This is a genomic window from Mucilaginibacter terrae (assembly GCF_031951985.1).
Classification (GTDB): domain Bacteria; phylum Bacteroidota; class Bacteroidia; order Sphingobacteriales; family Sphingobacteriaceae; genus Mucilaginibacter; species Mucilaginibacter terrae_A.
Genome location: NZ_JAVLVU010000001.1, coordinates 4497759 through 4555429 on the forward strand (window position 1 = coordinate 4497759; position 57671 = coordinate 4555429).

General features: G+C 43.7%; 52 protein-coding genes (2 of these 52 cut by a window edge). 36 read left to right on the forward strand and 16 right to left on the reverse strand.

What is annotated here, in order from left to right:
• Together QE417_RS19240 and QE417_RS19245 are read left to right on the forward strand one after the other, a co-directional pair.
• Positions 1–17, forward strand: partial view of a GumC family protein gene (locus QE417_RS19240; protein WP_311952501.1) — the 3' portion only. Its footprint begins 2383 nt before the window's first position; only the last 17 of its 2400 coding nucleotides appear in the window; the start codon falls outside the window, past its left edge; its stop codon occupies positions 15–17.
• A gap of 77 nt (positions 18–94) precedes the next feature.
• Positions 95–679, forward strand: coding sequence for a WcaF family extracellular polysaccharide biosynthesis acetyltransferase (locus tag QE417_RS19245; protein WP_311952504.1), 585 nt, complete (start codon positions 95–97; stop codon positions 677–679).
• Between the two features lie 9 nt (positions 680–688).
• Here QE417_RS19245 and QE417_RS19250 read toward each other — a convergent pair whose 3' ends face one another.
• Positions 689–1246 (reverse strand): hypothetical protein, encoded by a 558-nt coding sequence (locus QE417_RS19250; RefSeq protein WP_311952507.1) that lies wholly within the window; start codon positions 1244–1246, stop codon positions 689–691.
• Positions 1247–1387: 141 nt separating this feature from the next.
• Here QE417_RS19250 and QE417_RS19255 point away from each other — a divergent pair, with 141 nt between their 5' ends.
• Positions 1388–2683, forward strand: coding sequence for an MFS transporter (locus QE417_RS19255; RefSeq protein ID WP_311952509.1), 1296 nt, complete (start codon positions 1388–1390; stop codon positions 2681–2683).
• Positions 2684–2738: 55 nt separating this feature from the next.
• Positions 2739–2960, forward strand: coding sequence for a hypothetical protein (locus QE417_RS19260; RefSeq protein WP_311952511.1), 222 nt, complete (start codon positions 2739–2741; stop codon positions 2958–2960).
• A 140-nt stretch (positions 2961–3100) separates the two neighbouring features.
• Here QE417_RS19260 and pruA read toward each other — a convergent pair whose 3' ends face one another.
• The 3 genes from pruA to QE417_RS19275 form a co-directional block, all read right to left on the reverse strand.
• Positions 3101–4735 carry an L-glutamate gamma-semialdehyde dehydrogenase gene (gene pruA / locus QE417_RS19265; RefSeq protein WP_311952514.1) on the reverse strand — a complete coding sequence of 545 codons (1635 nt, stop codon included), beginning with the start codon at positions 4733–4735 and terminating at the stop codon, positions 3101–3103.
• Positions 4736–4892: 157 nt separating this feature from the next.
• Positions 4893–5117, reverse strand: coding sequence for a hypothetical protein (locus QE417_RS19270; RefSeq protein ID WP_311952517.1), 225 nt, complete (start codon positions 5115–5117; stop codon positions 4893–4895).
• Between the two features lie 215 nt (positions 5118–5332).
• Entirely contained in the window at positions 5333–7234 is a 1902-nt protein-coding gene (locus QE417_RS19275) for a rhamnogalacturonan lyase (protein ID WP_311952520.1), read from the reverse strand.
• 225 nt (positions 7235–7459) lie between these two features.
• On the opposite strand from QE417_RS19275, the gene QE417_RS19280 reads away from it, so the two are divergent.
• The 5 genes from QE417_RS19280 (at position 7460) to QE417_RS19300 (ending at position 12899) form a co-directional block, all read left to right on the forward strand.
• Positions 7460–8023, forward strand: a complete 564-nt coding sequence (locus QE417_RS19280; RefSeq protein WP_311952522.1) for a hypothetical protein — start codon at positions 7460–7462, stop codon at positions 8021–8023.
• 151 nt (positions 8024–8174) lie between these two features.
• Entirely contained in the window at positions 8175–8720 is a 546-nt protein-coding gene (locus QE417_RS19285; RefSeq protein WP_311952526.1) for a hypothetical protein, read from the forward strand.
• A gap of 113 nt (positions 8721–8833) precedes the next feature.
• Positions 8834–9892 (forward strand): tetraacyldisaccharide 4'-kinase, encoded by a 1059-nt coding sequence (gene lpxK, locus QE417_RS19290; RefSeq protein ID WP_311952527.1) that lies wholly within the window; start codon positions 8834–8836, stop codon positions 9890–9892.
• Positions 9864–10679, forward strand: coding sequence for a purine-nucleoside phosphorylase (locus tag QE417_RS19295; RefSeq protein ID WP_311952529.1), 816 nt, complete (start codon positions 9864–9866; stop codon positions 10677–10679). Before lpxK ends, QE417_RS19295 begins: the two co-directional genes overlap by 29 nt.
• A gap of 147 nt (positions 10680–10826) precedes the next feature.
• Positions 10827–12899 (forward strand): putative porin, encoded by a 2073-nt coding sequence (locus QE417_RS19300; protein ID WP_311952532.1) that lies wholly within the window; start codon positions 10827–10829, stop codon positions 12897–12899.
• A gap of 2 nt (positions 12900–12901) precedes the next feature.
• On the opposite strand, the gene QE417_RS19305 is transcribed toward QE417_RS19300, so the two are convergent.
• Both QE417_RS19305 and QE417_RS19310 read right to left on the reverse strand, forming a co-directional pair.
• Positions 12902–13318 (reverse strand): SMI1/KNR4 family protein, encoded by a 417-nt coding sequence (locus tag QE417_RS19305; protein WP_311952535.1) that lies wholly within the window; start codon positions 13316–13318, stop codon positions 12902–12904.
• Between the two features lie 109 nt (positions 13319–13427).
• On the reverse strand, positions 13428–14366 hold the full coding sequence (locus QE417_RS19310) for a PepSY-like domain-containing protein (protein WP_311952538.1): 939 nt from the start codon (positions 14364–14366) through the stop codon (positions 13428–13430).
• A gap of 183 nt (positions 14367–14549) precedes the next feature.
• Between QE417_RS19310 and QE417_RS19315 the strand changes: the two genes are divergently transcribed.
• Positions 14550–15026 (forward strand): hypothetical protein, encoded by a 477-nt coding sequence (locus QE417_RS19315; RefSeq protein ID WP_311952540.1) that lies wholly within the window; start codon positions 14550–14552, stop codon positions 15024–15026.
• A gap of 26 nt (positions 15027–15052) precedes the next feature.
• Here QE417_RS19315 and QE417_RS19320 read toward each other — a convergent pair whose 3' ends face one another.
• Positions 15053–16309: an asparagine synthetase B gene (locus QE417_RS19320; RefSeq protein ID WP_376717534.1), complete on the reverse strand. Its 1257-nt coding sequence runs from the start codon at positions 16307–16309 to the stop codon at positions 15053–15055.
• A 203-nt stretch (positions 16310–16512) separates the two neighbouring features.
• Between QE417_RS19320 and QE417_RS19325 the strand changes: the two genes are divergently transcribed.
• Positions 16513–16950 (forward strand): peptidylprolyl isomerase, encoded by a 438-nt coding sequence (locus tag QE417_RS19325; protein ID WP_311952543.1) that lies wholly within the window; start codon positions 16513–16515, stop codon positions 16948–16950.
• Between the two features lie 94 nt (positions 16951–17044).
• The gene (locus tag QE417_RS19330) at positions 17045–17461 is read left to right on the forward strand and encodes a DUF5606 family protein (protein WP_311952546.1); all 417 of its coding nucleotides are present in this window, start codon (positions 17045–17047) and stop codon (positions 17459–17461) included.
• Positions 17462–17534: 73 nt separating this feature from the next.
• Here QE417_RS19330 and QE417_RS19335 read toward each other — a convergent pair whose 3' ends face one another.
• The 3 genes from QE417_RS19335 to rlmH all read right to left on the reverse strand — a co-directional run bounded on the left by QE417_RS19335 (position 17535) and on the right by rlmH (position 20171).
• Positions 17535–18497 carry a cation diffusion facilitator family transporter gene (locus QE417_RS19335; protein ID WP_311952549.1) on the reverse strand — a complete coding sequence of 321 codons (963 nt, stop codon included), beginning with the start codon at positions 18495–18497 and terminating at the stop codon, positions 17535–17537.
• Between the two features lie 31 nt (positions 18498–18528).
• The gene (locus tag QE417_RS19340) at positions 18529–19467 is read right to left on the reverse strand and encodes an aspartyl/asparaginyl beta-hydroxylase domain-containing protein (RefSeq protein ID WP_311952552.1); all 939 of its coding nucleotides are present in this window, start codon (positions 19465–19467) and stop codon (positions 18529–18531) included.
• Positions 19468–19697: 230 nt separating this feature from the next.
• Positions 19698–20171, reverse strand: coding sequence for a 23S rRNA (pseudouridine(1915)-N(3))-methyltransferase RlmH (gene rlmH / locus QE417_RS19345; RefSeq protein WP_311952555.1), 474 nt, complete (start codon positions 20169–20171; stop codon positions 19698–19700).
• 71 nt (positions 20172–20242) lie between these two features.
• Here rlmH and QE417_RS19350 point away from each other — a divergent pair, with 71 nt between their 5' ends.
• Positions 20243–22051, forward strand: coding sequence for a MutS-related protein (locus QE417_RS19350; RefSeq protein WP_311952556.1), 1809 nt, complete (start codon positions 20243–20245; stop codon positions 22049–22051).
• 135 nt (positions 22052–22186) lie between these two features.
• Here QE417_RS19350 and QE417_RS19355 read toward each other — a convergent pair whose 3' ends face one another.
• The 3 genes from QE417_RS19355 to QE417_RS19365 all read right to left on the reverse strand — a co-directional run bounded on the left by QE417_RS19355 (position 22187) and on the right by QE417_RS19365 (position 28941).
• A complete protein-coding gene (locus QE417_RS19355; RefSeq protein WP_311952559.1) occupies positions 22187–24727 on the reverse strand; it encodes a TonB-dependent receptor domain-containing protein in 2541 nt (846 codons plus the stop codon).
• 711 nt (positions 24728–25438) lie between these two features.
• Positions 25439–28411 carry a leucine--tRNA ligase gene (locus tag QE417_RS19360; RefSeq protein WP_311952562.1) on the reverse strand — a complete coding sequence of 991 codons (2973 nt, stop codon included), beginning with the start codon at positions 28409–28411 and terminating at the stop codon, positions 25439–25441.
• A gap of 56 nt (positions 28412–28467) precedes the next feature.
• Positions 28468–28941: a hypothetical protein gene (locus tag QE417_RS19365; RefSeq protein ID WP_311952565.1), complete on the reverse strand. Its 474-nt coding sequence runs from the start codon at positions 28939–28941 to the stop codon at positions 28468–28470.
• Between the two features lie 430 nt (positions 28942–29371).
• Between QE417_RS19365 and dctA the strand changes: the two genes are divergently transcribed.
• The 19 genes from dctA to QE417_RS19460 all read left to right on the forward strand — a co-directional run bounded on the left by dctA (position 29372) and on the right by QE417_RS19460 (position 51222).
• On the forward strand, positions 29372–30643 hold the full coding sequence (dctA, locus tag QE417_RS19370) for a C4-dicarboxylate transporter DctA (protein ID WP_311952566.1): 1272 nt from the start codon (positions 29372–29374) through the stop codon (positions 30641–30643).
• Positions 30644–31227: 584 nt separating this feature from the next.
• The gene (gene sucD, locus QE417_RS19375) at positions 31228–32106 is read left to right on the forward strand and encodes a succinate--CoA ligase subunit alpha (RefSeq protein WP_311952567.1); all 879 of its coding nucleotides are present in this window, start codon (positions 31228–31230) and stop codon (positions 32104–32106) included.
• Positions 32107–32497: 391 nt separating this feature from the next.
• Positions 32498–33016: an ExbD/TolR family protein gene (locus tag QE417_RS19380; protein ID WP_311952569.1), complete on the forward strand. Its 519-nt coding sequence runs from the start codon at positions 32498–32500 to the stop codon at positions 33014–33016.
• Positions 33017–33160: 144 nt separating this feature from the next.
• Entirely contained in the window at positions 33161–33298 is a 138-nt protein-coding gene (locus QE417_RS19385; RefSeq protein ID WP_311952570.1) for a hypothetical protein, read from the forward strand.
• An 11-nt stretch (positions 33299–33309) separates the two neighbouring features.
• The gene (locus QE417_RS19390) at positions 33310–34050 is read left to right on the forward strand and encodes an isoprenyl transferase (RefSeq protein ID WP_311954690.1); all 741 of its coding nucleotides are present in this window, start codon (positions 33310–33312) and stop codon (positions 34048–34050) included.
• Positions 34051–34111: 61 nt separating this feature from the next.
• Positions 34112–36667 carry an outer membrane protein assembly factor BamA gene (gene bamA / locus QE417_RS19395; RefSeq protein WP_311952573.1) on the forward strand — a complete coding sequence of 852 codons (2556 nt, stop codon included), beginning with the start codon at positions 34112–34114 and terminating at the stop codon, positions 36665–36667.
• Between the two features lie 13 nt (positions 36668–36680).
• A complete protein-coding gene (locus tag QE417_RS19400) occupies positions 36681–37211 on the forward strand; it encodes an OmpH family outer membrane protein (RefSeq protein ID WP_311952576.1) in 531 nt (176 codons plus the stop codon).
• A gap of 51 nt (positions 37212–37262) precedes the next feature.
• Complete coding sequence (locus tag QE417_RS19405) at positions 37263–37775, forward strand: OmpH family outer membrane protein (protein ID WP_311952580.1); 513 nt, start codon at positions 37263–37265, stop codon at positions 37773–37775.
• Positions 37776–37837: 62 nt separating this feature from the next.
• On the forward strand, positions 37838–38668 hold the full coding sequence (gene murI / locus QE417_RS19410; RefSeq protein ID WP_311952583.1) for a glutamate racemase: 831 nt from the start codon (positions 37838–37840) through the stop codon (positions 38666–38668).
• A 197-nt stretch (positions 38669–38865) separates the two neighbouring features.
• On the forward strand, positions 38866–39936 hold the full coding sequence (nuoH, locus tag QE417_RS19415; RefSeq protein ID WP_311952585.1) for an NADH-quinone oxidoreductase subunit NuoH: 1071 nt from the start codon (positions 38866–38868) through the stop codon (positions 39934–39936).
• Positions 39937–40069: 133 nt separating this feature from the next.
• Positions 40070–40663, forward strand: coding sequence for a 4Fe-4S dicluster domain-containing protein (locus QE417_RS19420; RefSeq protein ID WP_311952589.1), 594 nt, complete (start codon positions 40070–40072; stop codon positions 40661–40663).
• A complete protein-coding gene (locus QE417_RS19425) occupies positions 40660–41211 on the forward strand; it encodes an NADH-quinone oxidoreductase subunit J family protein (RefSeq protein WP_311952590.1) in 552 nt (183 codons plus the stop codon). Before QE417_RS19420 ends, QE417_RS19425 begins: the two co-directional genes overlap by 4 nt.
• A complete protein-coding gene (gene nuoK / locus QE417_RS19430; protein WP_311952593.1) occupies positions 41208–41513 on the forward strand; it encodes an NADH-quinone oxidoreductase subunit NuoK in 306 nt (101 codons plus the stop codon). Before QE417_RS19425 ends, nuoK begins: the two co-directional genes overlap by 4 nt.
• 2 nt (positions 41514–41515) lie before the next feature.
• Positions 41516–42010: a TonB-dependent receptor plug domain-containing protein gene (locus QE417_RS19435; RefSeq protein WP_311952594.1), complete on the forward strand. Its 495-nt coding sequence runs from the start codon at positions 41516–41518 to the stop codon at positions 42008–42010.
• The gene (locus tag QE417_RS19440; protein ID WP_311952597.1) at positions 42007–44067 is read left to right on the forward strand and encodes an NADH-quinone oxidoreductase subunit 5 family protein; all 2061 of its coding nucleotides are present in this window, start codon (positions 42007–42009) and stop codon (positions 44065–44067) included. Before QE417_RS19435 ends, QE417_RS19440 begins: the two co-directional genes overlap by 4 nt.
• 5 nt (positions 44068–44072) lie before the next feature.
• Positions 44073–45665: a complex I subunit 4 family protein gene (locus QE417_RS19445; RefSeq protein WP_311952600.1), complete on the forward strand. Its 1593-nt coding sequence runs from the start codon at positions 44073–44075 to the stop codon at positions 45663–45665.
• A 122-nt stretch (positions 45666–45787) separates the two neighbouring features.
• Positions 45788–47668 carry a mucoidy inhibitor MuiA family protein gene (locus tag QE417_RS19450; RefSeq protein ID WP_311952602.1) on the forward strand — a complete coding sequence of 627 codons (1881 nt, stop codon included), beginning with the start codon at positions 45788–45790 and terminating at the stop codon, positions 47666–47668.
• 5 nt (positions 47669–47673) lie between these two features.
• Positions 47674–49176 carry an NADH-quinone oxidoreductase subunit N gene (locus tag QE417_RS19455; protein ID WP_311952605.1) on the forward strand — a complete coding sequence of 501 codons (1503 nt, stop codon included), beginning with the start codon at positions 47674–47676 and terminating at the stop codon, positions 49174–49176.
• 138 nt (positions 49177–49314) lie between these two features.
• Positions 49315–51222 carry a class II glutamine amidotransferase gene (locus QE417_RS19460; RefSeq protein WP_311952607.1) on the forward strand — a complete coding sequence of 636 codons (1908 nt, stop codon included), beginning with the start codon at positions 49315–49317 and terminating at the stop codon, positions 51220–51222.
• A gap of 143 nt (positions 51223–51365) precedes the next feature.
• Here the strand turns inward: QE417_RS19460 and QE417_RS19465 are convergent, their stop codons facing one another.
• The gene (locus QE417_RS19465) at positions 51366–52499 is read right to left on the reverse strand and encodes an FAD-dependent oxidoreductase (RefSeq protein WP_311952610.1); all 1134 of its coding nucleotides are present in this window, start codon (positions 52497–52499) and stop codon (positions 51366–51368) included.
• Between the two features lie 88 nt (positions 52500–52587).
• Between QE417_RS19465 and QE417_RS19470 the strand changes: the two genes are divergently transcribed.
• Positions 52588–53544 carry a helix-turn-helix transcriptional regulator gene (locus QE417_RS19470; RefSeq protein WP_311952612.1) on the forward strand — a complete coding sequence of 319 codons (957 nt, stop codon included), beginning with the start codon at positions 52588–52590 and terminating at the stop codon, positions 53542–53544.
• A 6-nt stretch (positions 53545–53550) separates the two neighbouring features.
• Here the strand turns inward: QE417_RS19470 and QE417_RS19475 are convergent, their stop codons facing one another.
• A complete protein-coding gene (locus QE417_RS19475; protein ID WP_311952615.1) occupies positions 53551–54204 on the reverse strand; it encodes a LysE family translocator in 654 nt (217 codons plus the stop codon).
• A gap of 154 nt (positions 54205–54358) precedes the next feature.
• Here QE417_RS19475 and QE417_RS19480 point away from each other — a divergent pair, with 154 nt between their 5' ends.
• Both QE417_RS19480 and QE417_RS19485 read left to right on the forward strand, forming a co-directional pair.
• Positions 54359–55966 carry an MFS transporter gene (locus tag QE417_RS19480; RefSeq protein WP_311952617.1) on the forward strand — a complete coding sequence of 536 codons (1608 nt, stop codon included), beginning with the start codon at positions 54359–54361 and terminating at the stop codon, positions 55964–55966.
• A gap of 6 nt (positions 55967–55972) precedes the next feature.
• Positions 55973–56449, forward strand: a complete 477-nt coding sequence (locus QE417_RS19485; protein ID WP_311952620.1) for a deoxycytidylate deaminase — start codon at positions 55973–55975, stop codon at positions 56447–56449.
• Here the strand turns inward: QE417_RS19485 and cmk are convergent.
• Positions 56439–57116 carry a (d)CMP kinase gene (cmk, locus tag QE417_RS19490; RefSeq protein WP_311952623.1) on the reverse strand — a complete coding sequence of 226 codons (678 nt, stop codon included), beginning with the start codon at positions 57114–57116 and terminating at the stop codon, positions 56439–56441. The genes QE417_RS19485 and cmk overlap by 11 nt on opposite strands.
• Positions 57117–57352: 236 nt before the next feature.
• On the opposite strand from cmk, the gene arfB reads away from it, so the two are divergent.
• Positions 57353–57671 carry the 5' portion of an alternative ribosome rescue aminoacyl-tRNA hydrolase ArfB gene (arfB, locus tag QE417_RS19495; protein ID WP_311952625.1) on the forward strand. It continues 95 nt past the right edge of the window, so only the first 319 of its 414 coding nucleotides appear in the window; it begins with the start codon at positions 57353–57355; its stop codon lies off the right edge, out of view.

The following is a 57671-nucleotide window of genomic DNA, read 5'->3' on the forward strand; positions in this document are numbered from 1 at the left end:
GCATTTTTGGCCGTTAATTAACATCATCAAAAAACATCAGCCCATTAACATACTTTAGTAGCGTGTTAGTGGGCTTTTACTTTAAAAAGCAAAAATGACAGATATAAACGAACAATCAGCAAATATGCAATCACGTGTACGATTGGGCGATTTCAACACCGCAGGTTTTAACAGGGGGGCAGGTAAGCTTAAAGAAATTAGCTGGTACCTCATCAAAATGGTGTTTTTTCTCAGCGCTTTTCCATTTCCAAGCAGTATAAAAACGACATTGTTAAAGCTCTTTGGAGCAAAGATTGGAAGTGGGGTGAATATTAAACCACGTGTAAATATTCATTTTCCATGGAAGCTGGAGATTGGCAATGATGTATGGATTGGTGAAGAAGTATTTATTCTCAATTTCGAAAAAACAGTGATAGGCAATAATGCATGCATATCGCAACGGGCATTTTTATGTGGAGGTAACCATGATTTTAAGCAACCCTCTATGCCTTACCGTAACGGGCCTATTACACTAATGGATGGTGCATGGGTAGGGGCCTCCTGCTTTGTTGGCCCTGGTGTAACCATAGGTACCGATAGTGTTATTACTGCCGGTAGCATTGTAACCGGCAGTATTGAAGCTAATGGAATATACAGAGGCAATCCTGCAGTTTTTATAAAAAACAGGTGGGCTGCTTAGCATTGCCAGTTATTTTTCTAATTCGGTAATAACCTTTACAAAGGCATCATAAATGGGTTTTAATGCGGTGGCATCGGTAATACCCACATTAATATTAAGTTCGAGAAATGGTTGTTCTTCACCTGTGTCTTCAACCGTATGGGTATGAATACCAAAATCAAAGTCTTCCAGCCGGGTAAAAACCTCCTGTAAGGTAGCATCGGCAAACAACTCGCGCACTTTACCTTCGTGGTTGGTTTTGATGATCACATGCTCATCAAACTCAGGATACCCCGTATAAACATCCTCAAGGCCAAAAAACTTTCCTATCGAATCTAAAAAATCTTTATCATGAATGGCAAATTTGAAAGTTGGTGCAATATTTAAAGGAGCCGATAACCGGGTGATTTCAGAACCTCCTTCAAAGCCGCCACCCAAATCAATATCTATATAAAGACTAATGTTTCTATCTGCCTGGTGAATGATCACATCGTAATGAAACATGTCTTCATCAGCCTTGAAATCGGCTTCAATTTGAGTCCATATTTCGGTTTCAGCACTGCCATATATTATCTTTTTATCTTCCATAACATTTAGTTTATCAACAGCTTAATTTGGGTAATTGTTTAAACCCTGGTTACAATACTTGTGAAACAGGCATGAAGAAATGTATGCATATTATGCAACTGTATGATATAAAAATAAAAAGTTATTTTCGTTGATACAACTATGGCTGCATCTACCTCACATTATACCAAAGCACAGCATTTCAAATCAATTTTTGGAGGTTCGGTAGGCAACCTTATTGAATGGTACGATTGGTATGCCTATTCGGTTTTCTCCTTGTATTTTGCAGGGGCATTTTTTCCGGAGGAGAGCGAAACCGCGCAATTGCTGAACACGGCAGGCATATTTGCCATAGGCTTTTTAATGCGCCCGGTAGGCGGCTGGCTCATGGGGGCTTATGCCGACCGTAAGGGACGTAAAGCAGCACTCACACTATCGGTATTACTAATGAGCGCAGGTTCATTACTTATTACCATAGTGCCAGGCTATAGAACCATTGGTATTGCCGCTCCTATTATTTTAGTGCTGGCCCGAATGCTGCAGGGCCTGAGTGTTGGAGGCGAATACGGCACGGCGGCCACCTATTTAAGCGAAATTGCCCCACGCAATAAGCAGGGTCTATATTCCAGCTTTCAGTATGTAACCACTACGCTTGGCCAGTTGGTGGCGCTGGCAGCTTTAATGTTGTTAGAGCGATGGCTGCTTGGCCCTGCTAAACTGGTCGCGTGGGGTTGGCGTATACCTTTTGGCTTTGGTGCTTTGCTGGCACTATCGGCCATTTACCTGCGCCGCAGCCTGCCCGAAACAGAATCTTACCAGCAGGAAGCAATTGTTACCGAAAAGCGCGGCAGTTTAAACGAGCTGGCCAAGTATAAACGCGAGGTGCTCATCATTTGCGGCTTTACCATTGGTTTAACGGTTTCGTATTATACATTTTCTACCTACGTGCAAAAGTTCCTGGTTAATTCGGCGGGGTTTAGCAAGCCCGATGCAACATTGATAACTACCACCTCGCTCATTGTTTTTATGCTGGTACAGCCCCTGGCCGGTTTACTGGGCGACTATGTTGGCCGTAAACGTATTATGATTATTTACGGCGTATTGGCTTTAATAACTACCATGCCCATCATGTTGCTGCTGAGCAATACGCACAATATTTGGGTAGCTACCCTGCTCATAATTATTGCTTTGTGCATCCTGAGTTTAAACACATCCATATCGGCTATTATTAAAGCCGAACTGTTCCCGGTAAACGTGCGCTCGCTTGGGGTGAGTTTGCCTTATGCGTTTACCGTAGCGCTGTTTGGCGGCACTGCCGAGTACATTGGCTTATGGTTTAAAAACATCGATCATCCCAATTACTTCTACGTGTATTTAACCGTTTGTATTGCCCTGTCGTTATGGGTAAGCATCATCATGCCCGACCCGCAGCGGCATTCGAGAATTGAGACCAAATAATTGTTTGCAAACAAAGCCATGCGTAATTGTTGTTATATAAAACAAAACATATATCATGGCAACAGAAAACAACACCCCGATAAACGAAGAAGAAAACGAAAAAGCAGCCGCGCGCGACCCGCAGGATACTCAGTTAGGAAATATCTACGACACCGAAAACAAAGAAGCAGGAGAGGCCGAAGCCTGGCAACATGCTTATGATGCTTCAACCCCGTCTTATGAGCTAAATGTAGATGCTGGTATTGCAGAGAAGCAGGAAGATGAGGAAGAAGAATAGAGTCAGGAATCAAGAGTATAGAATCAAGACAGAAATCTTTTAACCAAAAATGCCATCCCAAACTTAAGTTCGGGATGGCATTTTTATTGTTTATAAGGAGCCAAAATCTGTATTCTTGATTCTGTACTCTTGATTCTCTCTTAAACCTCTTTCTGCAAAAACGGATAGCGGTAATCGGTAGGTGGGTCAAAGGTTTCTTTGATGGTACGTGGTGACGTCCAACGCAGAAGGTTTTGCATAGAGCCTGCCTTATCGTTAGTGCCTGAACCTCTTGCGCCACCAAACGGCTGTTGGCCAACCACGGCGCCTGTTGGCTTATCATTAATATAGAAGTTACCTGCTGCATTACGTAAGCGTGTTGTGGCTTGTGTAATGGCATAACGGTCTTGCGCTATAATAGAGCCGGTTAAAGCATATGGCGATGTATTGTCGATAATGCTCATCACTTCCTCAAACTGCTCGTCTTCGTAAACGTAAACGCTTAATACCGGACCGAACAATTCTTCGCACATGGTTACATAGTAAGGGTCTTTAACCTCAATAACGGTAGGCTGCACAAAGTAACCAACCGATTTATCGTAAGTACCACCGGCTACAATTTCCGCATCAGGGTTAGCTTTAGCTTCGTCAATGTATTTGGCCAGTTTGTCAAACGATGCTTCGGTAATAACCGCGTTCACAAAGTTCTCAAAATCTTCGGTAGGGCCCATTTTTATGGTGGCCAAATCGGCTACCATCTTTTCTTTTACTGCAGGCCATAATGATTTAGCAATGTAAGCACGTGATGCAGCCGAACATTTTTGCCCCTGGTATTCAAACGCACCGCGTACTAAAGCTGTAGCCACTACTTCGGCGTTGGCACTTGGGTGAGCTAATACAAAGTCTTTACCACCGGTTTCGCCCACAATGCGTGGGTAGCTGCGGTAATTGCTGATGTTGTTACCAATAATCTTCCATAAATTCTGGAATACATGGGTTGAACCGGTAAAGTGTAAGCCGGCAAAATCGCGGTGACTGAATATGATATCGCCCGCAACAGGGCCGTCAACATTTATCAGGTTGATAACACCCGGAGGTACACCCGCCTCGTTAAATACCTGCATAATCACGTTAGCAGCATATAGTTGAGTAGGGGCGGGTTTCCAAACTACTACATTACCCATAAGGGCAGGAGCAGCGCAAAGGTTACCTGCAATAGCAGTAAAGTTGAACGGAGTAATAGCAAACACAAAACCCTCCAAAGGGCGGTGCTCCAAACGGTTCCACATACCTTTTGATGATAGAGGCTGTTGCGCGTATATCTCGGTCATGTATAGCACGTTGAAGCGCAAAAAGTCGATAAACTCGCAAGCGGCATCAATTTCGGCCTGGTAGGCGTTTTTTGACTGGCCCAGCATAGTAGCTGCATTGATCTGAGCACGGTAAGGACCGGCCAACAGATCGGCAGCTTTTAAAAATATGGCAGCACGTTGTTCCCAGGGCAGGTTTTCCCAGTTGGCCTTAGCGGCCAGGGCTGCATCAATAGCGGCTTTTACATGGCTTGCATCACCTTCGTGCGCATTGGCCAATAAATGTTTATGATCATGTGGCGGGCGCACCTCAATGGTTTTGTTGGTACGAACTTCCTGGCCACCAATGTACATAGGTATATCAGTTACCTGCGCACGGCCTTCGGCCAGTGCGGCTTTCAACGCGGCGCGCTCAATGCTACGCGGACCGTAGTTTAATACCGGCTCGTTTTGCGGCACCGGCACATCAAAAAATCCTTTTAACATAGGTTAAATCTATTTGTAAACAAAGATACGGGTTAATATGCATAAGCAAGAATAACTATGCCCTTGCCAGTATATTATTACGCAGGTTTTACTTGTTGGTGAAGCTAAAAGCAACGCTAAGCCAGTTTTTAGAGTATTAGGATTATAACGCTGCCAATTATAATTTGGCATCATACTCATCCTTTACATGTTGTGCAATGTAGGTACTTAAACCCTGGCCCTGAGCAGCCAGTTCTTTCATACGCTCCACATGCTCTTTGCCCGGATGATCGTACGAGTACAAATAAGTTTCTCCACCCTGAAAGAGTATCTTGATATAATCGTCGCCCACATCATATGATTCCACGCCTGATATGCCGCTGAGGTTTTGGTATTTGATCATGAATGGAATAATAAGTGGATGCGGCGTTTTGTTTGGTTTCGACAAATAATCACCTTCGTCATTGCGAGGAACTGGTGGAAATGAGCATTGGGTTCCGAAGCAATCTGGAGGTACACTGCACCAACTTGAGTTACTGCACTAAACTTCCGGGTTGCTTCGGCGGCTCCGCAATGCCCATCTCTGCCTCGCAATGACGAGGTTGAAAAAAGAAGAAGTTACTTCTTCCCCTCTAAAACTACAATATTCGGCTTCGGCGGTGTTTTCATATCCTGCCCAATAAAAAAGCTGGTATGAGGCGGCTGGTTATAGGCCACGTTTTGCCAGGCTATGCTGAGGCGGTATTGTGGGTCGTGCATAAAGGTGTAAAAGCGGTTTTTGGCGGGAATGGTGGTAGTAAATATGCGTAGTTCCTTGCCGTCACGGGTGGCGTAAATGGCTTCTTCGCGCCAGTCGCCCAGTATGTCGCCGCTGAGTACGGGGTTTTGCTTGGTGCCGTTGTTGCTTACGCAATTGTAATCTGCAGCATTGAACATAATATTGGCTCTGGAGTTTTGATAATCCCATTTGCTGATGCGGGTACCGTCCAACAGTTCGCTGAGCATATCATCATCCCAAAAAATACCGAAATTAACGGATGGGTTGCGCTCCGAAATTTTGTTGCCTTTGACATCGAACATACCGCTAATACCAGCCCCGGCCACCCAAGATTCAAACCCCGGGTAACGCGGATCAACATCCAAGGATAAACCACGACCTGGCCCCTCGCCATCTTCGCCGGCTTTAACAGATGGTATTTTCCATATCATTTGGCCGGTACGCGCATCTCTGAAGTTTGCCCCGGCATCTCCAAAGCGTTCCTGAATATCGAAAACCTCTAACCCTGGTCGGTTTGGGTCAAGGTCTGATACGTGCAGGGCATCGGCGTGGCCGGTACCCGTGCTGTATAAACCTTTGCCGTTATCATCAATCACCATGGCTCCATATACGATCTCGTCTTTACCATCATTGTCAACATCGGCAATAGTAAGGTTATGGTTGCCCTGGCCTCTAAACGGACGGTTTTCGGCGTTGGCATCGCTGTCAAATACCCAGCGTTGTTTCAGTTTGCCATTGTCCAGATCCCAGGCTGCAATAACGGTGCGGGTATAGTAGCCCCGGCACATAATGAGGCTGGGGTGCTTGCCATCTAAATAAGCTACGGCTGCTAAAAAGCGCATGCCCCGATTGCCGTAACCATCGCCCCAAATGGCTTTTATTTGCTCGGTGGTGGGTTGTTCGGTATCGGGGTGTAACGAGGGAACGTATTTTACAGTGTTAATGACCGCCCCGGTTTGTCCGTTGAAAACGGTTAAAAACTCCGGGCCACGCAAAATGTGGCCATCGCTGTTGCGCCAGGTTTTGGTCGAGTCGCCAATTACATTGCCTTTGCCATCAATGGTGCCGTCGGCAGTTTTACAGGCCACTTCGGCTTTGCCGTCGCCATCCAAATCGTACACCATAAACTGGGTATAGTGTGCACCCTCACGAATGTTTCGGCCCAAATCAATGCGCCAAAGCATAGTGCCGTCTAACTTGTAAGCCTCGAGGATTGGATTATCGGTGATACCTTTATGTGAGTTATCATGCCCGCGGCCGGTTTGGTGCAGTATAATTTCGTATTCGCCGTCGCCGTCCAGATCGCCCACTGAGGCATCATTGGGTTTGTAACCCGCCATAGTTTGCAGCGGTATAGACAGGTAGGGCTTTGCGCCACTGCTGGCCGCTATGGTAAATGGCTTGCTGGTTTCGGTCTCTTTGCCGTTCAATACGGTTTTTACAAAATAGCTCACGCTGGCGGTAGAGTCTATCTTTTCGTCGATATAATTGGTAGTGGCTGTAATAGGCGAGCTGTTCAATTTTACAGCGGCTTTGTTACCGGCACTACGGTACAGGTTAAAGGCAAGGTTATCAGGATCGGTGCCCAGCATGCGCCAGCCTACATACACCTTGCCACCGCCCTGGTTAATGGCAACCACGCCCCGGCCAAGCTTTTCCATTAAGCGTTGTGAAAATACACTTTGGGCACTAAAAAGCATCAGCAAACCTGCTGAACATGCAGCGTAAAGGTTTAATCGCATAATTGGTTTGTTTGAAGGATTATAATTGGCCACTAATGTAATGGGCTGAAGCTTTGCAACTATGCTGTACTGTCGGCTTTTTGATGTAACTATTTTGTGATAAGATTGTTTAATTAAACGGTAGATGAATAAAAGCGTCTTACAGCTGATAATAACTTATGCAGTTAACCTTAAAAAGCCGTTAAAAAGTGCCGATTATCAGGCATAATCTGCTATTATTGTACTATGATGAATACCTACAATATCTTACAGGGTAAAACAAAAGCGTTGCTTATGCTACTTTTTACGGCAATAATGCTGGTTTCTACCAACATATATGCACAAACCGCAGCATCATCAGACCTCGACCGTTTATACCAAAAATATAAAGGCAATACCGAAACCACCATTTTTGTGGGCGATAAAGAAGTTAATGCCCGTGTGCTTATTAATTACAATAATCATAACAAGCCCTACCGAATAATTATTTATGGCGAAGCCGTGGCCGATGGCGATATGGAAGAACTGATCGATCAGCTTTGCGATGCCAAGGTTAAAGCCGGTTACAAAAAATCGACACTCAAAAACGTAGTTAACTTTGACCAGAACGGCATTTACGAAAATAACATTGATGTGGTTACCTATCAAAAAGGCACCCAGTACGCCAGGTACGGCATTAAAAAAATGGAAGTCCGTAATCAGTTAGTGGCCGAAAACGGTACTCCAAAATATTCGAGCGACTTTTTTTATTTTGAAGTAGGCGACAACGCCCGCAAGCGCAACATGAAGCCCGAAAAGTTTGACTTTTAACGCTGCTTATAATTATTATTAACTAATACTCATTGAAGGAATAAAATTGCAATAAAACTGTGCGTTTATTGCAATATGTGAGTGCAAATTTAAGTTATGTTGTATAATTCCTGTATTATTGTGTGTTATGTACGGGCATCAAACAGCATTTATGAAAAAAATATCCTTCGTAATTATCCTGAGTGTTTTGCTTTGCAACCTGGCGTGGGCACAAAAAAAGTCTGCCGAACCGGAGTTGGATATTGACCGTGTTTATAACCTGTATAAAGATACCAGCGATATTGTTATTAAAACCGGCGGCAAAGAAATCAAGGCTAAGATTAAAATCACCATGAATGCTTTTGATAAGCCTTACTCGGTGATTGCTTATGGTGAGGCCGATGCTGATGCAGACGAAGTATTGCAAAAACTCAAAACCGAATTAGGCGTAACCAAGTTGCAGGCTGGTTACAAACAATCGCCCGGAACGTTCCCTGTTGTATTTAATCCTACAGGTAGTTACGAACATACCGTTCAAATCTCCTACTTTCAAAAAGGAACACAATCGGCTAAGTATGGTATCCAAAAGATCATGTATAATGATCAGGAAGCTAACGGCCAAAAAGTTGCCCGCCACGTAAGCGACTTTTTTTACTTTGAAGTTTGCGACGAAGGCCGCCGTAATGCCGCCAAGGCCGAAGAGAAATTCGTTTTTTAATAGGTTTGCTCCTTAGTAACTATTGCGCTAATATCCATTTAAATTTACAGTACGGTAAGGCTTGTTAAGTAAGTCTACGCATCATTCGCTTTTTGTATCTTTAGCGTTTTAATATGAAGTATTTGCGCTGGCTGCTTTTCCCGTTATCGTTATTGTATGGCTTGGTGGTGCTCATGCGCAATTGGTTTTATGATTCAGGGTTATTTAAAAGCCGTTCCTTTAATTTACCCGTAATCGTTATTGGTAATTTAGAGGTGGGCGGTGCCGGTAAAAGCCCCATGGCCGAGTACCTTGTGCGCCTGCTAAAAAGCGATCTTAAACTGGCCACCCTAAGCAGGGGGTACGGTCGTCAAACCAAAGGATATTTAACTGCCACATCTGCTTCTACTGCCACCCAAATAGGTGATGAGCCAGCCCAGTTCAAACAAAAATTTCCGGATGTTACTGTGGCCGTGTGCGAAAAACGGGCCGATGGTATTGAGCAATTAGCTGCTGACCATGATCTTATCATCTTAGATGATGCCTTTCAGCACCGTGCCGTAACACCCGGTTTGAGTATATTGTTATTTGATTTTAACCGCCTTGCCGATTCCAAATTGCTATTACCCGCGGGTAACCTGCGCGAGCCATTTATAGGCCGTTACCGTGCCGATGTATTTGTGGTGAGTAAATGCCCGTCAAACCTATCGGCCCAACAACAGCAGCAGGCCCTGCAAATTTTAAAACCTTTAAACTATGAACAGGTTTACTTTACGGCTATTGATTATTTGCCCTTACAGGATATGAGCGGTAGCCCGGTTGGTTTAATGCCCGATGCCGATACCACTGTTTTCCTGCTTACGGGTATTGCCAATACACAACCTTTGCTTACATATATCAATGAGCACAGTTTAAACGTTATACATCACAATTATGCCGATCATCATCAATTTACGTTGAAAAATATTGGTAAACTTGCAAACGATTTTAACAGCTGTACGGCCGCCAAAAAGGTAATTATTACTACCGAAAAAGACGCCCAGCGCTTACACGAACCGGCTTTGCAGCCACTTGTACAAAAACTGCCCATTTGGGTATTGCCTATTGGCATTAAATTTTTAAACGAGGAAGGCAAAAACCAGTTTAATAAAACCATACATAACTATGTTAGACAGTATACAACGCACCACTGATTATATTAAAGGCCGCATTGGCGATTTTGTACCCGAAGCCGGAATTATTTTAGGTACCGGCTTAGGCGGTTTGGTTAAGGATATTGAAATTGAAAAACAGATGCCTTATGCCAACATTCCTGGTTTTCCTATTTCAACACTGGAGTTTCACTCGGGCCGGTTAATTTTTGGCACGCTGGCCGGTAAAAAGGTAGTGGCCATGCAAGGCCGTTTGCATTACTACGAAGGCTATAATATGCAGCAAATTACCTTCCCGGTTAGGGTAATGAAAATGCTGGGTATTAAAACACTGTTTGTATCAAACGCCAGCGGATCGTTAAACCCCGACTTTAAAAAAGGCGACCTGATGGTGATTGACGACCATATTAACCTGCAGCCCATCAATCCGCTAATTGGTACTAATGACGATGAGCTTGGTCCGCGCTTCCCCGATATGAGCGAGCCTTATGACCGCAAGTTAATCCAAAAGGCATTACAAATTGCGGCTGCCAACAATATTACCTGCCATAAGGGAGTTTATGTATCGGTTACAGGCCCTAATTTGGAAACACGTGCCGAATATCGTTACCTGCGGATTATCGGGGGCGATTCAGTAGGAATGAGTACAGTGCCAGAGGTTATTGTGGCTAACCACATGGGCTTGCCGGTTTTTGCTATATCTGTACTAACAGACGAAGGTTTCCCTGAGGAGTTGAAACCGGTATCAATAGAAGAGATTATTGAAATAGCGCAACGTGCCGAACCCAAACTAACGCAAATTTTAAAGGAACTGATTGCGGGATTGTAAGGGGGGAATAGTTGTCATTTCGAGTGATAAAGAGAAATCCTATACTAAAACTAAACGCTCGTATAAGATTCCTCACTATTGTTCGGAATAACAGTAAGCTAATAATACGGTACAACCTCTAAACATAACATAGCACCTACACACTTAATGCTTAACCGGCTTAAATATATATTTATAACCCTGTTTGTAACGGCAATGGGGCAAACTGCGTTTGCACAGGTTCCTGCCAGGCCCACGGCGCCCGATACGGCTCGAATGGGCCGTGGCTCGCGTACCCAGTCGATTGATAGTGTGCGCAAGCGCCAGGAAAACCAGGGCGATACCATCATTTATACCTCAAAATTTATTAAAGTAACCAACGAGCGGCTGTTAAACGACAGTACCCAGATTTTTCCGCTGGATACAGGCTTAACAAATTTTGAAAATTATAGTCCGCTTTATCAGCCGCGTACACCTTATATACATTTGGGCAGCACTGGTCTGCCTATGCGTACGCTGCTTTTTGAACCAGCGAAAACTGTGGGGTTTGATGTAGGTATGCATGCTTTAGATCCCTACATGATCGGTCCTAAAGATATTTTGTATTACCGGGCAAGGGTGGCTTACACTAATCTTTCGTTTTATAGCGGTGCTTTCGGCAATCCTAATGCCGAGCAAATATTCAGGCTTGTACATACCCAAAACGTAAAACCAAACTGGAACTTTACCTTCAACTTTAACTCAACGGGTTCGCGGGGCTTTTACCGCCGCCAAAACGTGAGCGATCTAAACGCAGCTATTGCAACCTGGTACGAATCAAAAAGTAAACGCTATAACCTGTTGGGCAACTTGTTTTTTAATAACGTTAAAGCCCCCGAAAGCGGCGCGGTTACACGCGATGTTTTTAACGTAACCGACCAGCCCATATTTGACAAGCAACAATTGGAAACGCGTTTAAGCAGTTCGTATACCAACTACCGTAACAACGGCTTCTACTTAAAGCAGTTTTACTATGTGGGCCGTATTGATACCTTGCAAAATGCCTCTAAAGAGGTTGCCAAGATATTGCCAACACAGCGTATAGCCCATACTTTATACTATAATGTTCAAAAATACAGGTTCGTACAAAACGAGCCTGATAATTTCAAGGTATTCCCCGATTACTTTTTTAACTCAACCGTATCGCAGGATTCGTTAGCCGTAACCAATATCCGTAACGATTTTTCGTACAGTTTTTACCTGCGCGGCAAATCGGTAAGCTTTGTGAAAAATGAAGTTAAGCTGGATGTGGGTTTAACGCACGATTTGTTTCATTTCAACCAGTACATTGTCGATTCGTTGCAGCAGGGTACCAACCTGCGTAACCAGGTACGTAAGGTGCAGGGTTCAACCAATCAAAATATTAAGCTGAATGCCCGTTTTAGCTACCGCTTTAGTGATAAAGTTGGTCTCGAAGGAGATTTTCAGCAGGTAGTACAGGGTTATAACTTTGGCGATTATTTGTATGATGCCAAACTTACCCTTTCGGGCGGCGAAAAGGCCGGTAGGATTGTTTTCGGCGCTTATGTGCAAAATAACGAGGCTCCTTTGATTTACAAGAACTGGATCTCGAACCACTATGTTTTCCGTAATACCGGCATTGGCAAACAGCAAATAAACAACCTGTCGTTTAACTATGTTAACGAAAAACTCAAGCTCGATTTAAAGGCCGAATACTTTTTGGTGAGCGGTTATCAATACTTCCAATCGCAAACAGCTAACGGTATTGATGCAGTGCCCACGCAGCTTGGCTCAACGCTTAACCTGTTAAAAGTAGCTTTGGGCAAACGCTTTGATATAGGCCGTTGGCATTTTGAAGACTATTTTGTGTACCAGCGGTCTGATTACCAGTCAACCATACGCACTCCCGAGTTTTACAACTACGCCAATATTTATTTTACCCGCACATTTTTTGGCGTGCTAAATGCTGCCATTGGAGTAAATGCACGTTACAATACATCCTACACTGCGCCTAACTATGCCATTGGTATAGGGCAGTTTTACAACAGTACCGATATTAACTTTTTAACCTACCCGGTTATAACCCCTTATATTAAAGGTACATTGTTCCGTACCAACCTGTTCCTGATGTATGATTATGCTAACCAGGGACTGCAAAGTAATGGCTACTACACTGTAAACCGTTACCCCATGCCCGATAAACTGCTGAAGTTTGGCGTAAGCTGGACGTTTTATAATTAAGGCTATCGCTGATCAAACCAGTTTTCACCGGCATCCAACCGCTCTAAAAAGTTGGTGAATGATGAGCCTATGGTTATGTGGTACTCCTCATCAAGGTCGATTAAGGGTGATAAAACTACATCAAAGCCATCATCATATTTTACCAGTGCAATAAACTCACTTGCCCCATTACTGCCGATGCCTAACGTGTGGCTTAATTGCTGGGTTATACCATATTCGTTGTTATTAATTACAATTTCATCAGCATCCCATAAACGCAAAAATTCCTGTCCAATAAAGCCTTCGTAGCCAGAATGATGTAGTAAAAAGCTTTTGTAGTCATCGGGTAATTTAAAGCCCACCAGGCTTTCTATATCATCAATTGATGTAGTGGGTGATTGCCTGCGTGGCCAGTTATGTTTGTTGAGGATTTGGTTCATGGTTGTAAGTAATGGTATAAAGTTATAAAAAACAAAGCCCTTAACAATTGACTGCTAAGGGCTTTGAATAAAATATTATGATGACTTAATCATTCACACTAACCATTCACTACCTCACTGCTGTGCTTTTTACAAATTTGCCTGTGCTGTCAAACTCCACAGCATAGCGGGTACCACTGGCATCAATTAATACCACATATTTATTTACCACATTATTTTGTTTTTGGGCAAAAGCTTTATCTAACACAAAACCTGGATAGGTAGTGGTTAGGTAAGTAGTAATGGCAGCCGGTAAAGTGGCCGGATCAACAGGCGTATGTTTAGCCGGACGCGGGTTTAGCTGCACACGTTTAACAAATACCAGTTTTGAGGCAAATGCAGTAGCAAACAAACCTTTGTTAGCACTGATAATAATGTACGATGTATCGTTACGGGTCACCACGGCATGCAACAGGGTATCGGTAGCGTAATTGGTAGCAAAATAGGTTTTAATGGCAGCGGGCAAGGCGCTCAGGGCTAAAGTATCGCCACGGAGGCCGCCGCGGTTCTCAAAACGGCCACCTTTGTGCCAACCCGGTCCGCCGGCTATGTCGGGGCGTTCGCGTTGTTCAAGCACCTGTACAAAGTTTCCGCTGGCATCAAACTTTAAACCTACCGGTTTTGAGTTGAAGTTGATGGCCACCACATAACCTTCTAACACACCGCTGCGGTTTGCAATTTTAAATGCTTTTTGAAAAGTAGAGCCGGCATAGTTGGTGGTTAAGTAAGTAGTAATAGAGGCAGATAAAGCGCTGAAAGCAACCGTGTCTTTTTTACCACCCGGAGGGCACGCGTTCATCAGCGCCAATGAATCTTTTGCAGCTGCGGTAGCGGTTGTTGTAGTAGAAGTAGAGGCTGCAACCAGGATGCTGGTTGATGATGCCGTTGTTTTTGAAGCAGCAATTTCTGCGTCTTCAGTTGACTGGGCTGCTTCCTTTGTGCACGATGATGTCAATACCACCAGTGCGGCCACGGCAGATAGCAGATAAGATTTTGTCAGTTTTTTCATGATGTAATTTTTATGGTTTATAAAAGTTTACATCAAACATATAGCGGTATGCAATTAAACACACCAGTGTGCCGACGAATGCTTTTTATGTGTGGATGAACGCGTCTGAACCGGAATTTAAAGAATTTTTTGAATCGACAGAATTGCCTAACTTAGATGATCGCTCTGCAACCTGCTTAAAATATGAAACACAGGATTGGAATCATCTTGCTACTATTAGTTAGCTGCGCTGTATACGGCCAATCTTCATCCTCCAAAGTACTCATTCCCGAAGCTGATTCGATGGTAGTAGAAATGGATAAACTTTTCATCAACCCTAAAAATGTTAAAGAAGTGTTTGTGTTGAAAGACCCAAGTTCAGAATTATCAAGAAGTCATAGAGGAGCAAATTTGATAATGACTTTTAAAAAGAAACCAAAATTCGTTGCCTTAAATAACCTGAAGGTGGATAGCATTGAAAAAAAGTCATCCAGGATTTCATATATAATTGACGGGGGATTTATTTCTGATACTACAGGAGTTAAAATTGATATATTAAATATTAAAAAACTTGATGCTTTATTTACAGGAGATATGCCAGGCCTTTATGTAAACCAAACCGGAACGGTATATTTAATAACAACTAAATCCAAAGGCAAAAAACTCCAACAACCAAAGTAAAACTCCCCCTTTAGGGGGCCGGGGGGTTAGGTCTTCTGCTTCTTCTTCTTCGCCGCAGGGAATAAAACATTATTCAGGATCAGCCTGTACCCCGGAGAGTTAGGATGAAGTTTTAAATCGGTAGGAGGGTCGCCTACGGCGTGCTGGTAGTCTTCGGGGTCGTGGCCGCTGTAAAATGTCCATTGGCCTTTGCCAAATTCGCCATGTATGTAGCGGGCTTCGTTGCCGGTTTTCATTTCGCCCATAATAGTTACATCGGGTTTAATACGGGCTTTGTTGTAGGCCGTGGTTAAGCCCATGAAACCTTTAATTACCTTATCATGGTTTTGGGTGAGCATGCTGGGTACCACATCCCACTTGGCCGAAAAATCAAAAAGGGTAAAAAAGTCGCGGGTGCGGTCAACCTGGCGGTAGTTGGTCATATCAATATCGCTAAACTGGTGCGACATGGGGTTCATATCCAGCTGAAAGTTTTGAAAGGCAAATGTTTGGCTAAAATCCAGCTTGCTTTGTGCTTTATAATCGGCAGCATCGCCATCAAACATGCTTTCGCAAATATCGGTATTGGAGGCTGCCATGGCTATGTCAAAGGTATCGGTGCCCGAGCACATGGCAAATAAAAAGCCACCTCCGTTACAGAAATCATGAATATGCTGTACCACGGCAAGTTTCATTTGAGATACTTTTTTAAAGCCCAATTGGTGTGCTGTGGCTTCCTGTTTTTTTACATCGTCAATATACCAGGGCTGGTACCTAAAAGCGCCGAAAAACTTGCTGTACTGGCCTGTAAAGTCTTCGTGGTGCATGTGCAGCCAGTCGTATTTGCTCAGGTCGCCTTTTATAACTTCCTCGTCGTACACTACATCATAGGGGATCTCGGCATATTTAAGCACCAGGGTTACGGCATCGTCCCAAGGAAGCTTGTTTTTTGGCGAATACACCGCCATTTTAGGTGCCTTTTGCAGCTTTACAATATCCATATTAACTGATGGATCGCTTACCTCGGTTAGTATCGATGTTACCTTGGCATCGGCCAGTACCTCGTAGCTTACACCGCGTATTTTGCACTCGTCTTCGGTTTGTTTGCTGTACTTGGTCATAAAACTGCCGCCCCGGTAATTAAGCAGCCATTCAACCTCCTCGCCGTTTTTTAATACCCAAAAAGCTATGCCGTACGATTTCAGGTGGTCTTTTTGCACCTCATCCATAGGCAGCAATAAGGAGGCCGCTTTAGTGGCTAAGGTTAAAAGGAGAAAGGCGAAAGCTAAAAGGTATCTCTTCATGTTTATATAAAGTCCGTCATTGCGAGGAACGAAGCAATCTCTGAACTATGCTTACAGACATTGCATCCGCAGAGATTGCTTCATTCCTCGCAATTTCGTATAATGGGGCTACCCAAATGTAACGAATAATTACATAAGCTATTATAGTTTATGGTAACGCACAAAATGTTTAACTTTGCCACCTTGTTTTAAAACAACATATTATGAGCAAAGCAATAATGAAAACCGACAAGGGCGACATGACGATCGAATTTTACGATCAGGACGCCCCTAATACAGTAGCTAACTTTTTAAACCTGGCTAAAACAGGCTTTTACAATGGTGTAACTTTTCACCGCGTTATCCCTAACTTCGTCATTCAGGGTGGCGACCCAACCGGTACAGGTGCAGGTGGCTCAGGTACCCGTATTGATTGCGAGTTAACCGGCGGTAACCAATACCATGATCGTGGCGTACTTTCAATGGCTCACGCTGGCCGTAATACCGGCAGCTCACAGTTTTTCATCTGCCACAGCCGCGATAATACTGCTCATTTAGACAGACACCATACTGTGTTTGGTAAAGTGGTTGAAAATGTTGAGGTAGTTGATGCTATCCGTCAGGGTGATAAAATTACCAGCATCGAAGTAATAGAAGAATAATTATTGTTGTGGGTTATGTGTTGTGAGTTGTGTGCCTCTTCTAATAAATGTACATTACTCACAACACACAACTGACAACCGACAACAAAAGCATATGAATTTACAAACAGTTGTATCAGTAGCCGGTAAGCCAGGATTATGGAAAGCCCTGGCCCAAAATAAAACAGGCTTTATTTTAGAAAGTCTCGACGAAAAAAAGACCAAACTGGTAGTAAACCTGTCGACCGCTAAAATGGCGGCTTTAGATGAGATCACCATTTTTGGTACCGACGAAGATATTAAGTTAACCGACGTATTTGTACGCATGAAAGCCGCAGCATCAGTACCTGATGTTAAAGCCGATGGCAAAGCAATGCGCGAGTTTTTCCGCGAGGTAGCACCCGATCATGATGAAGAGAAAGTATATGCTTCGGACATGAAAAAGATTTTAAGCTGGTATGCTATTTTGAAAGATATGGAAATCTTTAATAGCCCTGTAGTAGAGGCAGAAACTGCTGCTGAAACTGAATAACCCCCAATCCCCTGAAGGGGGAGCAGAAGATTTTAACGAAAAACGGCTTGAGGCATTCTCAGGCCGTTTTTCGTTAATGGGTATGACTATGTTTTTCCAAAGCTCCCCCTTCAGGGGGCTGGGGGGTACACTCTTTAACCTCACACTTTTCTCCACCAAACTCCGGTTCAAAAGTACTATGATGAATATCCAGATGTTCTAACCGGTGGCGCAAATCGAGTTTAATTTGATTAAAATTATTAGCTTCTTCGGGCTCAATAACAATGTGAGCAGTGAGGGCATTTTCGGTAGTACTTAGTGCCCACACGTGCATATGGTGTACATCATTCACGCCTTTGGCTTTTAAAAGCTCTGCTTTGATGTTTTGTAGATCCATTTGCTTGGGTACACCATCAATTTCCAGTCGAAGGCTATCCACCAGTAAACTCCAGGTACCAATAATGATCACTAATACAATGATGAGGCTCACGGCGCTATCGATCCAGTACCAACCGGTAAAGTAGATAACCAGGCCCGATATTACTACGCCTAACGATACCAGGGCATCAACCGCCATGTGCATGTACGCGCCCTTTACGTTCAGGTCTTTCTCTTTATCCTTCATAAACAGCCATGCGGTAACGCCGTTTACGCCAATTCCCGCAAAGGCAACCCAAGCAATGGTAATGCCCGGTATAGGCTGCGGGTGACCTATCCTCAGTATGGCTTCATAAGCTATAATGCCCACAGCGGCCACCAGTATAACCGCATTAAGCAATGATACCACAATGGTAGACCGCTTGTAACCATAAGTATAGGTACTGTTGGCCTTCATTTTAGAAAGCTTAAAGGCAAGCAGCGCAAGTGCTAAGCTGGCAACATCGCTCAGGTTATGCCCTGCATCGGTAAGGAGCGATAGCGAGCCTTTGGCAAAACCAACCCCGGCCTCAATTACCACGAAAGCCGAATTGAGGACAATGCCCACAATAAATGCGGTATTCAGATGATCGAGCTTTGGGGCATGATCGTGGTGGTGATGTGAATGGTCGTGACCCATAAAGCAAACTTACTTATTTAAAGTGCCGCTTTTACAACAAATGCCTGAAAAACAAGCCGTATAAAATGGCAGCAAACAGCGCGTACTTAACTACATAATATAAACGCTCATTATAAGCTTTCAGTTTTTTACCCACCAGCCTTATTGAGTATACATACCTGAAAGCCTTATTAATGTTGCCCGTTTTATCCTCGCCCATATTAGGTGATGCTGCCGAGGCCATTACAAACCAGCCAAAAAAGTTGTTCCAGGCACGGCCAATAATGGTCTTAACCGGGCGCTCCACATCGCAAAACAAGATGAGGCGGTCCATATCGGTCTTGTTTTCGGCGTGGTGGATGTAGGTTTCGTCAAATATCACATCGTCGCCGTCTTTCCAGGCATAGCTTTGACCATCTACCACAATATGGCACTGCTCGGAGTTTGGGGTAATTAAGCCCAAATGGTAACGTAACGAACCTGCATAAGGGTCGCGGTGCTGCATTAATTGACTGCCCGCCGGGAGTACTGCAAACATGGCGGCTTTAATGTTGGGGGTGTTTTTAAGTAACTCAACTGTTTGAGGGCAATATTTTTTGGCCGATGGATGAAAATCGCCATACCATTTTAAATAAAAGCGTTTCCAGCCACGGCGAAAGAAGGAGTTGAATCCCGCATCGTTATAAGTGTCCGAACCCTTGATGAGTTCCTCCCGTTCCAGTAAAATGGCTTCATCGCGTATAATTTGCCAGTTTTCTTTCAATAGTGCCAATTGCGGAAAGTGTGCTGTGCTGATGTAGGGTTTATTCTCCACATCCGAGAGGGCATACATGGGCACGTTGATAGGTGCCATAAAGGTAGAATGATCGGCAAACTGGCGGAAGAATTTGTACCTCACCCGGCCACGGTAATGCACAATTACGGTAGCAATAATAAACGAAAAAAGGATGAAGAACTTTAACGTGAAAAGCTCGGCGATGAAAGCATGCATGAGGTAGCAGATTGATGTAAAGCCAAATGTATTTCATCCTTGCGTTCAATCCAACTGTAGTATCGCTGTGTTGCAAAAATTTACATGGTAATTAAAATTGCAGCCCCTCCCAACCCTCTCCGCCTTAGGCGGAAGGTTTTTAAATAAATGTCCCAATGCTAACTCTTTCTTCTTGCTTCCTGGCTCTTGTTTCTTGTTTCTCAATGCTCCCCCTTCAGGGGGCTGGGGGGTTACTGATGATGATATGGTTCTCCCTTAATAATACTGAACGCCCGGTACAGTTGTTCTACAAAAAACAGCCTTACCATTTGGTGCGAAAACGTCATGCGCGATAGGGCTAGCTGGGCGTTGGCCCGCTGATATATCGTGGCATCAAACCCATAAGGCCCACCTATAATGAAAACCAATGATTGAGTAGAACCAATAGCTTTTTTGTCGAGATAATCGGCAAACTGCACGGACTTAAACTCCATGCCCTTTTCGTCCAATAAAACCACATGGTCGGTAGCGGTAACTTTTTTGAGAATGAGTTCGGCTTCCTTGCTTTTTTGCTGCTCCTGGGTTAGTGCTTTGGTGTTTTTGAGTTCGGGGAGGTCAATAATTTCGAGCCGGGTATAATGTTTAAGGCGTTTAACAAACTTATCGATCCCATCTTTAATGTAAGTATCTTCGGTTTTGCCAACGGTGAGCAGCACAATTTTCATGTTACAAATAAACAGCTAAAAACCGGCAGCTACCAAAAAATGGTTTAATTTGCCAAAATCTATATCACCACATGAACCAGCAAATACAATCAATCTATCAGCATAATATTGAGCATTCCATCAGCAAAATCCAGTACTTTAAAAACAGGGTAAACCTGTTTTCGGTAATGCGGTTAATTGTGTTTGCATTGCTGTTAGTGCTTATTTATTGGGCGGTAAAGCTCGATAATTTTACCTTGTTTGCCATAGGTGCGGTTGTTGTTGGCATTACATTTAATTGGCTGGTAATTAGGCAGGCCAGGTTTGAAAAGCAACGCGAGTACTTTGAAAACTTTAAGGCCATTAACCATAACGAGTTGGATAGCATAAGCCATTACGCCAACATTTACCATAATGGCAACGAGTTTAATAACGATAAACATTACTACACCAGCGATCTTGATATTTTTGGCGCGGCCTCGCTTTATCAATTAATTAACCGTGCGGCCACACCGGCGGGTCGTCAAAAACTGGCGGGCTGGTTACAGGCTCCGGCCAATAAAAGCACTATTTTAAGCAGGCAGCAAGCTGTTCGGGAAATTGCTGCAAAAAATGAGTGGAAGCTGAAGGTACAAGCTCAACTGTTGTTTGCTCAAAAACAGAAAGATGATGAGTTACAGCAATTGTTCAGGTACCTGCATAAGCCTGTAAACATGCCTGGTGAGGCGTGGCTTAGTAAATATGTTTTGGTTGTACCCTGGGTTATGATAGCCGCAATAATTGGTGCAATTTACTATCCCGAGGTAAAATACATTGCCATTGGTGTAGGCTTGCTCAATTTCTTTATAACTGGTATCAACAATAAACACACCGAGCAAACCGACCTTATTGCCGGTAAGATAGGTAATACCCTCAACAACTATTCGGATGTGTTTGATACCGTGGAGAAGGAGCAATGGAGTGCAGCGTATAACAGCAGTTTGGCCGATGGCATAAAAAGAACCGGCGGTACAAGTATTGCCGTTATTACGCGGCAGCTATCCGGATTAATTAATAGCTTAAATAACCGCAATAACATACTGATAGGTTTCTTACTCAATGTAGTATTGGTGTGGAATGTACGCTACGTAATAGCCATTGAAAAATGGAAACGCGCCAATCATGAGAGTATTGAGGGAGCCTTTGATGTGTTAGCCGATTTTGAGGCATTAATAAGCCTTACATCGCTCAGTATAAATTATCCGCAATGGTGTGTACCTCAAATAGCCGAAGGAGCTGGCTATACATTAACAGCAAAAAACCTATCGCACCCGCTCATAAAAGAAAGTATACGTGTTGCTAATAATTACGAGCTGAACAACACCCGTAAGATCGACATCATTACCGGTTCGAACATGGCGGGTAAGAGTACCTTTTTGCGCACGCTGGGCATTAATACGGTTTTAGCGCTGGCCGGTGCCCCGGTTTGTGCCGATGCCATGCAGGTATCGGTTGTGCAACTGTTCAGTTATATGCGTATCAAAGATTCGCTTAACGAGAGTACCTCCACCTTTAAGGCCGAGCTCGATCGCCTGCAAATGCTGCTTGAAGCGGTTAAGCTGCAACCCAATATCCTGTTCCTGATAGATGAAATGCTGCGCGGCACCAACTCGGTTGATAAATACCTCGGCTCAAAAGCGGTAATAGAAAAGCTCATCAGCCAGCAAGGCGTAGGCCTGGTTGCCACCCACGATTTGCAACTGGCCCAGCTCGAAACAGATTATCCGCATTATGTACGCAATTACTATTTTGATATACAGGTACAAGATGGCGAAATGCTGTTTGACTATAAGCTTAAACCGGGAGAATGCAAAACGTTTAATGCTTCGCTGTTGCTGGAAAGGATAGGGATATTTAGTTAAGGGGAAGATAGAGTCAAGAATTTAGAATCAAGAGTACAGATCAAGAAACAAAAAAAGCTCACCCGATCGGATGAGCTTTTTTTGGAATCAGGGGGTCTTGATTCCTGACTCTGTATTCTTGACTCTTTCAAAGCATTATCTCGGACCACCGCCGCCGCCTTGAGCACCGCCGCCCATGCCGCCTTGGTCGCCGCCTTGAAGTAAGTCGTCGTTTTTAACGCCTTTTTTCTTCTGCTGGCCGTAGGTTAACTTACCAAAGTTGTAAGTGAACGATATACCGAACGATTGTAACGGATAACGTATTCTTTGTACTTGTTGTAACGATGGAGAGTTAATTTTCGAATCAAGTTTCAGGTAAGTTGAAAACGGAGATAATGCGTTCAAACCTAAAGTGAATTTCTTGGCTATCAATTCTTTCTTTACACCAAAACCAAATAAGTTAAACGCCGGGTTTTCACCTTGTATAGTACGGCGTGGCGAGTTAAATATACCAAAGAACTCTGCGGTCCAGGTTTTGGTGATGGTAGCCGAAGCACTCAGGAAAGCATTGTAGTTAAAATATGTTCCGGTTGCGCTTTGGTTGTTTTGCTGATTAGGAAGTACCGTTGGTTTGTAAGTGAAAGTATTGATGCTACCACGAATGGTTAACGGTTTCCATGGAGTTATTGAACCAAAGAAACTGGCACCGTACGAATCATTTTTACCAATATTTTGGAAAGTGGTACGTAAAACGTTACGGTTTAACTCAGTATCAAATACGGTACTGGCTATACCCTCAATTAGGTCGCTGGTGTGTTTATAATAGGCAGCAACGTTAATTACCGATGAACCGATGAATGTATTGTAACCTAATTCTACAGTTTGTGAAATTTCAGGGTTCAAATCAGGTGTACCTGCGCTCTGAACATCGGGGTTAGCCTTGTTAATGAACGGGTTAAGGTACTGCAAGCTTGGGCGCTGAATGCGTTTGTTGTAGCTCAGTTTGTAAGTTTGAGTTCCCTTTACAGTTTTTGATAATACAAAGCTGGGCACAAAGTTGGTATAGTTTTGCGGGAAAGATTGTAAACCTGTTTGTGAAGTGTTACGTGGCGTACCGGTAATGTCGGTATTTTCAACGCGGGCACCTGCTTGTAAAGCAAAGTTTTTAGGCAAGGTAAAGGTTAGTACAGTGTAACCTGCATATACATCCTGGCTATAGTCGTACTGGTTTGACAAGGTATTGTTTGGTACCCAAGGGTTATTGTTAGCCATATCGCCACCTACCATACCTGCCTGGTTAGCTACATTGTAATCGCTGTTGATGCGACGGAAAATGGTTTTACCACCGGCCTCAAGTTTGATTTTTTTGCTTACCGGTAACACATAATCAACCTGAGCAGTATACTCATCATTTTTACCATTGTTGCTACCTAACTGGTTAGGGAACCTTGGCAAATCGGTAGTGTTGTTAAAGTTGAAAAACCTCGATTGAAAATCGGAAGTGATCTTGCTATGGCTCCACTGACCGGCAATGGTTAATTCTTCACCCTCTTTTTTAAACTTGCGGGTATAATCGGCATTCCAGTCAAAACCACTGAATTCGGCTTTGTTAATATTAGCACTATTGTAAGCAGGGTCTTGTAAAATGGTGTTTACGTTGTTCGATATACCATCGGTTTTAAAGTTACCACCGTTAAGGCGTATATTGCTGCTAAAAGAGTTGTAGTTATTTAAGTCGTATGATGCGTTAACCGAACCAATTAAACCACCGCGTTTAGTTTCAGCTTCCGAAGTCTGGGTAACCGTACGGTCACTGAAAACCTGGTTCAGGTCAACTTTTGAAGTTTGTGGCCATGCAAAGTTACCACCTAAGTTACCGGTTAAGCTAAAACGGTTTTGCTTGTAGTTAAGGTTCGCGTTACCGTTGTTTTGACGGGTACCAATACCACCGCTAACCGAACCGCTTAAGCCCGATACATCTTTGGTTTTGGTGATGATGTTGATAATACCACCCGAGCCCTCGGCATCATATTTAGCCGATGGCGAAGTGATCACCTCGATGCTTTTGATCTGATCGGCAGGAATGGTGCGCAGCACATCGGCCAAGCTGGTTGATAATGCACCTGATGGTTTACCGTTGATGAGTACACGTACGTTTTGGTCGCCGCGTAATGATGGTTTGCCATCTAAGTCAACCGATACCAATGGCACTTTACGCAACACATCGGTAGCGTTGCCGCCGGCCGAGGTAATGTCTTTTTCGGCATTGTAAACTATCTTGTCTATTTTGTTTTCAATAACCGGGGTTTGACCAACCACGGTAACCGCACCCAGGGTTTTATTACCCGGAGATACGATGATGCTACCCATATTGTTATCGGGTTTGCCTAAAGTGGTTTCAACCGGGTCAACAAATTTGGTTGGGTAACCAATAAAGGTTATGGCTACTTTGTATTTGCCTGGGGCAATGTTATCCAGTTTAAAATTTCCTTTATCATCGGTAAGGGTACCATTTAAAACCGCCTTGCCGCCGCTGCGGTAAAGACTAATGGTAGCGTAATCTAAAGGTTTTTTGCTGATGGAGTCGATCACAGTACCTGATATGCGGCCGGTAATACCCGCGCTGCCACCAGGTATCTGTGCGTTAGCACACACAAAAGAGGTTAGTAATGCAATGAGTGTAAAAAAACGTTTCATTTATAATGATTTTGGTATTAAGAGTTGATAAGAATTGATTTGTTACAACCAAACTTGCTATTTTTTGAAAATAATATAGAATGCCGAATTTGTATCGCCAATGTTGCAAAAGGCTTGCAAAAGCAGGTTGAATGGCCGGGCAAGTGTTTGCATAGCACAAAGATGTGATAACGTTTCGGCAACGCCTCTGTCTTTTCGGCGAATGGCAGTTTTTATGGGGCGAATGGTGAAAAAATTACTTTCAAATTGTCTGGAACCGGAATTGGCCTGAATTTATAGAATTAACAAAATTGATTTTTAAGATACCATCCTGTCATTTCGAGTGCTAACGAGAAATCATATATGCCTAATTAAACCTCTTTGCTAAGATTTCTCTCTATCGTTCGAAATAACAAGGGGTTATAATGTGATTTAACTATTCAACACAATCCACTAATCAACACAATTAGGGCGTTTCCGCCTCAGGCGGGCCAGGCTATCCACTACAAGTCCTCACTTCGCTATGCTACGTTCCGGGCTTTCCGTTTCTATCCCTAACGCAAACTTCGTTCAAAAGCTTATGTGAACCAGAATAATAGAATTTTCAGCATAGAGATAACAAAATGTCATTTCGAACGATAGAGAGAAATCTTTTCGAATGGATAAGCTAACCGCTTCGAAAAGATTTCTCGTACCTCGAAATGACAGATAGGCGTGGTTAGCCTGTGTTATTTACAGCACAATATTTACAATACGGCCTTTAACCACAATTACCTTTTTAGGTGCTTTGCCGTCGAGGTATTTTTGTACATCGGGGTTGGCCAGTACCAGTGCTTCAACTTCTTTAGGCTCCAGGGTAAGTGCCATATTAATGTTGAGGCGGGTTTTTCCGTTAACCGAAATTGGGTAAGCAAACTCGTCTTCAACCAAATAAGCAGGGTTAAAGGTAGGGTAGGCGGCGTACGAAATGCTGCCGGCCTCGTTACCCAATAACACCCAAAGTTCTTCGCAAATGTGCGGTGCATATGAGGATAATAAAATTACCAACTCTTGCAAAACAGCGCGCTTGTTGCATTTTAAATCGGTAAGCTCGTTTACAGCGATCATAAAGCTCGATACCGAGGTATTGAATGAGAAACGCTCAATATCTTCTTCCACCTTGCGGATGATCTTGTGCAGCGATTTTAACTCGGCCTTGGTTGGCGCATCATCAGATACGGTGAACTCCCACTGGTCGTTATGGAACAAACGCCAGAACTTACGCAGGAACTTGAACACGCCCTCAATACCATTGGTATTCCACGGCTTGCTTTGCTCCAGCGGACCTAAGAACATTTCATACATACGCAACGTGTCCGATCCGTAACGCTCAATCAAATCATCGGGATTAACCACGTTGAACTTTGATTTCGACATTTTTTCAACTTCAACATCACATATGTATTTGCTCTCGCTTTGAGCATCATCAGCAGGATAAATAACCGAACCATCCTCTAAAACAAAGATAGCCTTATCATTGTCCGGTCTCCATTTGCGGAACGCGGCAATATCCAGCGCATCGTTGCTTACAATGTTTACGTCTACATGCAGTTTGCTAAAGTCCATTTCGCCAACTTCGGCACCTTCGGGCAATAAATCTTTGTAAAATAAAGCTATCTGCTCAATGGTGTCAAAATCGCCTTCTTTATACAGTTCATAAATGCCTTTTGATACGTATACCTCCGGCTTAACAAAGCTGTCGTCGATACCCAATAACAACGGGTTTAAACGGTATGTAAAGCTCGAACGGCCTTGGATCATGCCCTGGTTAATGAGCTTTTTAAACGGCTCTTCTTCAATAGTCAAGCCAATATCTTTCAGGAACTTGTTCCAGAAACGGCTGTACAGCAAGTGCCCGGTGGCATGCTCCGAACCGCCGATGTACAAGTCAACGCCTTTCCAGTATTCTACCGCTTCTTTCGAGGCAAAATCGGTTGAGTTTTGGGCATCCATATAACGGTACCAATACCAGCTGCTGCCAGCCCAGCCCGGCATAGTGCTTAGTTCATATTCGTATTCATTCTGGTATTTCCAGCCTTCGGCACGGGCCAATGGTGGCTCGCCGCATTCGGTTGGCAGGTATTTATCAATTTCGGGCAGTATAAGTGGTAACTCGCTCTCGTTTATTAAGTATGGCAAGCCGTTTTTAAAGTAAACAGGTACTGGCTCGCCCCAGTAACGCTGGCGGCCAAAAATGGCATCGCGCATACGGAAGTTTATCTTGGCTTTGCCTGCGCCAATTTCTTCCAGTTTGGCAACCACCGCGGCTGTAGCCTCTTTGTATTCTAAACCGTTTATAAAGTCCGAATTAATGTATTTGCCTTCCTTGGTGGCATCAGCTTCCTTCTCGGTGTTTTGCGTATCTAAAATAGGGATGATAGGCAGGTTGAAATGCTTGGCAAACAGGTAATCGCGCTGATCGCCAGATGGTACGGCCATTACGGCACCGGTACCATAGCCTGCCAATACGTAATCGGCAATCCACAACTGAATGCGCTCACCGTTTAACGGGTTAAGCACATAGCTGCCGGTAAAAGCGCCCGATACGGTTTTGGTATCGGCCATGCGGTCCAACTCCGATTTCTTTTTAGTTTGCGCAATGTAGGCTTCAACCGTAGCTTTTTGTTCGGGGGTGGTTAAAGATGCTACCAGTTCATGCTCGGGAGCCAACACCACAAATGTTACACCGAAAATGGTATCAACGCGGGTGGTGAAAACCTCTATATAAGGAGCGGGGAGCGGGGAACCGGGAGCGTTTTCTCCTTGCTCTTCGCTCTTCGCACCTCGCTCTATTTCAAAACGCACACTCGCACCCACGCTTTTGCCTATCCAGTTGCGTTGCATTTCTTTAAGCGGATCGGGCCAATCAATATTATCGAGGCCTTGTAGCAGGCGTTCGGCATAGGCGGTAATGCGCATGCTCCACTGCATCATTTTCTTTTGCTCAACCGGGTATCCGCCGCGCTCGCTTACGCCGTCTTTTACCTCGTCGTTAGCCAGTACGGTACCCAGGGCGGCACACCAGTTAACGGTGCTTTTGCGCAGGTAGGTTAAGCGGTATTTTAACAGCTCGGTTTGCTGGGCTTCTTCACCCATGGCGTTCCACTCGGCAGCTGTGAAAGTTAGTATCTCATCATCGGCAACGGCAGTTATACCGGCCGAACCTTGGGTTGCAAAATGCTCAGTCAGTTTTTCAATGCTTTCGGCTTTCTCATCGGCTTTGTTATACCATGAGTTAAATAACTGCATAAAAATCCACTGCGTCCATTTGTAATAATCGGGCGAGCTGGTGCGTACCTCGCGGCTCCAGTCAAACGAAAAGCCAAGCTGATCTAACTGGCGGCGGTAAGTGGCAATATTGTCTTCGGTGGTAATAGCAGGGTGCTGACCGGTTTGTATGGCGTATTGCTCGGCCGGTAAGCCAAACGAATCGTACCCCATAGGATGCAACACGTTAAAGCCACGCAGGCGTTTATATCTCGAAAAAATATCTGAAGCGATGTAACCCAGCGGATGCCCTACGTGCAAACCCGCCCCCGATGGGTAGGGGAACATATCGAGCACATAGTATTTGGGTTTGGCCGATTCGTTGCTGGCCTTAAAGGTTTGGTTGGCAGCCCAAAATTGCTGCCATTTTTTTTCAATGTCTTTAAACTGATAATCCATTTATTTCGCAGTTTCGCAAGTATAAGCGCGAAACTACGAAAAAAGATTAAAAGCCGTTAGCGATGAAGGGTATGTTCTATAACAGTGTATGGCTTGCCGGTAACACGTACTGCAACATCTTTGTTAAAAATAAGCTCCCGCGGGGTCAGGCTTTTTATATTACAATTTAAAGGAGTTGTAGTGCCGGCATTGGTCATAGTGAACCTGGTTAACGAAGTAACTTTAAATGTACCGTTGGTAGTAACATTTTCATAAGTATCAGGTGTTACATCGGGCATTAGGGTTCTCACAACTGAAGTGAAACTGTCATCTGCTTTAAAGTTAATATTGTCCACATTAACCCTAACTGCCAGTTGTGTTGTTTTAGTTAATTTGCCGTCTTTGTCATAGTCTTTCTGGAAAATGGAATCATAATACCATTTATTAACCAATTGCTCTTTTAAACCTGCGGTAGACCGTTCGCCCTTTTTGCATGAAAAAGCCGAAACGGAAAGTAAAATGATGAGTAGGTAGCGTAAACTTTTTAGCATAATATTTTGTGGCTTAAGTACGTGTAAATGTAATAAAATAATTGCATTTGTTAAATTTATTGGCATTTTTGCCGTAGCAGAAAACCATTTGGTGCACAGCGCCCTATCTGCTGTTTGCTACGCCAACCAATATTACCTGTTGTTAATGAGCCGGAACAGTGAGAAGAAGCCTTCGCAAGGAGCTTCTGTAAAAAGAGTTTATCCTATATGCCCGGTTTGCCGGCACCGTTTTAAGTATAGGTTAAAACGTGGCTGGTTCATGAAACTGGTATTATTTTGGAAACCTACCAAGCGCTATTTTTGCCCCAAATGCAACACCAGCCGGTACATATCTAATCCTAACTACATTATAAACGGTGTGTTTATTACACTTTTACTCAATTTTATTTAAGCAACATAAATTTATACTATACTTGTTGTTTAAGCTCGCATGAAACGTATACTGAGTAACCTTTCTGTACAAGTACTAATTGCAATTGCCCTGGGTGTTGCGGTAGGTTTGTATTTTCCGGTGTTTGGGCCGGTGGCGCAGCGCATAAGCAAAATGTTTATCAGTTTAATAAGCATGCTTATTGCGCCTATCATATTTTTTACCATAGTGCTGGGCATTGCCGGCATGAATGATATGAAAAAGGTAGGCCGGGTAGGGGGCAAGGCTTTACTGTATTTTGAAATTGTTACCACGTTTGCCTTAATAATAGGTGTTACGGTAGCCAATTTGATTAAACCCGGTTCGGGCTTGCATATGCAGCAAAATGCCGATGTGAGTAAAGTTAGCCAATACCAGCAACAGGCTGCCGAAATGAACCTGGGCGATTTCTTCAGTCACATTATACCCGGTAATTTTATTGAAGCTTTTGCCAAAGGCGATATTTTGCAGGTGTTGGTAATTGCTGTACTTTTTGGTTTTGGTTTAAGCCGTATGGGCAATACGGGCGAATCTATTATTCATAGCTTCGAAAAGCTATCAAAAGTTTTTTTCAATATCCTTTTAATGGTAATGAAACTGGCCCCCGTAGGTGCCTTTGGCGGTATTGCCTACACGGTAAGTACCCAGGGCATTAAAACGCTTAAGCCCTTGGCCATGCTCATGGGATCGGTATATGTTACTATGGCGCTGTTTATTTTTGTGGTGCTTAATTTAATATGCTACCTGTGCAAGGTTAGCTTGTGGAAGTATTTAAAATTCATCCGCCAGGAATTGCTGATCGTTTTTGGTACCTCCTCATCCGAATCGGCCTTGCCGGGCATGATGGCTAAGCTCGAAAACCTGGGTTGTGATAAATCAGTAGTTGGTTTGGTAATTCCAACCGGTTACTCTTTTAACCTCGATGGCACTACCATATATTTATCTATGGCTACCATATTTTTGGCGCAGGTATTTAACATTAATCTTTCGCTCAGCCAGGAGCTCACCATTATTGGTATATTGATGCTCACCTCCAAAGGTGCAGCCGGAGTAACCGGAAGCGGTTTTATCGTATTAACTTCTACGCTGGCTGCTATCAAGATCATTCCGGTTGAGGGTGTTGCTTTATTACTGGGGGTAGACCGCTTTATGTCGGAAGCGCGCGCCATTACCAACGTAATAGGCAACGGCGTGGCCACCATGGTCATTGCCATTACCGAAAAAGCCTTCGACCGTAACCAGTACGAGGCGGCGGTTGCCACACCCAACCCTCCCCGGGAGGGCGGACTTTAAGAAATAAGTGCGTTATTGCGAGATGCGAAGTATTCCTTGCGGATGCAAAGCATTCATGCTTAGTTCAAAGATGGCTTCGTACCTCGCAATGAAGTAATGGTGAAGTTTGCGTTAGGGATAGTAGCGGAAAGCCCGTAGTGCAGCGTAGCGCAACGAGGACTTGCAGCGGATAGCCCGGGCCGGAGGCAACGCCCAAGGTTTAATGATGGAATGAATGAAGTTTGAATGATAGAATACAATGTTTTGCATAGTTGCTATAACTCACATCTGTATAATGGAACTACAGAGAGAAATCTTTTCGAATGTACAAGCTAATCGCTTCGAAAAGATTTCTCGTACCTCGAAATGACAGGGTGGAGACTGACTGCAAAGTTTACCTGTGTATGAGGGGGGCAAAACAAGTTTAACATAACTTTAAGCGAACGAAACTCTAATTCTTTCCTAACAAAATCATCACATCTGTACTCTTGATTCTGTACTCTTGAATCTTATTTTTCATCTCACGTCAAAAAAATCATTTCTTAACACTCGTTTCTTGGCTCTTATTTCTTTTTTTATAGCTTTGCCGTACAAAAACTAAAACCATGAGTGTTCTCGTAAATAAAGATTCCAAAGTAATTGTTCAGGGTTTTACCGGCAATGAAGGTACTTATCATGCTTCGCAAATGATTGAGTACGGAACGCAGGTAGTAGGTGGTGTAACCCCAGGTAAAGGTGGTCAGCAGCACTTAGAGCGTCCGGTATTTAACACCGTTAAAGACGCCGTTGAAAAAACAGGTGCTGATGTATCTATCATTTTCGTACCTCCTGCATTTGCAGCTGATGCCATTATGGAAGCTGCCGAGGGTGGTATTAAAGTAATTGTTTGTATTACCGAAGGTATACCAACCAAAGATATGATACAGGTAAAAGAGTACCTTACTGATAAGGATGCTCGTTTAATTGGCCCTAACTGCCCTGGTATTATTACTGCCGACGAGGCTAAAATTGGTATTATGCCTGGCTTTATCTTCAAAAAGGGTAACGTTGGTGTGGTATCAAAATCAGGAACTTTAACTTACGAGGCCGTTGACCAGGTGGTTAAGGCCGGTTTAGGTATTACTACCGCTATTGGTATTGGTGGCGACCCAATTATTGGTACCCCAACTAAAGAAGCGGTTGAATTACTGATGAACGACCCCGACACACACGGTATCATCATGATTGGTGAAATTGGTGGTGGTATGGAAGCTGATGCTGCCCGCTGGATAAAAGAACATGGTACTAAACCTGTAGTAGGTTTCATCGCTGGTCAAACTGCGCCTCCGGGCCGCCGTATGGGTCACGCTGGTGCTATTGTTGGTGGTGCTGATGATACTGCTGCTGCCAAAATGAAAATTATGGCTGAGTGCGGTATCCGTGTAGTAGAATCACCTGCCGAAATTGGTGCTGCTATGGCAGAAGAGCTGGCTAAATTAGCGTAAGCTTTTAAGAGTACAGAATACAGAGTCAGGAGTACATACTTTTGACTTTTATGATATAAAATCCCGGTCAGGTTGGCCGGGATTTTTTGTTTTGAGGGGGAGGTTGCAATGGAGGGTACCCGCACGATCGTGTCAGTGTTCAACACGTTTTCATGAAACACTAAATTTAACACCATGGAAAAATGGGGTAATTTCGCGGTTTTCAGAAGAGAAAATCAGAGATGAACGGGGTGAGGAATCTACCTGGGGTTAATATTATTAGCCTGGTACGAAAAGTTGGAACGACAGTTTAAAAAATCTATCAAACCAGTAGGTTTATTTGCAACAAATGGCGGGTATACTACGTTGTAAGTACTATAAACCAATTCTTTAACCTTAAATTTTCACTCTTATGGCCGAACTGAATTCATCCCCCGAAAAAAATGATGGCAAAAAACCGCTGCGCAAAAAAATGAGCCTACGTGTTGATTTGACCGCCATGGTTGATCTGGCTTTTTTACTGGTCACGTTTTTTATGCTAACCACCACATTATCAAAAAGCAAGGCTATGGATTTAGCCATGCCGGTAGGTGATGAAGGTGCTCCCGTAGCACAAAGCCGTACAGTAACCTTATGTCTTGGTGCCGATAATAAGGTATTGCTGTATAGGGGAATGCCCGAAAGTGCCACTCCACAAGTGGTGGATTATAGTAAAGAAGGTTTGCGCAAACTGCTGGTAGCCAACCAGGATGCTATTAAAACGCAAACCGGCAAAAGCATGCTGGTCATTGTAAAACCCAGCGATCACTCTAAATACGGCGACTTGGTTAATGCTTTGGATGAGTTGAATATTACCCAAAACAGGCAATATGCCATTGCTGATGTAACCAATCAGGATGTGGATATGCTCAAAAAGCAGTCGATCTACTAAATATATTCTGCAAATATTATATAGCATAAACAGCCCTGCCAGTCGCAAGGCTGTTTTTTTTATGTTTAAGGGGCTGCAAGTCAATCTAAATACATTTTCTTTTTGCCATATTCATTATAAAAAAATCAAACTATAATTTTACCTTTGTACCCTGAAATTTTTGAGATTTGGCATGGTATGCACCTGCCAAAGAGCCTGGCAGATTACATAGTACAGCAAGTGCAAAACAAGGGTAAACGCCCCGAAGCAACGCATTGCATTAACCGTAACCGCAGGTGGTAAGCAATAATATTATGGGGTATAAAGAGCAAATTGATTTATCGCGGCTTCCGGAGCATGTAGCCATTATTATGGATGGCAATGGCCGTTGGGCTAAAGGCAAAGGCAAGTTGCGCATATTTGGCCACCATAATGGGGTTTTATCGGTACGTGATGTGGTTGAAGGCGCCGGCGAATTGGGCGTTAAGTATTTAACCCTCTATACCTTCTCTGCCGAGAACTGGAACCGCCCCAGCATTGAAGTTACTGCCATAATGGAACTGTTGGTAAGCACCATTAATAAGGAAATTAAAAAGCTGATGCAAAATAACGTAAGGTTAAATGCCATTGGCGATTTAAATATGCTGCCCGGCAAATGTCACCGCGAATTGCTGGGGGCTATCGAAAAAACATCGGGTAATACCGGTTTGGTGCTTACACTGGCCCTGAGTTACAGCTCGCGCCGCGAATTGGCACAGGCTGCTAAAAACATTGCCTTAAAAGTGCAGCAAGGCGAATTAAACCCCGAGGATGTAACCGAAGAGGTATTTGCCCAAAACCTGTACACTCATAACCTGCCCGATCCTGAATTGTTGATCAGAACGAGCGGGGAGTTCCGCATAAGTAATTACCTGTTATGGCAAATAGCTTATGCCGAATTGTACTTTACCCATAAACTTTGGCCCGATTTTAGGCGCGAGGACCTGTACGAGGCTATTTTAGATTATCAGAAACGCGAACGCCGCTTTGGAATGACCAGCGAACAGGTTAACTAATTTTTTCTTTTAACAAATTTTAACAAACGTTTAAATTACTTTAGCGGCACAAAATATTCGGATGAATAAACTTTTTTTTGCAATTCTCTTTTCCCTGATTAGTACGGTAGCTCTGGCGCAGATTACTGGTGGCGGTAATAACCGTTTAAACCGTTCGGCCATACCTGCCGATAGTTTGAGCTATCTTAACCCTAAGGATTATATCATAGGCGATATTAAGATATCGGGTGCTAAAGCGCTTGATAAAGACGTATTATTACAAATTGCCAAAATTAACAAAGGCGACCGTATTAACCTGCCGGGCGAAGCATCGGCCAGCGTGTTAAAGAACATGTGGTCGCAGGGTTTGTTTGATGATGTGCAGCTTTACATCACTAAAATAAATCTTGATACTGTTTATCTGGAATTGAGTGTAACCGAGCGCCCGCGTTTGTCACGCATGCGTATGACCGGTATACGCAAAGGCGAAATTGAAGACGTACAAAAGAAACTCAGCGATAAAACAGGTAAAATTGTAAACGAAAACCTGTTGAGCACCACAACTGCCATCATCAAAAAACACTTTAATGAAAAGGGTTATCTGAATACAACGGTTGATATTAAACAACTGCGCGACCCTGCCGACTCTAATAGTGTTATACTTAACGTGGCAATTGATAAAAAGCAGAAGGTGAAAATTAACGAGGTAATTATTGAAGGTAACGAAGCCTTTAGTAAAGCCAAGCTGAAAAAGTTTTTACCTAAAACCCGTCAGCGTAAGTTTTATAATGTTTTTGGTTCTAAGAAATTTAAACAAGACCAATACGAAGAAGATAAACAAGCTTTAGTTGAAAAAATGCAGGCCAAAGGCTATCGTGATGCTGCTATTGTAAGCGATTCGGTTTGGAAGCATGACGATAACACGGTTAACGTTAAAATTAAAGTATACGAAGGCCATAAATACTATTTTGGTAATATTAACTGGGTAGGTAACGCACGTTATCCATCAAACGGCCTTGACAAAATACTGCGCATTAAAAAAGGCGACGTATTTAGCGAAGAAGAGTTAAGCAAACGCCTTAACGGTGGTACCCCTGATGGTAACGATATTAACTCGCTTTATCTCGACGACGGATACCTGACCTTTAACTCCGAAGCAGTACAAACCCGTATTTACAACGATACCATTGACCTTACCATTCGTATTTACGAAGGTGCCCAGTATACCATTAACCGTGTAATGGTACACGGTAATGATGTAACGAACGACCGTGTTATTTTACGCGAGTTGGCTACTAAACCAGGTCAAAAGTTTTCAAAAGCACTTATTGTACGCAGTACCCGCCAAATAACCCAGTTAGGTAACTTCGACGAAACTAAAATTGAGCCTAAGCCAACCAACATTAATCCGCAGGATGGTACGGTGGATATTTTATACAACGTGGTTGAAAAGCCATCGGATCAAATTGAGCTTTCGGGTGGTTTTGGTGGCGGCCAGTTAGTAGGTACCTTAGGTTTAACGTTTAACAACTTCTCGTTGCGTAACCTGTTTAACGGTAAGGCTTACAAACCGCTGCCTAAAGGCGATGGACAAAAGCTAAGCTTACGTGGCCAGGCCAACGGTCGTAACTATCAAAATTTCTCGTTTACCTTCTCTGAGCCATGGTTGGGTGGTAAAAAACCTATTTACTTCAGTTTGTCGGCCTATACGCAGTTAAGTTCAACCGGGCAGTTTTATGCCAAAACCGATTACCGCTACAACTTTTTACGTATTAACGGTTTGGGCGTAACCTTAGGTAAGCGCTTAAACTGGCCCGATAACTACTTCCAGTTAAACTACTCGTTAAACTTTGACCACTACACGCTTGATAACTTTACCGGTTACCTGTTCTCTAACGGTACTTCGTACAACATCAAGTTAACCCAGGAGCTTAGCCGTAACTCCATTGATGCGCCTATTTATCCAACCAGTGGTTCAAACATTAAGTTTACTGTGCAGGTAACGCCTCCGTACTCGTTGTTTAACAATACCAACTACCGTATTGCTACGCCAGAGGAGCGCTACCGTTTTGTAGAGTACCACAAATGGAAATTTGATGCGCAATGGTTTACCAGGATTAGTGGTAAGCTGGTTTTAATGACCCAAACCCGTTTTGGTTTCCTGGGTTCGTACAATAAGTTAGTTGGTCAATCGCCGTTTGAGCGCTTTAAGCTGGGTGGTGATGGTATGGCAACTTACCAGTTTTTGCAAGGTAGCGAGATCATTGGCTTACGTGGTTACCAAAATTTTTCATTGGTACCGGTGGGTAGTAACTACTCGGCCGATACAAACCCCGGTAGCCCTATTTATAACAAATTTACGATGGAAATGCGTTACCCTGTTATTGCGAGTCAATCGGCCACCATATTTTTGTTAACATTTGCCGAAGGTGGTAATACCTGGAACAATTTCCGCGATTATAATCCGTTTAATATCCGTCGTTCGGTAGGTGTGGGTGCGAGGATATTTCTTCCTATCTTTGGTTTACTTGGTTTGGATTACGGTTATGGTTTCGACAAGATACCGGGCATACGTGATGCCAACAAAGGCCAGTTCCACTTCTCTATCGCACAAAGCTTAAACGGTGGATTTAATTAATAGAGACAGATAAATGAAAAAGTTATTATTAACCTTAATAATTGCAATAGCAGCGGTATCAGGAGCATGGGCGCAACGTTTCGCCTATGTAGACTCTGATTACATACTGAAACATATTCCTGAATATGCATCGAGCCAAAAGCAACTGGCAGCCATATCAGATCAGTTTCAGAAAGAGGTTGACGGCCGTTTCCAGGAAATTGACCGGCTGTACAAAGCCTACCAGGCCGACCAGGTATTAATGACCCCTGATATGAAAAAGCGTCGCGAAGCCGAAATTGTTGACAAGGAGAAAGCCGCTAAAGATTTTCAGCGTTCAAAATTTGGACCTGATGGAGAATTATCGCAACGTAGCAGCTCATTGGTTAAACCAATTCAGGATAGAGTGTCTAAAGCTATACAAGCAGTGGCCGAAAACGAAAACCTGGATATGATATTTGATAAAAATAGCGAGGTAATGATGCTTTATGCTAATCCACGTTACAATAAAAGCGATGCGGTTATCACTCGTTTAGGTTTAAAACCCGGCGCATTTGCGAGGTAAAAAAAAATTGATTAAAATAGCACACGATTAAACACAGAACACAAAGAAGAAATGAAAAAGTTATTTAAAGTTGCTTTAGTTGCGGTTTTTATGTTAGCAACGGCGGGTTTTGCTAAAGCACAAACTAAAATTGGTTATATTGATTTTAACGGCGTTATTGAAGCAATGCCCGATTTAAAACCAATACAAGCACAAATTCAGGCTTACCAAAAAACCTTTATCGATCAGTCGCAAAGCATGCAAACTGAACTGCAAAGTAAAGGTGCTGCTTATGAAAAAAACAGCAAAACTATGACCGATGCTGCACGTACTGCTGCCGAAAACGAATTGCAGGACTTGCAAAAACGTATTCAGGATTTTAACAACAATGCTCAGCAACAAGTACAAGCTAAAAGCTCTGAGTTGTTTAAACCTGTTAGCGATAAAGCTAAAGCTGCTATTACTGCAGTAGCTAAAGAAAAAGGTTATACTTATGTATTAGATACTCAATCAACCGGTTTAATCGTATCGCCTCCGGGAGACGACCTGATGCCGGCCGTTAAATTGAAATTGGGTTTAAAATAATATCACTGTAAACTTAAAGTATAAGGCGAGGGCATACCCCTCGCTTTTTTTATTTTTGTACTATGCAATCTACCATGCCTATAGGTGTATTTGATTCGGGGATTGGCGGGCTAACCGTGTTCCGATCCATAGTTGAAAAGTTACCCGCTTACGATTATGTATACCTGGGCGATAACAGCCGCGCACCATATGGCAACCGGTCCTTCAATACCATACATCAGTACACCTGGGAATGCGTACAATGGTTGTTTAAGCAGGGCTGCCCGCTGGTAATACTGGCCTGCAACACAGCATCGGCTAAAGCGCTGCGCACTATTCAGCAAAAAGATATGATTGCCAATTATGCCGATAAACGCGTACTTGGAGTAATACGGCCAACTGCCGAAGTGATTGGCAATTACAGCCAAACCAAACAAATAGGGGTGCTGGGCACCACCGGAACAGTTCAATCCGAATCGTATTTGATCGAGATCAATAAGTTTTTCCCCGATGTAAAAGTTCACCAGCAGGCCTGCCCGCTTTGGGTACCTTTGATTGAGAACGGAGAATATAACAAACCCGGTGCCGATTATTACGTACAAATGTACCTGGCCCAAATACTGGCGCAAGCGCCCGATATTGATACCCTATTGCTGGCCTGTACACATTACCCTTTATTGCAGGATAAAATTCAGCAACATTTGCCCACAGGCATTAAAGTAGTAACTCAGGGCGATATTGTGGCCGAAAGCCTGTCCGGGTATCTTACCCGCCACACCGAAATTGAGCAGAACATAACCCGCACCGGTACCCGGCACTTTTACACCACCAGTGATGATACCCAGGATTTCGACAAACACGCCTCCATGTTTTTCGCATCAGAGGTGAAGTCGGAGTACACTTCGTTGAGGTGAAAGAATAAAGGCTAAGGGTGAAAGGTGGTGCTTGAAAACTTAAATGGGGAAAGACGAAAGGTAAAGGGTAATAGTTTAACCTTTCGCCCTTCACCTTTCCCCAATAATCTACCTCAACCATAGAATAATTCCAAATAGAGCCTTATCATCTGCGCAGAAATAGCTAAGTTTGCATCCTGATTGCAAATAAATTTGCTTTGAATTCATTTCTCCTTAATATTATAGTGGCCGTGGGGCTTTTTGCGTTTGCTGCCCTGTTTGCGCTGTTTGGTGTGTATGCCGAGCGTAAAGTATCTGCTTTTATTCAGGATAGGTTAGGCCCAACCGAAACTGGTAAGTTTGGCTTGATGCAAACCCTGGCCGATGCCCTAAAACTTCTTCAAAAAGAGTCTATTATTCCGGCAGCGGCCGATAAGGTGTTGTTTGTACTGGCACCCATCATCATCTTTGTATCGGTGTATATGGGCTTTGCCTGTTTGCCCTGGGGGCCAAATTTGGTGCCGTCGAAAGCAAATCTTGGTTTATACTATGTTTTTGCCATTGTTTCTATTGAACTGTTAGGCATATTAATGGCGGGTTGGGGTTCCAATAATAAGTACTCCATACTCGGGGCCATGCGTTCGGCCGCACAAATTATTTCCTACGAAATACCGGCTGGCTTTGCCATTATTGCCGTTGTAATGGTAACCCAAACCCTCGATATGCAAGTTATTTCGGCACAGCAGGGTGTATTATCTCCCGAAAAGGTTAAGTTTTTGGGTTTTTGGGATGTAACCCATATAGGTGGAATATTAAGCTGGAACATATTTAAAGCGCCACACCTCATCATTGCTTTTGTTATATACTTTATATCATCACTGGCCGAAAGTAACCGTGCACCGTTTGACATACCGGAGGCCGAATCGGAGCTGGTTGAAGGCTTCCATACCGAGTTTACAGGTATGAAATTTGCCTTTGTTTTCCTGGCCGAATACTCGATGATGTTCGTGGTATCGATGATTGCCGTTATCCTGTTTTTAGGTGCCTGGAATACACCGCTACCTAATATTGGTCCTGTTAAACTGGCCGATTGGACAACAGGCATTGTATGGGGTATAGCCTGGACGTTCATTAAATCACTGCTGCTGGTTTTTGTGCAGATATGGATACGCTGGACTTTACCTCGTTTGCGGGTTGATCAACTAATGAACCTTTCGTGGAAAGTATTAACCCCTTTGGCATTTTTGTGTATGCTTATATCGGGCATATGGCGGTTGTGGGTAATGTAAGCCAATGGGTGAATGGTTGAATGAGGGAGTGAATAATTGTATTTCGGATTTCGAATGTTCAATTTCGAATTTTGAAAAATGAAGAGAGTTAATTCTGTAAATTTTAGAATCTGTAAATTCTGAATAAGATAAAGTGTTACTAAAAAATACATATAACGCATTTACCACTGCCTGGCAAGGCCTTATGCTAACCCTGCGCCATTTTGTGGCGGGTAAGGGTAAGCGTACTATGAACACGGTAAAGGCTCCAAACTATTTTACCGAATTAGAAAATAAAACCAATACCATACAATACCCCAAACAACAATTACCTGTACCTGAGGTAGGCCGCTACCAGTTGGATGTGGTGATTGACGATTGTATTGTGTGCGACCTGTGCGCCAAAATTTGTCCGGTTGATTGTATTAGCATCGAATCCATCAAAGCAACCTCGGCTTACGGACAAACATCCGACGGCTCTAAGAAAATGCTTTACGCCGAGAAGTTTGATATTGACATGGCAAAGTGCCTGTATTGCGGCCTGTGTACCGTGGTATGCCCAACCGAGTGCATTACCATGACCAATCAGTACGACCGCAGTGTGTACAAGCTGGGCGATTTAACTTATACATTTTCAGACATGAGTCCGGAATTGGTGGCCGAAAAAAAACAGGAGTACGAGCAGCAGCAAGCCGCCAAACTGGCCGCCAAGCAAGCCGCCATGAAAGCAAAGGAGGGTGGCGTATGAACCTTGTAATCATAATGTTTTACCTCATGGCTACCATTGCCTTAGGTTCGGCGTTGTATGTGGCAGCCAGTAAAAACCTGGTGCGCTCGGTGTTTATGTTCTTTATTACGCTGTTTGCCCTGGCCGGGCTATACGTTCTTTCACTTGCCGATTTTGTGGCCATAACACAGGTGGTAGTTTACGTAGGGGGGATATTGGTGCTAATACTTTTCGCCTTCATGCTTTCGGGGCGCGAATCATTGGCAGGCTTACAACAGCAGCCCAACCGTTTAATTTCAATAAATAAATTGCCTGCCTTATTGCTGGCGGGCTTGTTTTTTATAGTGCTGGTAAATGTGTTTTTAAAAGCTAATGTTGATGCTTTAGGATGGATACAGCAGGCTGTTGTGCAGCACAATGTAATTACCCCAACCGATGTTACCATCAATAATCTGGGCGTTAATCTCATGACCAATTACCTGCTGCCGTTCGAAGCAGTTTCTATTTTATTGCTGATGGCATTGGCAGGAGCAGCCCATTTGTCGCGGAAAGAGGAGGCAGCACCATGATTACCCTAACCCATTACCTGGTAGTAAGCGCCGGGCTGTTTTGCATTGGTTTGTACGTTATTCTGTCTAAACAAAATGCTATTCAAATACTCATTGGTGTAGAGTTAATGCTCAACGCCGCTATACTGAACCTGGTAGCTTTTGGCAAGTATGATAAGCTTAACAACGCCGGGCAAAGCTTTGCCTTGTTTGCCATTGTATTGGCCGCCGCTGCAACCGCCGTGGCACTGGCCATTGTGCTCAACGTTTACCGTCGGTACCGTACCATTGATCCGGGTAAAATAAACCAATTAAAAGACTAACCATGAAAAAAGCATTGCTCCTGTTTTTGTTATTTTCCTGCTTTGTAGTATTGGTAAAGGCACAGGTCAATACCGGCAATCAGCCTTTAGTAGTGGTTGATGGCGTTGCTATGGATGTACAGTCTGACATATTAGCAAAAATTAACCCTAATGATATTGAATCGATAGAGGTTTTAAAGGATGCCTCGGCTACTGCAATATATGGAAGCAGGGGAGCTAATGGCGTAATACTCATAAATACTAAGACGGTCGTTATAAAAAATACTCAAAGGAAGCTAAGCACTTTTTCCAAAAAATACAGCCGCTATCTTAAGAGCAATACTAATGTAAGTAACATTACATACGCAATTAATGGTAGTGTATTAGTTGATACTACTATGAGTATACCGCGTGAGGTTATTAAATTGCCCGAGAAATCGATACAAAAAGTAGAATTTAGTAAACCCAATAAAGACCAAAAAGGTGCTTTATTGATTACAACAGCTCCTCAAAATTGAATAACGCGCTTTCACATATCGATGCCCAAACTATAACCTATGCGCTTGCTGCGGTGGGATTGCCTTTGCTTGCATCTTTCATCAACCTGCTACTCCCGGCAAAAACGGGTAAGGTATCGGGGTGGATTTCGGCCGTTGCTATACTAATTAGCCTGGTGCTGGCCGCAACCGTGTTTGGCAGGGTGTGGAATGCTGTGCAAATACACGAACAGTATTTATGGTTTACCATTGGCAGTACGCCGGTGTATGTGGGTATGTTGTTAAATAACCTGTCGGTGTTTATGCTGTTGCTGGTTACGGTGATCGCCTTGCCGGTGCATGTGTATTCCACAGCTTATATTAAGCCCGAGGAACAGAACCGCTATTTCACCTACCTCAGTTTCTTCTGTTTCAGTATGCTGGCACTGGTGATGGTAGATAGCATGATTATGCTCTATGCCTTTTGGGAACTGGTGGGTTTTTCATCATACCTGTTAATTGGCTTTTGGTTTACTAAAGACAGCGCCGTGCAGGCCAACAAAAAGGCTTTCATTATGAACAGGATAGGGGATATTGGTCTGCTAAGTGCTATCATCATCCTGTTTACGCAATACCATACTTTCGATCTGGTTCAGCTTTTTGGCGAGAACGGGCTGGTGTTTAAATCTACCCTGCAAAACGGCCTGTGGCTGGCTCCAACCGGTCAGTTACCCGAGGTGTGGCAGTATGTAGCCTTTGTAGGCATGTTGCTTGCAGTGGCCGCTAAATCGGCCCAGTTTCCACTGCATACCTGGCTGCCTGATGCCATGGAGGGGCCAACATCGGTATCGGCACTTATTCACGCGGCTACCATGGTGGCGGCAGGTGTATTTTTGCTGGGTAGGGTATACCCTATGTTTAATAATGTTGAGTTAGATGTGTTGGCCATAGTAGGTTGCTTTACCGCATTCTTAGCCGCAACCATAGCCCTCACTCAAAACGATTTAAAACGCATACTCGCTTACTCCACCATATCGCAGTTGGGGTATATGATCATGGCTATGGGCATTAATGCTTATGCTTCGTCGCTGTTCCATTTGGCTACGCATGCGTTTTTTAAATGTTTGCTGTTCCTGTGCGCCGGTGTGATCATCCACGAAGTGCAGCATGTTAAAGACGAGCACAAACTCGACATCGACCCGCAAAATATCCTGTACATGGGTGGACTGCGTAAAAAGATGCCGCTTACCTTTATAGCTACGCTCATTGGCTGTCTGGCCTTGGTGGGTGCACCGCTTACATCGGGCTATTTGTCTAAAGACGGCATACTCATCCAGGCTTTTGAATGGGCCGAAAACCGGAGTGCGCTGCATCAAATCATCCCTATAAGTATTTTGCTGACCAGTTGCATTACGGCATTTTATGTAGCAAGACTCATATTCAAAGTATTCTTCGGCGAGTTTAAAATTAAGGAAATATTGCCTGGCATCCATCTGCATATTAATGATGGCAGCTGGAGTTTCAGGATTCCTTTGGTGTTTTTATCGCTGTGCAGCCTGTTTCCGCTGTTCTCGCTGCACCCGTTGCTGTACGAGCATTCTTGGTTGTTCGAAGGGTTTTCGCCTTCACAGCAAATGGCGCGCGAAAATATTTATCACACCATTATCCCAATAGGTATAAACATACTGAGTGTGATGGTGGTTTACTGGGCATTTGCTGTGTATATTCAGCAGCGTAAACTGGTGTTTCCGCAGCATAACTTCTGGTTTAGGCTGAGCTATAATCAATGGTATATTGATGCGTTTTACCGGAATGTTTTGGTTAAGGCCGTACTGCTATTTAGCAATTTCCTGTTTTGGATTGACCGCAATATTATCGACGGACTCATAGATAAGCTACAACAATTAACCGCCATACTATCATCCCTAAGTGCTTGGACCGACAAATACATTGTGGACGGTTTCCTGCATTTTGTAGCCGCCTTAGTAAAGGCTATCGGCAACTTTTTCCGTGGTTTTCAAAGCGGGCGTGTGCAGTATTACCTGTTTAGCATGCTGGCGGTATTACTGGCAGTTTTTATAATTAAATTATTGATCTGAACCTGATGAACATTCTTACCCTATTCATATTCATCCCGGCACTTTTTGGTTTGCTTATATTGGCTTTGCCGGCTTCGCTGAAGCAAAGTTTTAAGTACATAACCCTGCTGGCAACTATTATTCAGCTGGCGTTGAGTGTGTACATGTATACCAAGTTTCAAACAGGAGCGGCTCATGCAGGAATCGCTAACGAAAGCCAGTTTCAGTACGTGCAGAAAACCGAATGGATAGGCATTGACTTAGGCAGCGCAGGCCGCATGCAAATCGATTACTTTGTCGGGGTAGATGGTATATCGATAATGCTGCTCGTGATGAGTGCCGTGGTGATGGTAATTGCCGTGCTGGCCTCCTGGGAAATTAAGCAGAACCTCAAAGGCTTCTTCGTGCTGTTCCTGATGCTGGATATGGCGGTGGCCGGTGTTTTTTGTGCGCTTGATTTCTTCCTGTTTTACGTGTTTTACGAGTTGATGCTGTTACCGCTATACTTCCTGATAGGCATGTGGGGCGGTGTACGGCGCGAATATGCGGCTATCAAATTCTTCCTGTATACGTTGTTTGGTTCGGTATTTATGTTGCTCATTATGGTGGGCTTGTACCTGTCCGTAACCGACCCTCAAACGGGTAATCATACCTTCAATATCATCCACATGATGAATCCGGCTAACTATCAGCCGGGTTCCATTTTCGCATTGGCAAGTAACGCTACTTTGCTGGGCATACCAGCAAGGACATTAGGTTTTATAGTGATATTTATTGCTTTCGCTATTAAGGTACCTGTAGTGCCCCTACATACCTGGCTGCCCGATGCCCACGTGGAAGCACCCACCCCGGTATCTATCATACTGGCCGGTGTGTTACTTAAAATTGGTGGCTACGGCATTATTCGTATCTGTATGGGTATCTTCCCCGAGGTGGCTACGCAGGGGGCGTTCTGGATAGGTTTGTTAGGTGTGGTGTCGATACTTTACGGTGCACTGAATGCTTTGGCTCAGCGCGATTTAAAAAGATTGATCGCCTACTCATCCGTATCGCACATGGGCTTTGTACTGCTTGGTTTGGCCTCGCAAACGGCCGAGGGTGTAAGCGGAGCCATGATGCAGATGATTAGTCACGGCTTTTTATCGTCGATGCTGTTCTTTTTGGTAGGCGTGGTTTACGACCGCGTGCACGACCGCGATATTTACAACTTCCGCGGACTGGCAACGGTTAACCCGCAATACACTACGTATGTAATGATCGCCTTTTTTGCATCCTTAGGCTTACCGGGCTTTTCGGCCTTTATTGCCGAGGCGTTTACGCTGGCCGGTTCGTTTAAATCAACGCTTATTCCTCATTGGATGGCCGTTTGCGGCTCAATAGGTATATTGTTAAGTGCCGCCTACTTTTTGTGGACACTGCAACGCATGTTCTTTGGCAAGGAATTACTTAAAGGCGGCGATGCATGGAAAACTGCCCTGACCGGTTTAAAGATCCGCGAAAAATTGGCCTTGTTCCCGCTGGCTGTTTTGGCGCTGGCACTGGGTGTAATGCCTTCGCTGGTGTTCAGTAAAATCAATGATTCGGTTATTGCTTTAGTACAGTTTTTACAGCTTAAATAAAAATGTTGCCTGCATTCAAATTCTTTTATGGAATAATGCACGCCGCTGCATCCTATGGTTGTCTGCTTGCCCAAAAGGCATCGGCACAACTAACAGAATGTATGTATTTAAGCAACAAAACCATGTCTAAACAATTCCTAACTACTATTTGCCTGTTATTATTAACCTTTACGGTTAAGGCCAACCAAAAGGTGCCCACCAAGGTGCAAAAGGTAACCGTGTTTTTAAACGGTGCCCAGGTAACCCGCACGGCAAGTGTAAACTTAGCCGCCGGTACATCAACCTTAACCTTCGAAGGTATATCGCCCGATATTGATGTGCAGAGTATTCAGGTGCGTTCGGCCGGAGATTTTACCATCCTATCGGTAAAGCACGAGCTTGATTTTTTAAACCAGCAAACCCAACTCAAAAGGGTGGAGGAGCTACTGGCCCAGCAAGTACTTATCCGCCAAAAAATTGAGACTCAAAATAACACCCTCGCCATTTATAAGGAAGAGGAAAATATGCTCATCAAAAACCAGGTAGTGAGCGGCCAAAATACCAGCCTGGATGTTGTGAAACTTAAACAGGCGCTCGATTTTCAAACTGCGCGTTTAACCGAAATCCGTAAAAAAGCACAAGGCGTAAATGCATCAATAGCCCAATTGGAGGCGGAGATACAAAAGTACAATAAGCAAATAGCCGAAGCCAGCAAAGGCAATATCAAAGCTACCAGCAATATATTGGTAACGGTATCGGCAAAAGCTGCACTACAATCAACCTTCACGCTTACTTATGTTACAAGGAACGCAGGTTGGTTCCCTACCTATGATATTAGGGCTAAGGATGTAAACAGCCCTATAACCATTGCTTATAAAGCCAACGTAAACCAGCAGTGTGGCGAGGAGTGGAACAATATTAAACTAACGCTATCAACCGGCAACCCATCGGTAAGCGGCAGCAAGCCCGAACTTAACCCGTATTATTTGAATTTGGGAATGGTTTATGCCGGGCAGGCGGCCAGTATTACGCGTGTGAGTGGCAGAGTTAGCGGGTCAGATGATGGTAAGCCTTTAGTGGGAGTAAGCGTTAAAGTAAAAGGAACCTCGATAGGTGCAGTAACCGATGCAAACGGTAATTATAGTATTCAAATTCCACAGGGTAGCCAATTTTTAGAGTTTAGTTACATTGGCTTCGAATCGGTAGAACGACAAGCGTCTGTAGCGATTGTAAATGTGGCAATGGCACCATCAGCAAACCAATTAAATGAGATGGTAGTTGTTAATGGGTACTTAGCCGGAAGTGCGCCTGGATTAGCCGTAAGCGGACGAGCAGGAGCATCTAACCAAATACGTATCAGGGGCATGTCATCTATAGCAACTAATCCTGTGATCGTTCAACAAAACGAAAATCAAACCAATGTTGAGTTTAATATTGCAAACCCTTACACCATACCAAGTGATGGCAAGCAATATTTGGTAGAGATAAACCAATTGGAAATACCAGCCGAGTACGAATACTACACCGCGCCTAAGTTGAGTACCGATGTGTTCCTTACCGCCAAGCTCACCAACTGGAACCAGTATAACTTTTTATCAGGCGAGGCCAACCTGTTTTTTGAGGGAACGTTTATTGGTAAATCGCTGATTGATACACGTTCAACGGTTGATACGCTTAACTTATCATTAGGAACCGATAAAAATATTATTGTAACACGTACCTTGCAAAAAGATTTGAAAGAGAAGCAAGGCCTGCTTGGCAGCAACCGTAAAGAAACCCGCGACTGGTTGATCAGTGTTAAAAACCGCAAATCGCAACCGGTTAATTTATTGGTGGAAGACCAACTGCCTGTATCGCAAAACACGGCAATAGAGGTAGAAACCCAGGAAACATCGGGTGCCAAGGTTGACATGCTCACCGGCAAAACCGCCTGGGTGTTTGCGTTAAAACCGCAGGACGAGAAAAAATTAAAGCTTAAATACCAGGTTAGGTATCCTAAAAATCAATCTGTAATAGTTCAGTAATATAAATGCAGCAGTTTTTGCCCCATATAAACAACCAGTTAAATGATATACTCAGCAGCCTGCCTCTGTTTAACCCCGAGATGTGCCTGGCTATCCTGTTTTTATTGGTATTAACTGCCGATCTGGTGTACCGCAAAACGTACGGCGGAGTAAGCCGCATGCTGGCCTGTGCCGGCATGCTGCTTGTTATGGCTGCCGATTTGGGCCAGGATTTACTAATCAATGATGAAGCACGGCTGCTGTTTAACAGCAACCTTATCCTGCATCACAGCAATATCGTCCTCAAGCTCATTATAGACTCGGTAGCATTTCTTTTGTTGCTGTATTTTGCCTGGGACGATGAGTTAAAAGTTCACAAGAAAGGTTTGGGCGATGCTTATACCATCATAGTGGCATCAGTATTAGGGCTGCATTTAATGGTGATGTCGGCCACTATGCTTACTATTTTTGTTTCGGTTGAAATGGTATCCTTAGCATCGTATTTGTTGGTAGCCTACCGCTCAGGCAATGCATTGAGTGCCGAAGCCGGTTTAAAATATGTATTGTTTGGTTTGGCCTCGTCGGCGGTAATGCTGTATGGCATGTCGTTATTTTATGGCTTTGCTGGTACTATTAATTTGTTTGATGCCAACATGGTTATTCGCCTGCAACAGGCCGATGGTATGAGTGTATCACTGACCATATTTTTTATATTGGCGGGCATTGGTTTCAAGCTATCATTTGTACCCCTGCACTTTTGGGTGCCCGATGTTTACCAGGGTGCCAGTACGCCGGTTACCGCCTACCTGTCAACCTTACCTAAAATTGCTGGTTTTGGTTTACTGGTTACCCTAATAACCCCGTTTTTTGCCAACCCGGCATGGACACAGGTAGATTTCAGGCTTATACTTTCCATAACAGGCATCATCACCATGGTAGCCGGAAACTTTGCCGCTGTGTGGCAGCAAAACATTAAACGTATGCTGGCTTATTCGAGCATTGGGCATACAGGTTTTGCCTTCATGGCCATAGTAACCTTTACGGCTCAGGGTATTGAGGCGTTAAATTTCTATATGGCTGTGTACGCACTGGCTAATTTAGGCATATTGGTACTGGTAAGCTACTTTGCCAACACCATGAATGCCCACACGCTCGATGATTTGAAAGGCTTAGGTTCTAAATATCCCATTGCATCGGTGTGTTTTGTGATATTGCTCATATCATTAACGGGTATTCCGGTTTCGGCTGGCTTTAGTGGTAAGCTACTTGTATTTTCGGCGGTTTATGAGGTTTATCAAAACGGGCGTAATGTAATTTTATTGGCTTTGCTAATAACCGGCGCGGCTACCACCGTAGTTTCACTGTTCTATTATATCAAAATCCCGCTTTATCTTTTCCTCAAAAAAGCAGATGCCGATACGGGAAATTACCCGGCAACATCCAAAAATTTGCTTATTATGATCGTAATTATTGCCATAGCCGTAGTGCTGCTGGGTATATTCCCACAGGCATTAACCGATTTGATGTAAACGTTGTGTAAATGTTATGTTCTGATTATGGGAGTGTTAACTTTGTAATAATAAGCTGACCGTTTTAATGCTTTTTAATGACATTTCGGGGATTAACAACCCGGAAAAAGTCTTACCTTCGTGGCTTCATTTCAAATCATGAGCGATCAGATTAAGCATGAATGCGGCGTAGCTTTTATTCGCCTGCGCAAACCCCTCTCATACTATCAGCAAAAATATGGTACGGCACTTTATGGCTTAAACAAGCTATACCTGCTAATGGAAAAACAACATAACCGTGGCCAGGATGGTGCGGGTGTTGCAACCATTAAGTTAGATATAGAACCTGGAAAGCGATACATTAGTCGTCACCGTTCTATGGCAAGTAATGCCGTAGCCGATATTTTTGAGTACATCCAAAAGAAATTTGCCGATGTAGAAAAAGAGTATCCCGAAAAAATGAAGGATGCCGAGTGGCTGAAAGAAAACATCAGCTTTACCGGTGAGGTGCTGTTAGGTCACCTTCGTTACGGAACTCACGGTAAAAACAGTATCGAAAACTGTCACCCATTCTTACGTCAAAACAACTGGATGACCCGTAACCTGGTAATTGCCGGTAACTTTAACATGACCAATGTTGATGAGTTATTACAGCAATTGTACGAGTTGGGTCAGCATCCTAAAGAAAAGGCAGATACCGTTACGGTGCTGGAAAAAATAGGCCACTTCCTCGATAGCGAAGTGCAGGGCCTGTTTGATCAGTTTAAACGCGAGGGCAACGACGATAATATCCAGATCAGTAAAATGATAGGTGATAATATGGATGTTGCTAAAATACTCCGTAAATCGGCCAAGAACTGGGATGGTGGTTATACCATTGCCGGTATTTTAGGTCATGGTGATGCCTTCATTATGCGCGACCCATCGGGTATTCGTCCGGCGTTTTACTACATTGATGATGAGATCGTGGTGGCTACCTCTGAGCGTCCTGCTATTCAAACTGCGTTCAATATTCCGTTAGATAAAATTAAAGAGGTGCTGCCTGGCCACGCCCTTATCATCAAAAAAGATGGTAGCGTAAGTGAGGAGCAGTTTAGCGAGCCTAAAGAAAAAAAATCGTGCTCGTTCGAGCGTATCTATTTCTCTCGCGGCAGCGATGCCTCTATTTACCGTGAGCGCAAGCAATTAGGCCGTTTATTATGCCCGCAAATATTGGATGCGGTTGGTAACGACATCAAAAATACCGTATTTTCATACATTCCTAATACTGCCGAGATTGCTTTTTACGGCATGGTTGAAGGCGTAAACAAATACGTTAAACAATACCAGCGCGACCGCCTGCTTAACCGTGACGATAAGATTACCGACGAGGAGTTGAGCGAAGTGTTGAGCCTTGCCCCGCGCGTTGAAAAAATAGCCATTAAAGACGTTAAACTGCGCACTTTTATTACCCAGGATGCCGACCGCAGCGAGATGGTTGCCCACGTTTACGATACCACTTATGGTTTAATAAACAAAGGTGCCGATACTTTGGTGGTGCTTGATGATTCTATTGTACGTGGCACAACCTTAAAGCAAAGTATCCTTAAAATTTTAGACCGCTTAGGTCCTAAAAAGATCGTGGTGGTATCATCGGCCCCGCAAATACGTTACCCTGATTGTTACGGCATTGATATGTCGCGCATGGGTGAGTTTGTAGCCTTTGAGGCAGCCGTTAGTTTGTTAAAAGAAACCGGACAGGAAGATATTTTATTGGATGCTTACCAAAAAGCAAAAGCATCGGCCGAATTACCTAAGGAAGATGTAGAGAACTATGTAAAAGCCATCTACTCTCCGTTTACCGATCAGCAGATCTCAGACCGTATAGCTAAGATCATAACCCCTAAAGAGATCAATGCCGAAGTACACGTTATATACCAAACGTTAGATAACCTGCACAAAGCTTGCCCTGATCATTTGGGCGACTGGTATTTCTCGGGCGACTACCCAACTCCGGGCGGCAACAAAGTAGTAAACCGTGCCTTTGCCAACTGGATGGAAGGTAAAAACCAACGTGCTTATATGTAATTTGGTGAATAGAGATTGATTCACTTCCAATATTTAGCCCCGGTTTTGCCGGGGCTTTTTGTTGGGTTCGACTTTCCGGCGTATGTTCTACCATTATTTTAAATAGAAAACAGCTTTAGGTCTGCTCGTATTCAGAGGATGGTTTAAATGCCCAGCAATTGTCGGAAGCTAAATTTGGGGTCACGCATCTCCATTTCATTTTTGTGGCTTTCTGCTTGTGCTGCAAAAGCATAACTAAACATCTGTTGCTCGTATGCGCCTATTGCATCTTCTATTGATTGATACTTAGTATCAGTGAGATTTTCTGATAGCCTCAACGCATCCAGCAACCCTGTATTTACACCCATACCGGCAAAAGGCGGCATCAGGTGAGCGGCATCACCGATCAGCGTAATCGGCAACGGGCGATCGGTTTTCCAGTGGGTATCAAGCGGAGCCACTTTTGTGGTAATCCCTGCAAAAAATGCTGTAGCATCAAATAATTCATGATAACGCTCATTCCAACCGGCAAAACGTTGTGTGAGGTACTTAACTATGTTGTCATTGTCGTTAAAGTCAGGCGCACCTCCATCAGCCCATTCCTCAGGCGTTTTCATGATAATTCCATAACTCAATAAATTACCATTACGCGGATTCACTACCAGCATATTACCATCATGTGCGGCCATCAGGCGATGATCATTACATAGCTTGTAAAATTCAGGTAAGCATTGTTCGGGTTGTGGTACATCGCCTTGTATAATGAATGATCCCGTTGCTTTTATCTCTGCAACGGTTACATAATCCCGCACTTTCGACATGCCGCCATTGGCACCTATCACTACATCGGCCATGGCATCAGGCTTATCTTCAAAATGGATGAGCCATTTACCGTCGTGCTCTTCCATGCCGGTAAATTTGCTATCCCAAACTACGGTAGCGGCAACTAAACTATTCAGCAGCATTTTGCGCAGTTCGCTACGGTTTATCTCCGGATTATCATGTGCGTTTTGGGCAGTAATTGGTTTGGTAAATAATATACGGGCATGTTCATCGGCTATTTTAATGCCCATAGGCAAAGCCAGGTCGTAGTACTTTTGCAACAGCCCGGCTTTGGCCATAGCCAACTGCCCCGAGTTTTTATGCAGATCCAAAGTGCCGCCCCACACACGAGCTTGCGGGTTTTTATCGCGCTCGTAAACGTTTACGGCTACGCCTTGCTGCTGTAATAGTTTTGCCATGGTAAGGCCTACCGGACCTGCACCTATAATGGCCACCTGTTTATTTTGTAATAACATATGATGCTTAATTGCTGAAAGCAAAAATGTTCATGTTTTTAGAGATAAAATACCCAATTTTGACTAAATATTAGTCATAAAAGACCAAATGGAAGTTGAACAAAACGGTGTACCCAACGTGCTTATCAGGTTTGCCGGTTTATTAAATACAACAGTGAGCGGACACAGGCTGGATATTCCGCAGGAGTTTGGCAGTGGTTATTGTGCCGGATTTGTATTTAATGATCACCTGCGTATGCTCATCAGCGATTACGAACTTAACCATGATTTGCTGATAGAGAACACCGAAAAGCGGCCGGGTAAGATCCTGTTCTTCAAGTTTCAAAAGATTTTTCCTAAAAATGCTGCCGGTTTAAACAGGACACGTGCATCACAAACTCCATCGGTACTCATAGCCACCAGCAGGTTAAATACCGAAGATGCTTTTACCATTCATTCCAACACCGAAACTATAAATATTGAGGTAGATACAGCTTACCTGGCCGGGCTGTTTAAATACACAACACCATCACCTGTTTTACAAAAGTTATTGGGCGATGCTCCACCCTTACTTTTTGAGCAATTGCTGCATCCGGCTATACAAAATATTGTAGACGAGATAGTGACCGAAAAGGTTCAGAATAGCTTCCGGCTCTTCTTTTTAAGAATTAAGGCCGAGGAGTTGATATGTCGTTTATTAATTGAGCTGGATAAGCGGAGCGAGAAGCAGTTTTATCCTTTAAATAACCGCGACATTCAGGCTATTTATAAAATAAGAGATGCGATGATTATGAAATTAAGTGAGCCGCCTTTAATCGCAATACTTTCGGCTGAGGCAGGCATGAGCCCAACCAAACTCAAGCGTTTGTTTAAGCAAATTTTTGGGTACAGTGTATTCAGTTATTATCAGCACTTCAGGATGAAAGAAGCAGCCCGTTTGCTTAGGCAAGAGCAGCTATCGGTATCAGAAACCGGTTACAGGCTTGGCTTTACCAATTTGAGCCATTTTACAAGGATTTTTGAGGAACATGTAGGGATGAAGCCAAAGGCTTATAGTCGTGCCTGAGTATTTTTACTCGGCAATGGTGCCAAACAGGTAGTGGGTAACCAGCTTATCAAATATTACAAAGGCTGCAATGATGAGTGCTGCACCAGCTACATAATTAAGGCGATGTACAAATGCGGTTGAAATCCTATCACGCAGTTTGTTGGCATAAAATGCTTTAAGGGTATCCATGCCAAATTGGATAATAAGGATGGTGATGAACATGACCGCAATTTTTAGCTGCCTGTTATGTACACCTTCGTGAAACATTGTGCTGGCCGTGCCAATAACGGTTATCCAATGAAATAGCAGGGTAGGGTTGAATATACACATCAAAAAACCCTTTAAAAAGTAACCTGCCCGGTTGATCTTGGCCGGTTCGTGGGTATTATAATCAACCTCGGGCTTTTTGGTGAGATAGTGTGTGCCAATAATGATGAGGATGATGCTGCCAATAACCCCGAGCCATATTTTTGCGGATGCAGGTACTTCAAAAAATTGTGAGCCGAAAATAATGGCTCCCACAAATACAACATCGCTGCTAACTACGCCCAAAGCCAGTGCGGCACCGGCGTGAAAGCCTTTTTCGATGCTGGTTTTTATAAGGGAAAAAAATACCGGACCTGTTAAAAAAGTGAGTACCAGTCCAATACCTATTCCCGAAACAATAGCTTCAATCATTATACAGGATTAATTTTAGCCCCGGCGAATATGCAACTAATCTATTAAACAAAAAAAGGTAATAATGTTGTTGCCGAGTTGTAAATGTTGTGGCTTAAATTTTCAAAAAATTGTATTATGTTAGCAACTTAATACCAACTAACTCTCCCCTGATATGGAATATAAAACCAGCAAAAGCTATGGATCAGCCCTTTACACGCTAATAACTGTTTTCTTTTTTTGGGGCTTTCTGGCCGCATCAAATGGTATTTTTATTCCGTTTTGTAAAACTCACTTTCATTTAACACAATTTGAGTCGCAGCTTATTGATTTTACTTTTTATGGTGGATATTTTATTGGTTCACTAATTTTATACTTCGCATCGCAGGCAAGCAAGGTTGATATTCTGAACAAATTAGGCTATAAAAATGGTATCATTTTAGGCCTTATTATATCTGCAATTGGTGCCCTGGGTATGGTTCCGGCCATTGGCTCAGGGGCGTTTGGCTTTATACTGGCTGCGTTTTTTGTAATTGCGGTAGGTTTTTCGTTACAGCAAACAGCCGCAAATCCATTTGTAATAGCCTTAGGCGAACCCGAAACAGGTGCTCACCGCCTCAACTTTGCAGGTGCGGTAAATAACTTTGGGGGCTTAATGGGCCCCATTATAGTAGGGGTAATGTTGTTTGGTACCACCAAAGGCGCAGAGAATGCAACGGTTGAAATATCGGCAGTTAATAACCTTTATTACATTTTGGCCGGTTTGTTTATTGCCGTTGCGTTATTCTTTTGGAAATCAGACTTACCTAAAGTGACCAGCGATGAAGAGATGGAGCAAAGCAGTAAGGCTAACACTCCTTTACTTGTAATTTTTGTTGCCTTTTGTTTGATTTTAGCCGCAGGGCCTTTAAGTAATGCAACCGGGCTATCGCAAGCTTATTTTGTATATGCATCGTTGATCATCATTCTTTCGGCTTTGATCAGGTCTTTGTTATCGGCGCGTAAAAATAGCCAGGGTTGGGGAGCAATGCAGTATCCGCAATTGATATATGGTATGCTGGCCATTTTTACGTATGTAGGTACCGAGGTTACCATACAAAGTAACATGGGCGCTTTACTAATGTTGCCTGAGTTTGGCGGCTATAACGAATCGGCAATTTCGCCGTTCATATCTCTTTACTGGGGTAGTTTAATGATTGGCCGTTGGGCTGGTGCGGTTGGCGCATTCAAACTTACTACAGTAACCAACCGTGTTTTAACCATACTTATGCCGTTTGTGGCTTTCGGAATTATATTGTTGGTTAACCATTTAACCGGAGCCAATATCAGTCATCTGTATCCATATGCTATATGTGTAGGTGTTATGATTGCTGCATTTTTTATTGGTAACCAAAAACCGGCGCGTACCCTTACCGTATTTGGTTTACTGGGGGTAGCTTTTATGCTCATAGGCTTATTTACCACCGGAATTGTGGCTACCTTTGCCTTTATAAGCGGCGGCTTATGCTGCTCAATTATGTGGCCTTCAATATTTGCATTATCGGTAACTGGCTTGGGTAAATATACCAGCCAGGGCTCGGCGTTCTTAATTATGATGATCTTAGGCGGGTCAATTATTCCACCGGTACAAGGCATTCTTGCCGATACCAGCGGCATACATTTATCATATATAGTGCCTGTATTAGGTTTTGCTTACCTGGCATTTTTTGCCTGGAAAGTAAGCGGCGAATTGAGGAAACAAGGCATCGACCTTGACCATGTTGAGGCAGCAGGCGGCCATTAATTAATAATGAGTAAACTTTCTTTCGACCAGATATTTATGAACCTGGCTGGTGACCTGGCCAAGCGTTCGCATTGTGTAAAGGCGCAGGTAGGTGCGGTGTTAACTAAAGATACCCGCATTATATCGGTGGGCTATAACGGCCCACCTGCCGGCACTCATAACTGTGACGAGGAGTGGCCCGAAACCGGCTGTCCGCGTGATGCCCGTGGAAGCTGCTCCCTGGCCCTGCATGCCGAAGAAAATACGATACTTTACGCCGTAAAAAACGGTGCTAAATTAGAAGGGGCGACAATGTACACCACATTATCGCCATGCTTGCCATGCGCACGATTAATATATTCGGCAGGTATAACCAAGGTGTATTACGAGCACTCGTATGCCCAATACAAAGGCCTCCCCAGTGATGAAGGCGTGGATTTTTTAAACCGTTTTGGTGTGGAGGCAGTCAGGTTTGAGCCTGATGGCGATGTGGTTACTTCTTAAGAAAAGGTTCTACTTTAGCTAATGCAAAGGCCAGTTGTTGATCGGGCGTAATATTGGTATTATCCAATATGATGGCATCCTCAGCACGCACCAGCGGACTTTCCTTCCGGGTTGTATCCGAGTAATCGCGGTGAGCAATGTTCTCAAATATCTCTTCCAGGGTAATATCAGGGTTGGTGGCCTGTAGTTCTTTGTAACGGCGCTCGGCACGTACTTTAGGGTCGGCGGTCATAAACAGTTTTACCTGGGCATTGGGGAACACCGTGGTGCCAATATCGCGCCCATCCATTACAATGTTTTTTGATTTACCCATGCGCTGCTGCTGGGCTACCATCTCCTTACGCACCTCGCGTATGGCCGAAACAGGACTTACCATTGCAGATACCGGCATCAAGCGTATTTCGTCCGATACTTCCTCATCATTTAGGGTAATGTGGGTTTGATAATCGCGCGAGTGAAAATTGAGGTGTATGTTCTTCAAGGCTTCGGTAACTTGCTCCGCATCATTAATATCCACGTTATTGCGTAAAAAATACAGGGTTACGGCACGGTACATAGCGCCGCTATCTACATAAATAAAGTGAAGTTTTTTGGCTAATGCCTTGGCCAATGTACTTTTTCCGCACGACGAATAACCGTCGATAGCCACCACAATGTTCTTGCTCATTACAGCGGTAAATGTACGAAAATGCTGTGGAAGTTGCCGTGAAAATGTAAGGTCAGGGGATGAACTTGGTCATTTGCGAGAGGGAGTTTTCCCCTCTTGAGAGGGGCAGGGGTGTGTCATTACGTTGGACAGGGCTTGCAAGCGTAGAGACACACCCCTGCCATCACACTGCCTTTCCCGCCCCCTCTCAAGAGGGGAATGTTTGTGCTATAAATAATTAAACTTAGTTTTGAACAATGAATATTCCTAAATCCGAATTACAAAAAGAAATAACTTACAAAGCATCACGTAGCGGGGGCAAAGGCGGCCAAAACGTAAACAAGGTGTCAACCAAAGTTGAATTGCTGTTTGATATACAAGCCTCCCTGTTATTTACCCCCGAACAAAAAGAACTCATGCTTGGCAAACTGCAAAACCGCCTTAATAAAGACGGCCTGCTGCAGGTATTTAGCGAGGAAGAACGCAGCCAGCTCATGAACAAAGAACGGGCCTTAGATAAGATGCTGGTTATATTAGAAAGATCGCTTTATGTACAAAAGCCGCGCAAGGCCTTGA

Excerpts from the sequence above, each read along its gene's own strand:
- lpxK (WP_311952527.1), top strand. The coding sequence starts at position 8,834 with ATGAAGTATTTGCGCTGGCTGCTTTTCCCGTTATCGTTATTGTATGGC.
- QE417_RS19295 (WP_311952529.1), top strand. The coding sequence starts at position 9,864 with ATGTTAGACAGTATACAACGCACCACTGATTATATTAAAGGCCGCATT.
- QE417_RS19270 (WP_311952517.1), bottom strand. The coding sequence starts at position 5,117 with ATGATCAAATACCAAAACCTCAGCGGCATATCAGGCGTGGAATCATAT.
- QE417_RS19465 (WP_311952610.1), bottom strand. The coding sequence starts at position 52,499 with ATGTTATTACAAAATAAACAGGTGGCCATTATAGGTGCAGGTCCGGTA.
- murI (WP_311952583.1), top strand. The coding sequence starts at position 37,838 with ATGCAATCTACCATGCCTATAGGTGTATTTGATTCGGGGATTGGCGGG.
- QE417_RS19310 (WP_311952538.1), bottom strand. The coding sequence starts at position 14,366 with ATGAAAAAACTGACAAAATCTTATCTGCTATCTGCCGTGGCCGCACTG.
- QE417_RS19475 (WP_311952615.1), bottom strand. The coding sequence starts at position 54,204 with ATGATTGAAGCTATTGTTTCGGGAATAGGTATTGGACTGGTACTCACT.
- QE417_RS19305 (WP_311952535.1), bottom strand. The coding sequence starts at position 13,318 with ATGAACCAAATCCTCAACAAACATAACTGGCCACGCAGGCAATCACCC.
- QE417_RS19300 (WP_311952532.1), top strand. The coding sequence starts at position 10,827 with ATGCTTAACCGGCTTAAATATATATTTATAACCCTGTTTGTAACGGCA.
- QE417_RS19315 (WP_311952540.1), top strand. The coding sequence starts at position 14,550 with ATGAAACACAGGATTGGAATCATCTTGCTACTATTAGTTAGCTGCGCT.
- QE417_RS19325 (WP_311952543.1), top strand. The coding sequence starts at position 16,513 with ATGAGCAAAGCAATAATGAAAACCGACAAGGGCGACATGACGATCGAA.
- QE417_RS19480 (WP_311952617.1), top strand. The coding sequence starts at position 54,359 with ATGGAATATAAAACCAGCAAAAGCTATGGATCAGCCCTTTACACGCTA.
- rlmH (WP_311952555.1), bottom strand. The coding sequence starts at position 20,171 with ATGAAAATTGTGCTGCTCACCGTTGGCAAAACCGAAGATACTTACATT.
- QE417_RS19330 (WP_311952546.1), top strand. The coding sequence starts at position 17,045 with ATGAATTTACAAACAGTTGTATCAGTAGCCGGTAAGCCAGGATTATGG.
- QE417_RS19460 (WP_311952607.1), top strand. The coding sequence starts at position 49,315 with ATGAGCGATCAGATTAAGCATGAATGCGGCGTAGCTTTTATTCGCCTG.
- QE417_RS19355 (WP_311952559.1), bottom strand. The coding sequence starts at position 24,727 with ATGAAACGTTTTTTTACACTCATTGCATTACTAACCTCTTTTGTGTGT.
- QE417_RS19380 (WP_311952569.1), top strand. The coding sequence starts at position 32,498 with ATGGCCGAACTGAATTCATCCCCCGAAAAAAATGATGGCAAAAAACCG.
- QE417_RS19260 (WP_311952511.1), top strand. The coding sequence starts at position 2,739 with ATGGCAACAGAAAACAACACCCCGATAAACGAAGAAGAAAACGAAAAA.
- QE417_RS19255 (WP_311952509.1), top strand. The coding sequence starts at position 1,388 with ATGGCTGCATCTACCTCACATTATACCAAAGCACAGCATTTCAAATCA.
- QE417_RS19400 (WP_311952576.1), top strand. The coding sequence starts at position 36,681 with ATGAAAAAGTTATTATTAACCTTAATAATTGCAATAGCAGCGGTATCA.
- dctA (WP_311952566.1), top strand. The coding sequence starts at position 29,372 with ATGAAACGTATACTGAGTAACCTTTCTGTACAAGTACTAATTGCAATT.
- QE417_RS19485 (WP_311952620.1), top strand. The coding sequence starts at position 55,973 with ATGAGTAAACTTTCTTTCGACCAGATATTTATGAACCTGGCTGGTGAC.
- bamA (WP_311952573.1), top strand. The coding sequence starts at position 34,112 with ATGAATAAACTTTTTTTTGCAATTCTCTTTTCCCTGATTAGTACGGTA.
- nuoK (WP_311952593.1), top strand. The coding sequence starts at position 41,208 with ATGATTACCCTAACCCATTACCTGGTAGTAAGCGCCGGGCTGTTTTGC.
- QE417_RS19335 (WP_311952549.1), bottom strand. The coding sequence starts at position 18,497 with ATGGGTCACGACCATTCACATCACCACCACGATCATGCCCCAAAGCTC.
- QE417_RS19435 (WP_311952594.1), top strand. The coding sequence starts at position 41,516 with ATGAAAAAAGCATTGCTCCTGTTTTTGTTATTTTCCTGCTTTGTAGTA.
- QE417_RS19275 (WP_311952520.1), bottom strand. The coding sequence starts at position 7,234 with ATGCGATTAAACCTTTACGCTGCATGTTCAGCAGGTTTGCTGATGCTT.
- QE417_RS19365 (WP_311952565.1), bottom strand. The coding sequence starts at position 28,941 with ATGCTAAAAAGTTTACGCTACCTACTCATCATTTTACTTTCCGTTTCG.
- QE417_RS19470 (WP_311952612.1), top strand. The coding sequence starts at position 52,588 with ATGGAAGTTGAACAAAACGGTGTACCCAACGTGCTTATCAGGTTTGCC.
- QE417_RS19250 (WP_311952507.1), bottom strand. The coding sequence starts at position 1,246 with ATGGAAGATAAAAAGATAATATATGGCAGTGCTGAAACCGAAATATGG.
- pruA (WP_311952514.1), bottom strand. The coding sequence starts at position 4,735 with ATGTTAAAAGGATTTTTTGATGTGCCGGTGCCGCAAAACGAGCCGGTA.
- QE417_RS19425 (WP_311952590.1), top strand. The coding sequence starts at position 40,660 with ATGAACCTTGTAATCATAATGTTTTACCTCATGGCTACCATTGCCTTA.
- QE417_RS19360 (WP_311952562.1), bottom strand. The coding sequence starts at position 28,411 with ATGGATTATCAGTTTAAAGACATTGAAAAAAAATGGCAGCAATTTTGG.
- QE417_RS19280 (WP_311952522.1), top strand. The coding sequence starts at position 7,460 with ATGATGAATACCTACAATATCTTACAGGGTAAAACAAAAGCGTTGCTT.
- QE417_RS19320 (WP_376717534.1), bottom strand. The coding sequence starts at position 16,309 with ATGAAGAGATACCTTTTAGCTTTCGCCTTTCTCCTTTTAACCTTAGCC.
- QE417_RS19340 (WP_311952552.1), bottom strand. The coding sequence starts at position 19,467 with ATGCATGCTTTCATCGCCGAGCTTTTCACGTTAAAGTTCTTCATCCTT.
- QE417_RS19390 (WP_311954690.1), top strand. The coding sequence starts at position 33,310 with ATGGGGTATAAAGAGCAAATTGATTTATCGCGGCTTCCGGAGCATGTA.
- cmk (WP_311952623.1), bottom strand. The coding sequence starts at position 57,116 with ATGAGCAAGAACATTGTGGTGGCTATCGACGGTTATTCGTCGTGCGGA.
- QE417_RS19350 (WP_311952556.1), top strand. The coding sequence starts at position 20,243 with ATGAACCAGCAAATACAATCAATCTATCAGCATAATATTGAGCATTCC.
- QE417_RS19445 (WP_311952600.1), top strand. The coding sequence starts at position 44,073 with ATGAACATTCTTACCCTATTCATATTCATCCCGGCACTTTTTGGTTTG.
- sucD (WP_311952567.1), top strand. The coding sequence starts at position 31,228 with ATGAGTGTTCTCGTAAATAAAGATTCCAAAGTAATTGTTCAGGGTTTT.
- QE417_RS19450 (WP_311952602.1), top strand. The coding sequence starts at position 45,788 with ATGTCTAAACAATTCCTAACTACTATTTGCCTGTTATTATTAACCTTT.
- QE417_RS19245 (WP_311952504.1), top strand. The coding sequence starts at position 95 with ATGACAGATATAAACGAACAATCAGCAAATATGCAATCACGTGTACGA.
- QE417_RS19405 (WP_311952580.1), top strand. The coding sequence starts at position 37,263 with ATGAAAAAGTTATTTAAAGTTGCTTTAGTTGCGGTTTTTATGTTAGCA.
- QE417_RS19285 (WP_311952526.1), top strand. The coding sequence starts at position 8,175 with ATGAAAAAAATATCCTTCGTAATTATCCTGAGTGTTTTGCTTTGCAAC.
- QE417_RS19455 (WP_311952605.1), top strand. The coding sequence starts at position 47,674 with ATGCAGCAGTTTTTGCCCCATATAAACAACCAGTTAAATGATATACTC.